The sequence below is a fragment of the Ruegeria sp. A5 genome (genome assembly GCF_056543005.1).
The window spans coordinates 1-55,866 of sequence record NZ_JBQGAV010000011.1 but is presented as its reverse complement, the minus strand read 5'-3'; the positions used below and the strand labels follow the sequence as shown (position 1 = coordinate 55,866).

Here is a 55,866-nt window from a genome sequence, read left to right as displayed (position 1 = left end):
TCATCCAGCTCGATCACGACCGTTAGAATGTCCCCTTTTTTCATCGCGCGCTGATCCCCAAGCAAAGAATGCTGCCCACCGCTCCACAAAGAGGACTGGTCGACCGTTCGCTGCGGCTGGCTGTGCAGCGGAAGCCCGGGCCACAGCATGGCAACATGTTCGGGCGATTCCGTGTTTGGTGTCAGGCTGGGCGGCTTGCCAAGGTGGTCCAATCGTCCACACGCCGCAACACTCAGAACGACAAATAGCAGGGGTTTCGAAAGGCTCGGCATCATTTAACCTCAATTTGTCCATCGGGACGGATTACGCCCGTTACTGTTGTGCGAGACGCCAGATTCATGACACGGATACGCTCGCCTGCTGCGCCCCGGCCCAACGCGCGGCCTTCGGCAGTGATCGATAGCGCGACGTGATCGAACACCAGCGTCACCAGATCGTTTCGGTCCACGATCGCAGGCGGACCGACATCGGCAGGGCGGATTGGCCGACCTGGATAAAGCGCAACACGTGCCTCCTGACCGATAAGATCCTCTGGCCTACGAACCGCCCCATTGACCTCAGTGGTTTTGATTTCGAGGTCGGATGAGACAATGACCTCTTTGGCGCGGATCGTGCGGGTCGGCACAACGATCTCGGCCAAGCTTGGCATCGGCATCATGCATAGTGTGAGGGTTAACAGGCGCATCACCGGACCTGCGTGGTCGCGCCCATCATCTGGTCGACGGCGGAAATAACTTTGGCGTTCATTTCATAGCCACGCTGCGCTTCGATCAGTTCCGTGACCTCGCGCACCGCATCGACAGAGCTGTCCTCAAGATAGCCCTGCCGCAATGTGCCCAGCCCATCTTCGCCCGGGGTGCCGACCACCGGTGCACCCGAGGCTTCGGTTTCCTTGAAGAGGTTGCCACCAATGGCCTCAAGACCCTTGGCGTTCGAGAAGCTGGCCAGCGTAAACTCGCCCAGCAACTGCCCCTCGGCCGTATCATCGAAATAGGCATAGACCTCACCCGCCGCATTGATCGAGATCGATCTGGCATCGTCTGGAATGGTAATTTCAGGGGCAACGGCAAAGCCATCAGAAGTTACGATCAGACCTTCGGCCGAACGTTTCAGGCTTCCGTCTCGGGTAAAGGCGGATTGGCCATTCGGCATGGTGACCTCAAGGTAACCCCGCCCTTCGATGGCGACATCCAGATCACTGCCTGTTGCCGAAAGCCCGCCCTGTTCCAGCTGTACGGTGACGGCGGCAGGGCGCACGCCCAACCCCAACTGAATACCTGTCGGAAGGACCGTTCCATCCGAGGCATTGACCGCCCCGGCGCGCGCCATCTGTTGATAGTGCAGATCGGCAAACTCGGCCCGGCGGGTGTTGTAGCCGGTTGTATTCATATTCGCGAGGTTGTTTGAAATTGTCTCAACCCGCATCTGCTGTGCGGTCATGCCCGTAGCCGCGATCTTCAATGCTCGCATGTCGTATTCTCCTTCCGGTAATCAGCGCATCAATGCCTTAAGCGCCCCGCGAACCCGTTCGTCTTCGGCCTCAAGAAAACTCTGCCCGAGCTCGTAGGCCCGCTGAATTTCAATCATCCGGGTCACCTGACCAATGGCATTGACATTCGATCCTTCGAGGAACCGATGCAGCACGACCGGCTCGTCCACCGGGTCCACCTGCCCGCCTGCACGGAAATGTGTGCTTCCTTCGCGCACCAGGTTTTCGGGATCGGCGACGTTGTAGACACCGATCTGGCTCAGAAGTTGTCCATCGACGCTCATCGTGCCGTCGCTGCCAACATCGATCGTTGCGGCGTCGGGCGGGACAAAGACCGACGCGCCATTGCTGTCCAGAACCCGGTGCCCGTCCATCGTCACCAGATCGCCCTCAGCATTGGGTGAGAAACTGCCGGAACGCGTCAGGCGGTTCCCAGCGGGCGTTTCGATCATAAAGAACCCGTCCCCTTCGATGGCAAAGTCGAAGGACCCGCCTGTCTCGGTCAGCACACCTTGTTGCAGAGAAGTGTTTCGAACCTGCGCACGGCTGAGCGATAGTGAAGGTTTGCCCGGCATATCCCGGACGAATTCGGAGAACACCAGCCCCTGCTGACGATACCCGGTCGTGTTGGCATTGGCGATATTGTTGGCCACCATTCGCATCTCATCCATGAGACCGGATTGGCGGGACAAGGTGACATAAGCGGTGTCCATTAGCGACCTCCGGCAATAAGCGGGACCAATGTCCCGGTAAAAAACGTAACAAGGGTCTGGGTCATGAAGCCCATCGACATCCAGAACACGACCACGATTGCAATCAGCTTAGGCACGAAGGTCAGGGTCATCTCCTGAACCGAGGTCAGCGCCTGAAACAAACCAACTGTAAGGCCCGAGATCAGCGCCACCGCCAGGATCGGAACCGACGTGATGACTGCAACCCAAAGCGCCTGGCGCACGATGTCGTAGAACAGACCTTCGCTCAGCATCGTTCAGACCGGCATCCGCAAGATTTCCTGATAGGCTTCAACGACTTTGTTCCGAACAATCACAGCCGTTTCCACTGCCAACTCAGTCTGCGCCAGTGCCTGAACCAAAGCGTGCGGGTCGGCCTGCCCAACCATCGAAGATTGCGTCACTTGCTCGCTTTGTTTCAGCGTCGCCACGAAATCCTGAAACGAGGATCGCAGCCCTTGCGCTGTCCCCTGATGTTCGGGGGCGGCCTGCGTTGCTGGGCGCGCACCCGTATAATTCTGTGCGGCGGTAAGTGAGCGAACATCCATTCTGGTATTCCTTTATTTTCGGAGTAGATCCATCAGACTTGATGACATCTGCCGGGTCTGGTCGAACATCTTGAGGTTGGCTTCATAGCTGCGCTGCGCCTCTCGGGCGTCTGCTATTTCGATCATCAGATCTACGTTTGATCCTCTGTAATGGCCAGTCTCATCAGCCATAGGGTGGCCAGGATCATAAATTCGGCTCAGGTCGCGACGATCGAGTTTGACGCGCCCCGCCTGAACCATCTCTTTTCCGTCCCGTTCGACTGTCTCAAACGGGACTGTCTTACGCCGGTATCCCGGCGTATCGGCGTTCGAGATGTTCTCGGACACATGACGCAACCGCGCTGCTTGCGCACGCAGTGCGCTAGCCGACGCGTCCAACGAGTAGGAAAAATCGCTCATCGTGAAACCCCCTATGCCCGGCCCAGACTCGTGCGCAGCACACCGATTGAAGACTTGTAGATCGCTAATGCCCGGTCATGTTGTCGCTTGACCTCGACAGCTTTCAGCATCTCTTCCTCCAATGAAACACCATTGCCATTCGGATCGCTCGAAGCCGCGACCGTGAATTCAGCCCAAGGCTGAGCGCGCGCATCACCATTCAGATGACCCGTCCGAGTCGCGGTCATCGCAACCTCTCGGCTCGTGTTTTCAAACGCTGTCTGGAAGGCTTCAATATCGCGGGGCTTGTATCCCGGCGTATCCGCGTTGGCCATGTTGCGCGCAACAATCGCTTGCCGTTGTCCGGCATGGGTTGCCATTGCGTAGGCAGTCTTAAAGACGTTCAGGTCATTGAACATCGGGGCTTCTCCCTCGATCAATTTCAATCAAGGCTTAACCCCGATTCCTTTAGAAACCGTTTTCAACAAATCTATTTGGAGGACCTGCGATGGCCGATCTCGATCCGATGCGTCTGAAATGCGAATTCGATAGGATGTCGGCGGTACACCATATCGGGCGTGTGACCGGTGTTGCGCGCGGCGTGGTTGAAATCGATGGTCTGACCGCCCAAGCCCGGATCGGGGATCATCTGACGCTGCGCCGACAAAAAGGCCCGGACCTGCCGGGCGAGGTCCTGCATGTCGAATCAGGCGCGATCCATATGCTGCCAGCCTCCGCACCCGATGGCGTAAGCCTGGGGGATCAGGTCTCTCTCGACCAGATGCCTGCCTTTGCGCCCGGAATGCATTGGCTTGGGCGGGTGATCGATCCGTTTGGCAAACCTCTGGACGGCAAGCCCCTACTGCCTGGCACGCTTGAACGTGACCTTATACAGGCCCCGCCAACCGCGGTATCGCGCAAGCCGCTGGGTGGTCGTATGGAAACCGGGTTGGCCATCCTCAACACGATGCTGCCCATTGTCCAGGGTCAGCGAATCGGCCTGTTCGCTGGTTCAGGCGTTGGCAAATCGACACTTCTGGCGACGCTTGCCCGCTCCGTCCAGGCGGATGCGGTGGTCGTTACATTAGTGGGCGAACGCGGGCGCGAAGTGAATGAGTTTGTCGAGAACGCCCTGGGTGCCGAAGGTCTGAAACGATCCGTCGTCGTGGCCGCAACCTCGGATCAATCGGCCCTGATACGCAGACGGTGCGCATGGTCGGCCATGTCGGTGGCGGAATACCTGCGGGATCAAGGGTTAAACGTTCTGTTTCTGGCCGATTCAGTTACCCGCTTTGCCGAAGCGCACCGCGAGATTGCCGCCGCAATGGGTGAGGCCCCATCGCTACGTGGCTACCCGCCATCGGTCACGCCGCTGATTGCAAACCTGTGCGAACGGGCGGGTCCCGGAACTGCCGATCAAGGTGACATCACCGCAGTCTTCAGTGTTCTTGTCGCGGGTTCTGACATGGACGAGCCCATTGCGGACATTCTGCGCGGCGTCTTGGACGGACATGTCGTGCTGAGCCGAGACATCGCCGAACGCGGGCGCTTCCCGGCCATTGACCTCAGCCGATCCGTATCACGCAGCCTACCAGGTGCGGCGACCGCAGATGAGAACCATTTGATTACAGAAACCCGCAAGCTGGTCGGCAGTTATGAGCAATCTGAGGTGATGATCAAAGCCGGTCTCTATGCCGAAGGAACAGATCCTTTGTTGGATCGCGCCGTCCGAGTCCACGAAGAGCTAGATAGCTTTTTTGCGAAGGCCGATCCCGATGGTATCGAAAACAGCTTTGATCGATTATCTCTGATTTTAAGGCGCGCTGGTGTAAACCCGGTGTCGCAGTCTTAGAATTCAGAACAGTTTTAAGTGTTAAGCCCACCTTAACACCTGCCCTGCTAGGCCAGTAAGCGGGTGAATAGAAGGTGGTGGAGATGGGTGCGCAATCCAATGCAGCGCCAATCATCATCAAGAAGAAACGTGTATCGGGTGGCGATGCTCACCACGGTGGTGCGTGGAAGGTCGCGTATGCGGACTTTGTCACTGCCATGATGGCGTTCTTCATGTTGATGTGGCTGCTGAATGCAACGACCGAGACGCAACGCAAGGGTCTGGCGGATTATTTTTCGCCCACGATACCGGTCAATCCGGTCTCGGGCGGTGGCGATGGTGCCTTCGGCGGTGACAACATGTTTTCGGAAAAAACCATGGTTATGGATGGATCAGGTGCCAGCTATCGGAACCCCACCGAGGCGAAACAGGCGCGCGGATCAACCGGCGTGGATGCGAAAGGCGGCGGTAAGGGTGCGTTCGAAGATTTCTCGTCGCTCGAGGCGCAGTTGCTGGGGCGCGCTGGGGAAAGCCTGGTGTCCGATAAGATGCGCAAGCACATCGTGACCCGCGTCACCGACGAAGGGCTGGTGGTCGAGCTGTTCGCCACTGAGGATCAACCGTTGTTCGAATCGGGGACAGACACGCCAACCCAAATGATGCGCGCGCTGGCACTTTTGGTAGCGCGGTCTTCCGATCTGGTGACAAACGCAATCGCGGTCGAAGGGCATGTGCGGTCTGCGCCCGTCGTGTTGGCGAATAACCCGGTCTGGGATCTGTCGACCGCGCGGGCGCAAAGCACCCGCCAACTGCTGCAGAACAAAGGCATCCAGCCACAGCGGTTGGACCGCGTGACTGGGCACGCGGACCGAGAGCTTTCGGATAAAAACCCCATGGCGATACGCAATAATCGGATTGAGATCATCTTTTTACGCAACCCTTAAGGGGTAAAGGATAGACAGCATTTTAGCTGTTAGCCGGCTGTTAAGGGCCAGTGCGGTACGTGTTGCATCAACGAATGACGCAACAAAAGGGCGTACCGATGACCATATCCTCTTCGCTGAATGCCGGTGTGGCAGCGTTGAAGGCCAACGCCAACAGGCTGGCCACGATCTCTGACAACATCGCCAACTCATCGACATTTGGCTATAAAAGGGTCGAGACCGACTTTCACTCCATGGTCACGTCTGGTCAGGGCGGCAGCTATTCGGCAGGCGGGGTCAGAACCACCAGCCAACGCCTGATAGATCAGCGCGGATCGTTGGTAACCACCAACAACTCAACCGATCTGGCCGTGCGCGGAAGGGGTATGCTACCGGTTCGTCCCAGTTCGCAGATCGCGTCAGGTTCAAATGAGATGCTGCTGACCACGACAGGCTCATTCCGCACCAATGAGGAGGGGTATCTGGTCACACAATCCGGCCTTGTACTTCTTGGCTGGCGTGCCAATCCAGATGGCTCGATCCCCAGCGTCCCGAGGGATACGCCCGCCGCTCTGGAACCCATTCAGCTAAGCGTCAATCAGCTTTCGGGCGCCCCCACAACATCCATGAACCTGCGGATGAACCTGCCTGCAACAGCGACCGACGCCGGTGCTCCGGGTGACACGCAGCCCTTGTCGGTCGAGTATTTTGACAATTTGGGCAAGTCTGAAAGCGTCGATATCGAATTGATCCCCACCGTTCCTGCGACCGGCAGCAGCAATGAATGGACCATGACATTGCGCGATTCAGCCTTGGGCGGCGCTGTCATCGGAGAATATACGCTGACCTTCACCGATAGCCGCACAGCCGGTGGTACACTAGCCAGCGTCACCGCCGTGACCGGCGGTGCCTATGACCCGGCAAACGGCAGCGTTGTCGTCAACGTCGCCGGCGGACCGATGGAGATCAACATCGGCCAGATCGGCGATGCGGACGGCATTACACAGCTTTCCGATACCTTTGCTCCGGTTTCGATCACACGCGATGGTTCGGCCGTTGGCACGATGACAAGCGTACAGGTTGATGAGAACGGCTATGTCTATGCTTTCTATGATACTGGGGTCAGTCGCCGGATGTTCCAGATTCCACTGGCCGATGTGCCGAATCCAAACGGCCTGACGGCACTGGACAGTCAGACCTATGCCCCTTCGCGTGACAGCGGCACCTTCTTCTTGTGGAACGCAGGCGAGGGGCCGACGGGCGATCTTGTGTCTTTTGCACGCGAGGAATCGACCACCGATGTCGCCACCGAGTTGACCTCAATGATCCAGACCCAGCGGGCCTATTCCTCAAGCGCCAAGGTCATTCAGACTGTGGATGAGATGCTGCAGGAAACCACCAATATCAAACGCTGATCTGATGATTGATCAACGAAAGGGATGCGTCCGATGAATATGTCGACAGCACTGAACAACGCTCTGGGCGGACTGAGCGCAGCCAGCCGTGGTGCGGCGGTGGTTTCAGGAAACATCGCCAACGCGTTGACCCCGGGATATGCTCGCAGATCGCTTGAACTGGCGACCAGCGCAATTTCTGGTAATGGCGTTCGTGTCGTTGGTATCACTCGGCACCAGGATCCGGTACTGATCGCAAACCGCCGTACGACCGATGCAAATCTGGTGGCAGCCAAAACCGTGGCGCAATTTCATTCAAGTTACGAGAAACTTTTGGGGGCAGCCGACGATGCCACTTCGATCTCGGCCAGACTGGCCCAATTCGAAAGCAGCCTGATTACAGCTGCAAGCCTGCCCGGCTCAGCCCAACGGCTGGATCAGGCTGCCCGTGCAGGCGGTACATTGAGCACAGCGCTCAATACAGCGTCCGAAGGGGTGCGGCAAATGCGATCCGATGCGGATCGCACGATAGGCAAACAGGTCGATACGCTGAATCAGACTCTGAAAGACATCGAGAAACTGAATGCTCGTATCCCCGCTGTCCGCAATTCGGGCGGTGATATTGGCGCGCTGTTGGATCATCGTCAGATTCTGGTCGATCAAGTCAACGAGTTGGTGCCTGTCAACGCGATCGCGCGCGATAATGATCAGATTTCCCTCTATTCCGATGGCGGGTTGATCCTGCTGGAAGGAACCGCGGCCGAGTTTTCGTTCTCGACCACAGGCGATACCATGCCGCATATGACCGTTGGCAACGGGTTGCTGTCCGGGCTTGAGATCAACGGCCGACCCGTTCGCGTGAGCGGAGAGTTCGCCCAAATCCGAGGCGGCGCATTGATGGCCCAGTTCTCGGTCCGCGACGAACTGACCGTCGAAGCGCAAGCCGATCTGGACGCCGTCGCCCGCGACCTAATCGAGCGGTTTGAAACCACCGGGTTGGACCCGACCGCTGCCGCGACCGATCCGGGCGTCTTCACGGATGACGGCAGCCGCTTTGATCCGGTTTCTGAAACCGGTCTTGCGTCGCGCATCTCACTAAATGTTGTGGTCGACCCGGATGCAGGGGGTGACAGCTGGAAACTGCGCGCGGGTCTGGGGGCTTTGACCCCCGGTGCGCCGGGTGATGCCAGCCAGTTGCAAGCATTTGGGGCCGTTCTGACCGACTCACGCCCGGCCCCCAGCGTGGGATTTGGGACAGGCACGATGCGCGCGGCCGAGATCGCCGAGGCGTTGCTTTCCAAAGCCGGGGCAAACGCACACACAGCTGACCAGCGCAGCAGTTTTGCAGCAAACGCGCAGCTGGAAATGCAAAAAGTCGTCGCGGAGCAAGGTGTTGACAGTGACGCGGAACTGCAGCGCTTGATGCAGATCGAGCAGGCCTATGCCGCAAACGCACGCATCGTCGCTGTCGTGGATGAACTGATGGATACCCTGTTGAGGTTATGAACATGACACTGAATTCGATCGGGGATCTGGCCCGCGGCCTTACCCTCAGAACTCGCAGCGCCGAGATCAAATCACAAATCGAAACACTGTCGTATGAGATGTCCACCGGCAAGGTGCAGGATATCTCGGGTCGTCTTGGTGGTGATTACTCGCACCTACTGGATCTAGATCGCAGCCTGGAACGGTTGGACGCGCTTTCCATCGCCACCGCCGAGGCGCAGCTATTCACGGACGCAATGCAATTGAGCTTGACAACGCTAAGCGGCTCGGTCGCCGAGATGTCAGCGTCGCTGCTATCATTCGGCACGGCGAACCAGACCGTGACACATGAACAAGCATCGGTTCAGGCACGAAATGAGCTCGACACAATGATCTCAGCCCTGAATACGCGGGCGGGAGGGCGCAGCCTGTATTCCGGAACGTCGACTGACGTCTCACCTCTGCCCTCCGCTGAAACATTATTGACAGCGCTGCAGGCCGAATTGACCGGACTGACCTCCCTAACAGATATCCAACAGGCCGCTGAGGATTGGTTCAACGACCCCGCCGGATTTGATGCGGTGATATATCAAGGTGGTACGGGCACCTTGGCTCCGATGCAGATTTCCGAGAACGAGCGGATCACGCTTCCGATCATTGCGACAGACCCCGCGCTCAAGGACGCTTTGCGCGATGTTGCGGTTGCGGCTCTGGCCACAAATGATGCGCTTGGATGGACGCCTGATCTACGAACCGCAATGTTCACGCAGCTTGGTGTTGAGCTGGCCAATACACAGGATGCGACGGTCAATTTGCGCGCCCAGGTCGGCGCGGCTGAGGCGCGTGTGGAGCAAGCCGCAACGCGCAACGCCGCCGCAAAGACCAGCGCTGAGCATGCGCGCAATGCGTTGATCGCTGCAGATCCCTATGAGACTGCGGCACAGTTGCAATCCGTGCAGTTCCAACTGGAGAGTCTGTATTCCGTGACCGTTCGCAATGCCAACCTGTCACTGGTGAATTTCTTAAGATGAAGATACTCGTATTCCTTTTGATAGCCTTACCCTGCATTGCCAATGCGGGGGCCATACGCCTGAAAGATCTGGTGGATTTCGATGGTGTCCGCGGCAATGATCTGGTTGGCTACGGCCTTGTGGTTGGCCTGAATGGCACCGGCGACGGCTTGCGCAATTCTCCGTTCACCGAAGAGATTATGTCCAACATTCTCGAACGGCTGGGCGTAAACGTGAATGGCGAAGATTTTCGCCCCAAAAACGTCGCCGCCGTTTTGGTCACCGCCACCCTACCACCCTTCGCGCGCGTCGGCGGTCAGATTGACGTCACCGTCTCTGCCATTGGAGATTCCAAAGGGCTTCTTGGGGGGACATTGATCATGACACCCCTGAATGCAGCAGATGGTCAGATTTATGCCGTGGCACAAGGGACAGTGCTAGCCGGCGGCGCTGCAGTTGAAGGCGAAGCAGCGTCGGTTGTAAGCGGGGTGCCGACATCGGGCGTCATACCCTCGGGCGCGCGTGTAGAGCGCGAGATCGATTTTCAGCTTGCTGATTTGACTCAATTCAGACTGGCGCTGAGAGAACCGGATTTCACGACCGCAAGCCGCATTGAGGCCGCCATCAACAGAGAATTCAACCGCGCCGTCGCACTCATGCGCGATTCCGGCACTGTGGAGTTGAGCATTGAGGCGACGCGGGCCGTATCAACCGCGCATGCGATTGGACGTATTGAAAACATACTGGTCGAACCCGAAAGCAAGGCCCGCGTCGTGGTGGATCAGAGATCCGGCACAATTGTTATGGGTCGGGACGTCAGGATTTCACGCGTCGCGGTATCGCAGGGCAACTTGACCCTCACAGTCGAGGAAGCCCCGATTGCTGTTCAGCCAAATCCGTTTGCGCGAGGCGAAACAGTCGTTGTTCCGCGCACCTACGCTGGGATCGAAGAGGAAGAAGGAACGGGGCTTGCAGAAATCCCCGAGGCAACCACCTTGTCCGAAGTGGTCGCCGGGTTGAACGCCTTGGGCGTGTCGCCACGCGATATGATCGACATCCTGAAAACCATCAAAGCTGCCGGGGCACTTCATGCAGAGTTCATCGTGAGATGAGCAGTCAGACCACAGCGCACGCCTTTTGGTGTACCACTTTACTTGGATTTCCAACTGTCCAGCCAGCGGCGAAAGCCCTTGCGCTTTTCATCTATTGCATCACCAGCGGCGTAAAGACCATCTTCCATGTTCTCCAAAACAGGATCGATCTTCTTTTGCCGAAACCGCCGCCATCGAACCCAGATGGCCCAAACCAGCGCAGCAAACACAGTCACGAAGACGATATTGAACCACGGGATGATGCGGACATCCGGCCCCTCGACATGCCGGATGAAAATTGCGTTGGGAAAAATCGACATGAACTCATTGCGCCAGCCGTAATGCGTTACGACCACCCAATCGGGGTTATCTTTGGTCGACTTGGCATCGTTGGCCTCGGTGTAAAGATTCGCAGTGTCGAACTTGAAATAAGGCGGCCAGCCCCAACCGGTGTCTTCGTTGCGATAGACAATGGGCTTCCCGTTGGCGCGTACGGCCTGAATGAACTGTACATCGCGGTTTGACAGGCTGGTGGATTGATCTTCAGGCTCGGACCAGAAAATTCGCGTCCAGTCCGTCAGGTCCTGACGTTCCTCATAGGTGTTGACGATCCGCACCACATCGTGCTGCGGTAGGGAATACTGCAAGATCACGGCGATCGTGCCCCAGAAGATGATAATGAACGCCCATTTCACATAGGCCATGCCTTAACCCTCACATGTAATTCACGATGTAGATCAGCGCGCCAATCGCCACCCAAGGTACAATATAGACACCCAAAATCAGTTTGCGCCGGAATGAGTTGTCGTAGACGTGCAAACCACGCGCAACAAACGCTTCTTTGTTACCGGTTTTGCCCTTTTCGTCCCACCACGTCTCCAACTTTCGCCGCCTAACTCCTCGCGAATAAAAGGACAGCGCGAAATAGGCAATCGTCTGGATCACCAGCAGGATCAGAAACAGGCGCATCGCTCCGAACATCTTAATCTCTCCTGACCGCGCCCCAAGGGCCGACCCGTGCGATCACTGTTTCGCTGACCCGGTCATTGCCGGTCATATCCGGTTCATGACCAAATAGAGCCGCCCGCGCACCAGCCTTGTCCACCTGATACTCGCGGGCAAGGAAGTCGGCAACATAGGCTTTCTTGGTCTCGGGCCAGGTCCTGTAAGTACTATAAAACAATTCCTTGTGGCAGATGAACATCTGCCGCGGATCCAGCGGAGCCAATTCGGTCAACAGCATATTCACCAGATCGCGGTTCGGCGTATCGGCTGCGCGTAATGTGTAGAAATAGGCGGGATGATCCGAGGTGATGCGTGGCCAGCGCCCACCATCTGTCGCCCAGCGCAACAGTTGTGCGAGGCCGTGGTACGCCTCGGGCAGGCGATCCGCGTGGTTGCGTGCCAGTCGGCGCATGTCGCTGCGATCCAGCCCGCTCAGATCAACGTCTGCGTCAGCAGCCGCAGCAATGGTCAGAAAATCCATTTTCTGTTGCAGGATCGCGGCAGCATCCACGCCGCGCGCCTTAACGATAGGTTCAACCAGATCGTTGTAGTCGAGAAACTTGGCAATCTGGTTCCGCTGCGACGGGTCAAAAATGTATTTGATCGGCATATCGTCGGGCTTTTCGCCTATGCAAATCGCCGCCGGGTGATCCATATCCGGGAACAGGTAGAGCCCGCCAAAGTGTGCCGTCCAGAAATTACGCTGCTCGAATGCGGTGTGGCGCAGGCGGACGGGGTTGCGGGTGACGTCGCCGGTTTCCTTGGCCGTTTCGATCATCTTTGCGATCAGCACATCGTCGAACCATGCATCCTCTTCGGTTTTGAAGCGTTCGACCATGCCCGCTAGCTGCTGGGCTTTGCGCAGGGTGCCGCCCACGGTGTCGGCCTCGATCTCGATCTTGCTTAGGTTCAACAGGTCGCGCGGGGTGGTGAGTTTGATGACCGAGTTCACCAGCTCTCCGGCCACCGCATCGGTGGCGGTTAGAGCAAACAGCTGCGCCTCGTTCATCTCGATGAACTCACGCAGGATATCCCGCGAGGTCGAGAATTTGACGTTCAGCAGAGGCGCGCGCTTCTGCTCGGTCGTCAGCAGGATGAACTGCCGGTTGACCCCGTTGGGGTTGAGGTAGAGCTCGTCCTCCAACTCAATCCTCACCTCGGGCGAATAGCCTGAGATATCGACGTGAAAATCCGTCAGCGCCGTGGTCTTGCCCGCCAGATGTTGCAGTGCGCGGTTATACCGCTCGACCAGAGCCGGGCTTGAGATGTGGACGAGGTTGCCGAACATCAGGCCTTTTTCGATGAGGCGGATCATGCTGGATCACCGTTTCGGAACTGAAGCCTTATACCCAGACCAAGTGCAAACAAGTAGGGCAATGCGAGTAAGACCAGAATAGCGCAATGCCAAACTTCAGAGCCCATAACTTGTTTCGGGTCATAATAATTCCAAAACCATCCGAGTCCGAGAAACAAGGGGATAAGACCGACAAATGGACCTACACAAACACTGAGCGAGAACCAAACAAGGAACCTAAGCGCAAACAGCTTGCCTTCTGGCACGGGTAAATTACTGCGAACGGCGAAGCTCGTTGTCCAGCAAGCGAAGGACACTCCTATCAACAGGATAGCAATGAGCTGCGCAGCTTCCATCACCCCTTCCCCTCCAGATACCGCCGCTTGGCCTCTTCCATCTGGCCCATCTCGCGGACGGCGTTCTCGATGGCGACCTCGTCGCTCTTGTCGGCATAGCGGAATTCGCTGTCGGCGTAGCGGTTGATCTCCTGCATCACCATCTCGACTGTGATCGGCTGGCGCAGGTCCTCGATCATAGCTTTCTTGCTGTCGTAGTCGCGGAACAGGAACAGGTCGGGGTTTTCCATCCACTCATCGGGCAGTTCGAAATCCATCGCGCGGACCTTGACCGCGTCGGTGATGTTCTTGATCGCGCGCCCGGTGAACCGCTCATCCGCCTGTTGGATCGCTTTGAGGTAGGTGCCCAGTTTGGCAATCGTGTCCATCTGGCCGATCTCGCCGGAGACGCGGTCAAAGACCTGCAGCAGGGCATCCTCATGCGGGCGGGCGTGGCTTTCGAAACTGGCGACGACGGCCTTTTTGATCTCCTGCGCGGCATAGGCGTCGTGTTCGCCCAGCGGAATGTCGTGGTTGCGGCCCATCAGCAGGTGCAGGATGTCGATGTAGTCCTCACGCGTTTGCGGACCGTCCACTAGGAACCGCGCGCCCGCCCGCTGGCGTAGGGCGTCGTCCACATTCTCTGGGTAGTTCGAGAACATGCCAAAGGTGCAGTTGCCGCGCACGACGGTGTTGGCCCCCGCAAAGCTCTCCATCAGCATGGCCGTGATTTCCAACTGTCCGGCTGACGACTGCCGATCGCCGCGTTTGCCCGCAAGCTGGTCGATATCGTCGATCGTGCCGAAACCGATGACCGAGGGGTCGATGATCGTGTCGATGAAGGCCTTCGCGTTCTGGCCGGATTTGCCCTGATAGCTGTCGATGTTGTCGGTGCTCAGGTTCTGGTAGCGGAACGGATAGCCCGCGTTCTGGCAATAGTCGTTGATCAGCCCGGCCATCATCTGGATCAGCGTGGTTTTACCGGTGCCCGGTTTACCGTCACCCATGAAGGTGAAGATGAACCCGCCAAGCTCGGCGAACGGGTTCAGGCGGCGGTCGAAGTCATAGGCCATGACCATCTTGGCCAGCTTCATGGCCTGATACTTGGCGATATGGTTGCCCACCACCTCGTTCGGTTTCTTGAACGTCATGGTCAGAGTGGTGGATTTGGCCTTGGAGGCCGGTTCAAACCCTCGGATCGTCAGGTCATCGGCCTCGATATGCCACGCGGCATTCTGGAACGGGGCTAGATGGCCGGCCGATTGCGCGCGCAGGGCGGCTTTCTCCATCAATTGCTCGGCATAGGCGCTGGTGGCCGCGATCAGGTGGGCATCATCGGGGGCGTGTTTGGCAATGGTCTGGTCCAACTCCCACAGCGCGCCGTGCAAGGCGAGTTGGCCGTTGTCGGTCAGGACCTCTTCGATCTCACCGATATCGACAGTGGTCTCTCCCAGATGCGAGGACATCAAGTACGCCAGCGCATTGCCGAAGGTGTGCGAGGTGATCAGAGCCTCGGCAGTCAGCAGTTCCGAGAATTCGGTCTTTCGCGCGGCGGGCAAATCGCCCGCAAGGTTCGCGCGTTTCAAGTCTGCCAACGGTGTCTGTTCGGCGTAGGCCTCGCTCACCGCCAGAGCGATGGCAACCGCACGGCGGATTGCCTGCTGCGTTGTGGCCTGCGGTGGCGAGACCAGCGCATCGCCATCATCCGAGGCCTCGATCCGTTCGACCAAATGCACCCCGTCTGCGCGCACTGTGCGCCGTGTCACCAAACCCGGCGTGGTGGATCGAAACCTCCGTCCGGTCGACACCCCCGGCGACCGTTCCGTCGACGTCTCCAGCGCTTTGGCAATCCGCGGCGCGTGTTCGAACCCATTCAGCAAGGCGGTCGCTGCCGGGTAATGCTTGCGAATATCCGCCTCGCGCAATTCCATCTGATCTGACGTCAAACTCATCTCAAAAACCGCCCTTGATTCATCTTTTTCAAAAATACTCTCGCCGAAGGCGAAACTAATACCTCAACACCTGCCCTGACTTGCTGACCACGAACTTGCGCACATCGGCAAACCCTGGAGGGTTACGCTCGGCCAGCACCTGAAACGGACGCTGGGGCAAGATGATCGACCGTTGGGTGCGTGTGGCCCCGGTTTCGGCCCCTTGCGCGCCGAATGGGTCGAGCGCAAAAACCTCGCGTTCGACGGTCGAGAACCATCCGGCCCGCTCTTCGATCACCTCTTCGCTTTCCAACTCTTCTGTGGTCCAGGCCAGCGCCCAGTCTTGACCTTGCGGAGATTGCGCATCCTCCAGCACCTGCCGCAGGGGGCCGGATTGTTCGGTATAGGCCGAGGAATACATCGGCCCCACATGAATGCGGCGCAGGTGTTTGGGGTGCAGGTCGTCGAAATCCTGATCGAACCCTTTGGCTATGGTCACCAGTTTCAACCCGCCCAGAGACTGCGCCATCAGATGCGCCTGCACTTCGGGCCAGCGGCGTTGGTCTTTGGGAAGGGCGGTTTTGCCGCTATCCTCCAGTTGCATCAGATAGATGACCGGCAGGTTGATCTGGCTGTCATAGACCGCCCAGTGGATCATGAACTTGCGCCGTTCGTCTTCGTTCCCGATCCAGTGGCATTCGGGATCGTTGCGGGCCCAGAACAGCTGACCTTTCAGCAATTCCTCGTAATAGAGCCTTTGCGACAGCGCGAATTGCAGCTTTGTCGGGATTTCCTGATCGCCAATGATCGTCCGGACCATGTCGGTTTTCAGATCGTCTTCCGAGGGCATATTCGCCAGATGCACCTGCGCCTGTTGCGCATCATTGGCCATGGTCAGCAGCTCGGCCGCCACCGGAAACCCGCTGTCGCGCTTGTCCATGGCGAGGCTGCCAAAGAACCGCCCGGTATCACGCCCGACCAACAGGTATTTCATGGACAGCGCACGAAAGGTGTAGAGCAACCCCGAGAGGTAGCGCGACACGATCCGCACCTCTTGCTTGCTGATCGCGCCCTCAGCCTCCATCGTTGCGGCCACGCGCAGGAGGTGGACGGTGATCACCTCGAATTTGCGGAAATAGCGGCGCGAGGCGAAAGTGTCGGTCAGGCCGACATGGTCTTGGGTGGTGTTAGTCATGAGCAGATTTATTACACCCGTTTGTGCGGCATTGATGAAGCCGCCAAGGCAAAAGAAGAACTTCCGAGATTAGATACAATGCGAAGATGATAAGCCCGAAGACTACACTACCCGGCCCGACATATAGAGTGAGGAAGCCGAGCAGCTTATAAGCTCCGCCATCAACACCCAATTCATGCAGAAGGGCCGTTAGGCCATAGACAGGGATCGGCCAAACCACGAGAATGAGGCCAATCCGTAGTAGCCTAACGTCTTTTTGGCTAAACCACTTCATCCCCCATACAAATTCTTATCATGCTTCTCGACAATCGAGGCGAACCGGCGGGCAAAACGCTCATCGGCCTTGGCTTTTTTCTCCAGCACGTCGCGGGCGAAGACCATGTGGTCCTCATGCGCCTCAAGCATGTCGGCCATTTTCTGGTTGGTCGCGGTTCCGATGGCGGCCATGGCGGTTTGCGCCTCCTGGTCGGTCTGCACGCCGATCTCGTTGATGCGGTGGGCCACGTCCTGTTGTTGCGCCGTTTTCAGCGATTTGGACAGGGCGTCATACAGCACCACGCGCTGCTGCGTGTCTGTCTGTAGCTTGTTGATCAGCACCATCTGCGTCGCCGCCTGGTTCTGGAGTGAATCGACCCAGGTTTTACCCTTTTCGATATAGCGTTCCAGCGTCTGGGATTTGGCCAGCTTGACCTGCTCTTCCTGAACCTTGGCGTTGTATTGCTTATTCAGGTCAGCCAGTTCGGTTTCCAACTGAGTCCGCGCGGCGGCATCCTGTTCGACGCTGATCTTGTTTTCCAGCGTGATGATCGCCGGGTCCATGCCCTGAATCTCTGCCCGCAAAGTCTCCAGTTCGGCCACGGTCGCCTCGCGGTCGTCCAGCGTGACGGTCAGGTTGTCCTCGACCTTGACGCGCTGTTCTTCCAGCACGGCCAACTGCCCTTCAAGCAGTTTGACGATCACATCCGATTTAGCGATCAGGTCCTGTAGCTTGTCGTCGATATTGGCGGTGCGCATGCGTTCCTGCCGCATGGACTCGGATTTGGCCTTGGCGAAGATGCCGACGAACGACTCCCACCCGGTTTTCGAACGCATTTCGTCGAAATCCTTGGAAAACGCGTTGGTCACGTCGTCGAGCCCCATGATCAGCTCAGCGATGTTGGCGTTCATCACCTCGGTATGGGCGTGCACATCTTCCAAAGTGGCATTTTCAATGTCGATATCTGCCTCTGCGGTTCCGATCTTGGCACGCGCCGCTTCGATCCGTGAGGTCAAGCCTTCAATCTGCGACTGGCTTTCGCGGACTTTCTGTTGCGTCTCTTGAATCAATGCTTCGAATTGCTGGTTCGACATCTGCTATCCCTATTCTTCTTATCATCCAATGACATAGGGAATGTTATGGCAATTTACATCCCCTTGGGTCTCCAAATCACCAAGACTGTGACAAACTCGACGCTAAAAAGATAGACGCAGAGACAAGGCCGAGACACATTGCCTACTGGTTTTCAGAAGGGAAAATAGAAGCTCTTGGATTTCTTAAGTTGAAGTTGCCGAAGGGCAAGCTCAGTAGTTTGAGTAGCGGAAATTAACCACAGCATCATCTTGAATAGCGCAATGGGCTTTTATGTGGCTCCGCGCATCATTGCTGTCCTTCGAGCGCGCGACCTCCAGATCAATCAGATCGATGCCATCAGAATTTGTCGTATAGGAAAGCGTCCGCTCAAAATCGACGGCATAGTAGCCTTGATTGCTCATGGCGGTGTGGGTCCGATGCATACAAAGCCCGATCGCATTCTCCTCGGGCGAAACGTGCGGGTGCTTCTGGTATTTTGATCCGTGCTTGTGATGGTGTTTGGCGATCGACGCTCCCAGCACACCCAACGCGACCCCAGCGATAAGCGCTCCTGTATCGTTGGCACGGGTTGATGTCGCGGTCAGTGTGGTCGATGCAACAACGGCACAGACTATAGCGGCAAAAACGGATTTCATTCGCATCTATTTCGTCTCCCTCTGTAGGCAGTGAACAAAATTCAGTTCATTGAAGTGTTCCAGAAGAGACTAGCCTGACGACCTAAACTATTGCCAGATTTTCGTGAAAACGTGTTGCCCACCAAGTCCTTGTTGCGATGGATACAACTTCGCCCCGCGCCTGGAGGAACGCGGGGCGTGTGGTGCGACAATCCAGAGAGGCGGGACTGTCGCTAAGTGATCAACAGCCTCAGTTCACGGCTTTGGCGTCAACCACGTCCTTTTCAATGGCCTTGCCAGACGAAATTTCGATCCGGCGCGGTTTCAGCGCTTCTGGCACTTCGCGCTTCAGATCGATGTTCAGCATGCCGTTTTCATGGCTCGCGCCGGTGACACGAACGTGGTCGGCCAGAGCAAAGCGGCGCTCGAACGCGCGGGTGGCGATGCCACGGTGCAGGTAGCTGCGCTCTTTTTCGTCCGAAGCTTTCTTGCCGGAAACCACCAGAGAATTTTCCTTTACCTCAACCGACAGATCGGCCTCGGAAAACCCTGCAACAGCGACCGAAATGCGGTAGGTATCAGCATCGGTCTTTTCGATGTTGTAAGGGGGATAGCTGGGCTGAGCCACGTCATTGGTCAAAACCCGGTCCATCATGTCTGCAATCTGGTCGAAACCGATGGTTGCGCGGTGAAGTGGTGCGAAGTCAAATGTACGCATGTCGTATCCTCATCTTTGAGCGATTCACGAAATTGCCCTCCGAAATGGACGGGCGGTGATTTATGCCGGACCCCAGCTTTGGCGATCCAGTAAAACTCAGATGGGAAGTAAAAGGACTGGGTTCAAGACCCGCCCGCGCTGAGGAATTTAGCACCCGAACTGGACTTGGCTGAACCCGGCTGCAATCTGCGGATTGTTGCCGTGGGTCGGGGCGCGTCACGACGCAATATCGCCTTGAGTTCCGAGACAATCCCCGACAGCTCCATCCCGTAGCCGATCTTGCGTTGACCATCCGATGCGCCCGCCGAAACAACCGACAGGATCTGCCAACGCGGGCCTTTTTTTGCTAAAATAGCGGAGCCCGACGAACCGAATGTAATATCGCAATCAAAGCTGATCAGCCCCTGCCCGCGTTGCAGGATGCGGCAAGAGCGTTGGCGCGTGATCGCCTCGGCCCGACCGCGACCATACGAGGCGACGCTGATTTCGCTGTCGCTGACGCGGCCGCTGTGCAGGGCGAACGGATCAGCAATCGAATAGGGAATCGGCTCTTCTAGCCGCATTAGAGCCACATCAATTCGAACACGTGACGCCGATACCGGCGCATTGGCAACAAAATCGGGATGGGTCGCAATCTGGATGACCTTGCGATCCGCAAGCGCCTGACCGTCGCTCAAACCGGCGCGAAAGGTCAATTCACCGGGGGCATAGGGTTTTCCAGTGGCCTTGCTCACAGCGCAATGCGCCGCTGTCAGCACGATGTCCTTTGCGATCAAAGTACCGGTGCAAAAGCCCTGTTCGCCGATATCCAGACGTCCGACCGCCTCCCACCCATACAGATCATCGCGATCCGTCAGTCGGCGCTTGCTACTGGTCTGGGCCTGCGCGGCAGTTACGAGAATAGAAACAAGCAAGGTGATACTTAGAAAAACACGCATCATGGCTTAAGGAACTTTGCTCCGAGGTTTTTGGTGTTGTTGTCCAATGTGGCGTTCATACCCCGCCCCTGCGAAAGCTCGGCCCGCAACAATTCCAGCGATTCATCCAAGGCGGTGCCCAGCGCAACGCGTTGACCCTGCAATTCGGCCTTCGCTGCAACGACCGACACAATGCGGGGCCGCTCACCGTCAAACGAAAAGATCGGCGCGCCGGATGCCCCGAAATCCACGTTGCAGGACATAACCAGAATTCCAGCCTGTCGCCCAATGACGGAACAGACTTCCTGCAATGCTGGCGCTTCGGCGCGGTCATGCGCGTACGAGACAACCCCCACCTCTTGACCGCGGGCAGGACGGCGTCCGGTTTCGAAAGGAATGACCGAGGTGTTGCGGATCGGCTGCCACAGCTCGATCAGCGCAATATCATGACGCACCCGCGTTGCTGAAACATTGCCTTCATAAACATAGTCGGGGTGAACCACTGTTCGACGCGCCGGACGATAAGCCGAGGCGGAACCGAGGCGCCAACCGGCCAGAAACTCTATCCGGGCCGGATTAATTCGCTGTTTCGTGGTCTTGTCGTACAGACAATGCGCAGCCGTCAGTACCAGAGTCGGAGATATCAGCGATCCGGTACAAAACCCGGTGCCGTCGATATCCAGCCGACCAACTGCCATCCACTCGCGCCCAGCATCGGTGGTTTCCAGGCTCCTAAGCCCAGTATCCTGCGCCTGTCCTGCCAAGGGCAGCAAGCTGAAGACAATAGCCGTGATCCAGTTGCGCACGCGGGTCTCCGGTCATGGGGTCCGACCAAGATTCGTATGCCGTTGGTGCGGCGAAAATAGGGCAATTGCCCCTTGGATGAAATTCAACCGGACCTGATGCGCGGGTGCAGCAATCGATCAACGCAGTTGGGGTACCCCAGCCATGCCGCCGCGCAATGCGCGCGGTTCCGGCCCTCCGGTGGCCCAGTCCAGCAGCTCGACTGTGTGGACAACGGGCGTGTTAGTCCCAGAGCCGATCTGCATCATGCATCCGATGTTACCTGCCGCGATAACATCAGGGTTCCTCGCCTCAAGCGTGCGCACTTTTCGTTGTTTCAACTTACCCGAAATCTCAGGCTGCATCAGGTTGTAGGTTCCTGCACTGCCACAGCACAAATGACTATCTTTAGGCTCTAACACTGTGAATCCAGCAGATTTCAGCAGGTTCTTGGGATAAGAGGTAACCTTTTGCCCATGTTGCAATGAACACGCCGCGTGGTAGGCAACAACCAGTTCTTTCTTGTCGCTGTCCGGCATCTCCAGCTGCACCAAAAGCTCACTGATATCCATCGCCATGGCGGATACACGCCCCGCATCCACCGCCAGCGGATCTCTGCGGAACATGTGCCCATAATCTTTAACCGTGGTCCCACACCCCGAGGTGTTGATCACGATCGCATCCAGACCATCACCATCCATTTCGCGTGTCCAGGCCCGGATATTGGCTGCAGCAGACGCATGGCTTTCACCGGTTTTACCCATGTGATGGGTTAATGCGCCACAACAGCTGGCACCTTCGGCGACAACGACCTCGCAGCCCAATCGGGTCAGCAGGCGAATCGTGGCGTCGTTGATGTCGGTGTTCAGCGCTTTTTGCGCACAGCCCGTCATTAGGGCGACGCGTTTCTTCTTAGCGCCTTTTGCTGCAAAGCTCTGAGGGTCATCATTGCGACTGACTGGTGGAATATATCTCGGCGCCATGTCCAGCATCGCCTTTAGCCGGGCATCCGGCATCAGAAACCGGAACGGACGACCCAGCTTTGCCCCGATTAGAGCCCAGCGAAAGCGTGTCGGATAAGGCAGGATTCTGGCCAATATCCAGCGCAGAGCCCGATCCGAGAACGGGCGCTTGTATTTGTCTTCGATATATTCCCGTGCGTGGTCCACGAGGTGCATGTAATGCACGCCCGAGGGGCACGTGGTCATGCAGGCGAGGCAGGATAGGCAGCGATCGATATGCTTGACAGTCTTTTCGTCCGGAACACGCTCATTCTCCAACATGTCCTTGATCAGATAGATGCGCCCGCGAGGGCTGTCCAACTCATCGCCTAGCACCTGATAAGTCGGGCAGGTTGCTGTACAGAAACCACAGTGAACACAATTTCGGAGTATCTCGTTGGATCGCTGAATCGCTGGGTCTTGCAACTGCTTTTCGGTAAATTTCGTCTGCATCGCCTACCCCATCAGACCCGGATTGAACACGTTCCGAGGGTCAAATCTCTTCCGAATTGCCTTTGTTAGAGCCTGAATCTGCGTGCTCTCTGGTTGGAATCGCCCAAATTCAACGATGGTGTCAGCCTCTGCGCGTACCAGCGTTGCATGTCCTTCAAAGTGACCCAGTCGTGCACGCAGATCGGTGCCCTTTGGCACCAATACCCAGATCAAGCCCCCGCCCCAGTCAAATAAGGTTCGATCCGCGTCGATCAGTTCTGCAAGGCTGGCTGCATCGCCGGGTTTCACTGATAAGCGCCAGACATCACCTTCCAGATCCTGAAACGCACGCAGATCGCGCAGATCGACCCAGCGGTTCCTCGAATTCTCTAACTCGGTGCATTCGCCCCCAAGGATTTCGCGTAATCGACCTACCCGATAGGCAACAGAGTCGGCAAATCCTTCGATCCGCAACAGCGCCTGCCCATCCAGTGGATCATAGGCTGCGCTGCTCACCTCGAAGGGGGATTTCAGGGCAGTGGACATGAGATCAACTGCGGTTCCTACATTAGCGGCCCCGACTGCCAGAGTGGTCTCGATCTCAGGTCTAGGCAGCACTTTCAGCGAGACCTCTGACAGCACCCCTAGCGTACCCCAGGAACCTGCCATGAGCTTGACCATATCGTAACCAGTGACATTCTTCATCACCCGCCCGCCATTCTTGATTACCTGCCCCAACCCGTCGACATAACGTACGCCCAACAAGAAATCCCGGCACGCGCCAGCCTGAATTCGACGCGGCCCCGAGATGTTGGCCGCGACAACACCGCCGATTGTCGGTTCCCCCGTGGTGCCCAGCAAACCGCGATGATCCATCGGCTCGAACGCCAGTTGCTGACCCTCGGCCTCCAAAGCCGCTTCGATCTCAGTCACTGGGGTCCCGGCATGTGCGACCAGAGTCAATGCGCCCGGCTCATACTGTGTAATTCCGTGCAGTCCCGATAGGTTCAGCACAGGCTCGGGCCCATCAAGGCCGCGCGTGCCGCCTCCGGCAATACGCACTGGGCCATCCAGGCCGGCAACGATGTCCGCAAGTTCAGCCTCGGTTTCAGGTGTCATGGCACTTCATCTTTTCGAAAATACTCTGGGTATTGATGGGGAAGGCTCATCTATTCCGCGGCCATCCTGCGCGTGGCAGACGCCTTTAGCGGAAACACCTTGGCTGGGTTCAACAGCCAATTCGGATCAAACACATCTTTCACCGCCATCTGCGCCTCAAGATCCTGTGGTTCATATTGGTGTGTCATCAGATCACGCTTTTCGATGCCGACCCCATGCTCACCAGTCAGGCAGCCTCCCGCATCAACGCAAAGCTTCAGGATGTCCGCCCCGAACGCTTCACATTTCTCAAGATCGCCGGGTTTGTTGGCGTCAAACAGGATCAAGGGGTGCATGTTGCCGTCACCGGCATGGAACACATTGCCGACTGGCAGGCCATAGTCTTTGCTCAGCTCCCCGATCCGGCGCAGGACGAAGGGTAGCGATGAGACCGGGATCGTCCCATCCAGACACATATAATCGTTGATTTGCCCCATCGCGCCAAAGGCCGATTTCCGACCCAGCCAGATACGGGCGCTTTCATCAGCCGATTGGCTTTCTCGCAGTTCAACCGGATTATGCCGCTTGGCGATCTCGATAATCTTCGACAACTGGCTATCGATCTCTGCCTCTGAGCCTTCAACTTCGACGATCAGCAACGCCTCGCAATCAGGATAACCCGCTTGGGCGAAATTCTCGCAGGCTCGAATACAAAGGCGGTCCATGAACTCGATCGCGACAGGCAATATGCCCGATTTGATTATGTCAGAGACGCATTGACCGGCCACTTCATTATCGTCAAAGCCCATCAGAACGGGCCGCGCACCCTCAGGTTTGCGCAGGATGCGCAACGTTGCTTCAGTTACGACACCCAATTGCCCTTCGGATCCGCAGATAACACCCAACAGGTCCAACCCGCCTGCATCCAGATAAGCACCTCCAATTTCGACCACGCTGCCATCCATCATGACCATAGTCACACCCATCAGATTGTTGGTCGTCACCCCGTATTTCAGGCAATGCGCGCCGCCGGAATTCATCGCGATATTCCCGGCAATGGCGCAGGCAAGCTGGGATGAGGGATCGGGAGCGTAAAAGAAATCTTCTTCTTCAACGGCACCGGTTACACTCAGGTTGGTTCGGCCGGATTGCACCTTGATAAACCTGTTGTCGTAATCGATTTCCAGAACTTCGTTCATCCGTGCAACGCCTAGAATCACACAATCTGCCGTCGGCAGGGCGCCACCCGCCAATGACGTGCCCGCGCCGCGCGGTACAACCGGCACACCCAGTTCATGGCAAATGCGCAAGACATCGGAAACCTGCTGCGTGGTCGAAGGCAGTACAGCCAGCATTGGCGGGCATTTATAGGCGGTCAGCGCATCACATTCATAAGCCCTGGTCTCGGCCTCTTCATGGATAACAGCATCCTTCGGCAGCACTTGCTGTAGTCGCGCAACCAATGCCTCCTTGCGTGCTAAGACATCCGGATTTGGCTTGGGCATTTCCATCGCTGATCCTCCATTTGGTAAAATTATATTACCAATTTTATCGACTGGCAAGTTGCCGAATCCAACAATAGTGTCGCGGCATGACCTGGATCGACCGCACATTACTGTTTTCCTCGCTGGACTATGCAGCCGTTTTGCTATTGTTCGCGACATGGCTGGGGATTGGGTGGAGGATCGAAAATCCGTCCTCTCAGAAACCATCGGTTTCATTGATGATGGATGATTTCCGCAAGGTCTGGATGCGTGAAATGGTGACGCGCCAGCCGCGTGTGTTCGATGCACAAGTGATCTCGGCCATGCGCCAGGGCAGCACGTTCTTCGCTTCGACAATCATGATTGCAATAGGCGGCGGCTTGGCATTGCTTGGCAATACCGAACGCCTTGCTGGGGTTGCTGAAGATCTTGCCATCGGCCGTGCGCCTGCCATGGTTTGGGAAATCAAGATACTGATTATTCTGCTTTTTCTGTCGAACGCTTTTCTGAAATTTGTCTGGTCGCATCGCCTGTTTGGGTATTGCGCAATCCTGATGGCCGCTGTTCCAAATGATCCCGATGATCCACAGGCCTATCCACGCGCCACACAATCCGCTGATATCTGCATCACGGCGGCTCGTAGTTTCAATCGCGCGTTGCGGGCGACATATTTTGCGTTGGCTTCAATTGCATGGATACTTGGACCGGTAGCCTTGATCCTAAGCTCAATCGTCACATTCGGTGTGCTCTATCGTCGCGAATTCGCCTCACATTCACGCACCGTAATCATGACTGCGCCACCAAACACAGAGTCGTGATCTCAATGCCATGCGCGAGCGCATAGTTTGACCTCATGCGATATCTGATTCTCAGCGCCTTACTGGCCAGCCCCGCATTCGCCGACCCTCCGACGGTCGAACAGGTTTCAGCCCAATCAAATGGGGATACCTGGCGGTTTGACGTCACGGTCCGCCACTCCGACACCGGATGGGATAACTATGCCGATGGCTGGCGTGTTCTGGATATGCAGGGGAACGAGCTGGGGATGCGTGTGCTGCATCACCCTCATGTCGATGAGCAGCCCTTTACACGGTCACTTGGCGGGGTGGTGATTCCGGACGGGACCACGCAGGTGCAAATTCAGGCGCGCGACAATGTCGGGGGGTGGAGCGAAGACACAACCGTAGTCGACCTGAATTGACGCTCAGAATACCCCGAGGCTGAGACCTGCGGCCAAGGCCGCTCCAACCTCACGACAGTTTTCAAGTTGTTCTTCGGGAATGATCTTTTCGGCCAAGATCGCCTTGGGTGTTTGCACATGAGTGCAGATGATCAGGGGCGGTTGCACCTCTTTCAACCGCCACCCCGTTGCGATCCGTGCCATCTGTCGCGCGGCATTTTCACCATCTGATCCGGCGCAGACCATCTGCGCATAGGGTCGACCTTCGATCTGACCCAGCACCGGATAATAGCAGCGGTCAAAGAACTCTTTCATCAGCCCAGAGATCGCGGCCAGGTTCTCGGGCGCGCAGAAGATATAGCCATCGGAGGCCAGCAAGTCGTTCGGACCGACCTGATCGGCGGTTTTCAGGATGGTGTTCGCTTCATCCCGCGCTGCTTCGGCTGCGGCTTCAGCCATTTGCCGGGTGCCGCCGGTGCGCGAGTGGTAGACGATCAATAGCTGCGCCATGTCAGACCCGGTGATAAGGGCCGCCTGAAAGGATGGTCGCGGCCCGGTAAAGTTGCTCGGCCAGCATCACACGGACCAACATATGGGGCCAGACCATTGACCCAAAGGATAGGGAAAAATCAGCCTCCGCCCGCAGATTTGGGTCTATTCCGTCCGCTCCGCCGATGATCAGCGCCAGATCCTGTCGGCCCGCGTCGCGCCATCCACCCAGCTTTTTTGCAAATTCAGGCGAGGACAACACCCGTCCGCGCTCATCTAGCGTACAGATCACCACACCCTTGGGCAGCGCCTTGCGCAGCAGGGCCGCCTCGGCCCCCATGCCTGCGTTTTTCTTGTCTTCGACCTCGATCACCTTCGCAGGACCAAGGCCCAGCGCGCGGCCGGTCCTGTCAAATCGGGTCAGGTAGTCGTCAAGCAGGGATTTCTCCGGTCCGGCGCGCAATCGCCCGACCGCAACGATGCTGATACGCATGTCTCTCTCGCCTCCGGCCCCTCAATACAGGCCGGGATGGCGCCTCAATTCGCCGAGGCGCTGCCGCCCTGAGGCAGCCACATCTTTTCCAGCTGATAGAATTCACGCACTTCGGGGCGGAAGATATGAACGACCACGTCGCCCGTATCGATCAGCACCCAGTCGCCGGCATCCTTGCCTTCGACCTTCGAGGTGAAACCGAATTCCTGCTTGATGCGATCCGTCAGCTTTTCCGCCATGGCCGAGACCTGGCGGGTCGACCGACCCGAGGCAATCACCATGTGATCCGCAACAGAAGACTTACCTTGCAGGTTGATCTGCACGACGTCTTCGGCCTTGTCATCGGAAAGTGAGGAAAGGATACGTTCAAGCAGCTTGTCGCTGATTGACTGAGAGTGGGCCATTACACCGGCCCCATCATCGGCGGGCAAACCCGCCTGTGTATGTAGAGACAGGACATAGTCCTCCTTTGCTGCGCGCCGCCAAACCCCGGCGCCGGGGTACTAATAAGGTAACAAGGGGATTGCAACATTTCAATGAAAGGGCCGACGCTGCGCCCCACATCCGGTCACTCTTTGGCGAGATGTTGCACCTCGGCGTCGGCCTCCGGGCCGCCCAACACACGGATTTCACGCTGCGGGAACGGAAGCGAGATGTCTTCGACCTTGAACGCATCCCACAGCGCCAGGAAGACATTGCCCCGAATGTTTGTCAGACCCTTGTTCGGATCACTGATCCAGAAGCGCAATACATAGTCCACGCTGCTGTCACCGAAACCAGTGATATGGCAGACAGGTTCATGTTTGCCTCCACTCAGCACTCGACCAACCGTCTTGACGGCACGGATCGCTGTCGCGCGGACTTTGTGCGGGTCGTCGTCGTAGCTGGTGCCGAAATCAAGATCCAACCGCACGAAACGGTCGGAATGCGACCAGTTCACCACCTGATTGGTAATCAGATCTTCGTTCGGAATCAGATATTCCCGACCATCCCGCGTAACCACCGAGACATAGCGCGCGCCCAGCGCGTTAATCCAACCGAATGTGTCCCCGAGTGAAATCACGTCGCCCGGTTTGATCGACCGGTCCATCAGGATGATGATGCCTGAGATCAGGTTCGAAACCACTTTTTGCAGGCCAAACCCGATCCCGACGCCAATGGCCCCGGACAGCAACGCTATGCCAGTCAGATCAAACCCGAGGGTGCGGATCGCCGCCATGAACACCGCCCCGTAGAGCAGCACCTGAATACCCTTGGCCAGAAGAACCTGCATCGATGGGGTTATGTCTTGATTGTTCGTAAGGCCGCGCTCAGCCGCGCGTGTGCCGACACGCGCCAAAGTCAGCAGGACGCCGATCAGCAGTACAGCCTTGATGATGCCCAGCGCCGAGATATGAAGATCACCGATAGAAATGGCGACGCCATCTAGGAAACCGGCTACATCATCCGTCAGGTTCAACGCAATCAGCGTGGCATAGACCCACATAGACCATTTAAATATTTGTCGCAGCGTTCGGTTTCTCACCAATCGCGAAACCAACGCGATGGCCAGCCATGCAACAGCCAGCGTTGCGAAGACACCAAGTATATAGCTCCGCGACGGCCATGTGACCTGTTGCATCACCAGATAAAGCCCACCAGACAGCAACACAAAATACACCAGCGTCAGACGGCGCATCAGTTGGATCAATATCCGCAGACGCCATTTCGGCCATCCCACCCGGGCCCTCGCCCAGGTTTCCCATCGGCCCTGCGTCAGCAGTTTCAGCAAGAATGAGATTGCCCAGAGAAACAGGATGATGATGAGTTGATACTGCCGCCATCCTGGGGTGACGATCAACTCGACCAGACCTTCAATTTGCGAGGAAAACGCCGCCGTCATGTTGGCGTAAAGCTCCGAGAGCGTCTCCGGTAGTAAATCCTGGTTCATTCACCTCTCCTGCAGGTCAGCTTGGACAGCGATGCTGGATGATGCAAGCCTGCAGTGAGACGGTTGGGATTGAACCTTGATTGACACGAATGCCCGTTATATCTGGTGCGTATGAGACTCAATGTGGCCCAAGAACAGAATCTGGAAGATCGCGCGCGTCTGCGTGAACGGTTCTTTGGGGCTGCCCGCACGGTCTTGGCCCGCCTATCGGCGGCCTAAGCCAACTCGCCAGCTATTTCTCATTACATACGGGAGAGGACCGATGTCCCCCACAACACTCTATGACAAGATCTGGGATGCCCATGTCGCCCACGAGGCCGATGATGGCACCTGCCTGCTGTATATCGACCGCCATCTGGTTCACGAAGTGACCAGCCCACAGGCGTTCGAAGGCCTGCGCATGGCGGGCCGCAAGGTGCGCGCGCCAGAAAAAACCATCGCCGTGCCGGATCACAACGTACCGACCACGCCGGACCGTGTGAATGGTATCGAAAACCCGGAATCACGCATTCAGGTCGAGGCACTGGACAAGAACGCCAAGGATTTCGGCATTCACTATTACCCTGTGCACGACGTCCGTCAGGGCATTGTGCATATCGTCGGCCCCGAACAAGGCTGGACCCTGCCCGGCATGACCGTTGTTTGCGGCGACAGCCACACGGCGACTCATGGTGCATTCGGCGCTCTGGCGCACGGCATCGGCACATCCGAGGTTGAACACGTTCTGGCCACCCAGACTCTGATCCAGAAGAAGTCCAAGAATATGAAGGTCGAAATCACCGGCAAACTGCAGCCGGGTGTGACCGCCAAAGATATCACTCTGGCTGTGATCGGCGAGACCGGTACTGCTGGCGGTACAGGTTATGTCATCGAGTATTGCGGCGAAGCGATCCGCGATCTTTCGATGGAAGGGCGCATGACCGTCTGTAACATGGCCATCGAGGGCGGCGCCCGCGCTGGCCTGATCGCGCCGGATGAGACTACGTTCGAGTATGTCAAAGGCCGGCCCCATGCGCCGAAAGGTGCCCAGTGGGAAGCCGCGATGGACTGGTGGAAGACGCTTTACACCGACGAAGATGCGCATTTCGATAAAGTCATCACGCTGCGTGGTGAAGATATCGCGCCGGTCGTCACTTGGGGCACCAGTCCCGAAGATGTGCTGCCGATCACCGCATCCGTACCGCATCCCGAAGATTTCGAAGGCGGTAAAGTCGACGCGGCCCGCCGTTCGATTGAGTATATGGGCTTGGAAGCCGGTCAAAAGCTGAGCGATGTTGAAATCGACACCGTTTTCATCGGCTCTTGCACCAACGGTCGGATCGAAGACCTGCGCGCTGCGGCGGAAATCCTGAAAGGCAAGAAGATCAAGGACGGCATGCGCGCCATGGTCGTACCGGGTTCGGGTTTGGTGCGTGCACAGGCCGAAGAAGAAGGTTTGGCCGAGATCTTCAAAGATGCCGGTTTCGAGTGGCGTCTCGCAGGCTGCTCAATGTGTCTGGCAATGAACCCCGACCAGTTGCAACCGGGCGAGCGCTGTGCCGCGACTTCGAACCGCAACTTCGAAGGCCGCCAGGGTCGCGGTGGGCGTACCCATCTGCTGAGCCCCGCAATGGCTGCCGCTGCGGCAATCACAGGACGGCTGACAGACGTCCGTGAATTGATGTAAGAGTCTCTCATATCTAGATATTTGATGGAGAGACTAACATGAGTGATTGGGTCAAATGGCTACTGCTTGGACTTTTGTCCATAGCATTCGGGGTGTTCGTATTGGGCGCACCGGTCGTGGCGTCCGTTGCCGTAACAGTAGTAACTGGTGTGTTGCTATTGATTGCGGGCGGAATGCAGATCGTTGGTGGCTTCACGGTTGAAGGCACTGGCAACAAGATCCTGTCACTCATCATGGGTGCGGTCATGCTGTTTCTGGGCTGGTCCTTTCTGGATCACCCGCTGCAGGGCACGCTGACGCTGGCAACTGTGATGCTCATCCTGTTCATGGCAGGCGGCATCGCACGGGTCATTCTGTCGTTCCAGATGAAAGGAACGCAGTTTTTCTGGCCCACGATGATCTCGGGCATCTTGTCGATCATCCTCGCCGGCATCATCTGGACCTATGTGGGCAAGGAACCGGCTGCTCTGCTGAGTATACTGGGGATCTTCCTAGGCATTGAGATGCTGTTCAACGGGTTCGGATTGGTCTTCATGGCGTTCTTCGTCAAGAACGCACCCAAGGACGAAACAACAGAAGCGAAAGAAGCTTAAACGCGGAGCACGGGCGCGGCCCTACCCCGCAGGAGTGTAGAAATGGAAAAGTTCGAAAAAGTCCACGGGGTGGCCGCCCCAATGCCACTGATCAATATCGACACCGATATGATCATTCCCAAAGTGCACCTGAAAACCATCAAACGCTCTGGCCTGGGTGTCGTGCTGTTTGATGAGATGCGCTATCACGATCATGGCGGCGAGAACGAAGATTTCGTTCTGAACAAACCCGCTTATCGCAACACCGAGATTCTGGTGGCCGGCGACAATTTCGGTTGCGGCTCGTCGCGGGAACATGCGCCATGGGCGATCAAGGATTTCGGCATCAAGGTGGTGATCTCGACCAGCTTCGCCGACATCTTTTTCAACAACTGCTTCAAGAACGGCATCCTGCCCATCGTAGTCGAAGAAGAGCATCACGCGATTCTTATGGATGACGCGCACAAGGGTGAAAACGCCCGCATGACCGTGCATCTGGAAGATCAGCAGATTACCACTTCGGATGGCATGGTCATCGAGTTCGACATTGACCCACACCGCAAGCACTGCCTGCTGAACGGTCTGGACGATATTGGCCTGACGATGGAAAAAGACCATCACATCGACAAGTTCGAAGATCATGCGAGTCAGGCCCGCCCCTGGGTATGATTCTGGGGACGAATCTGTTGATACTCAACCTAACAGGGTCGCAAGCGCGGCCCTGTTCGCATTCTTGGGGCAAAAACCCAGTGCACCACAACATATAGGTATCAATTTGAGATACACGTCGGATTTGCGTCGAAATTGATGCAATCCCGCACCAGTTGCGCCATCATTTTGCCCGAAATTGCGTGTTATTTGCTCATTGGCTTGAGCGAAATACCGCTTATCGGCAAAGTTGGCACCCATGAGGTAGCCGCCAACGAACGAGCGGTGAGCACAAGTTGGACGATAAGTCGGCACAGAATCGACTACGCCGGTTTGAAAAAGGGTTCGGATTGTGATTGCACGCACAACGGGGGCGGCGATACGTGGATTATTGGTAGCACTTATGGTGCTTACCCCTGCGTTGTACCTGCCTACATCGACGTCGAATGGGACTGAGATTGTCGTCTTTCTGGCGATCCTTGCGTTTATCCTGACTTTCTCGGAATACAACTCGGCCTTTCCAAGCTTTATCGAATTTCGTGACGCACCACCTGTGAACAGGCTGCGCTTTGTCGGTTTGATGTCGATGGTTACCTTCCTGACGCTGATCTGCAAGAACGCCTATGCCCCCTCGGAACTTACTGGCCTGTTTTATTCAGTTGGCCTGATGGTCGCGAATGTGGTGGATTTCCCCTACTCCCCCGTTCGTCTTGTGGTTCTGATGCTGCCCGCCGATGCCAGCCAGCCCCTCGTAGATTTGGTGCGTATCTCCGCCAGCGTCGCCTATGTCGCGGCCTTGGTTACCATCGCCAGCTTTGCCTATGCAGTGAAGCTTCGGGGATGGCCAACAGGCAACGGCGCGTTCAACGTCTGGACCAATCTGCCCCTGTTTGACCCAACCAAGGGTGGTGATGTGGTCACCCGTCTGCAGCGTGACGGGCGGCTCAACATCGCAATTGGGGCTTTGCTGCCTTTCCTGATTCCCGCCCTGATCAAACTGATGGCTGCTTTCATCACGCCGATCGCGCTCAGCAATCCGCAGACATTGATCTGGACCCTTTGCGCATGGGCATTCCTGCCTGCCAGCATGATCATGCGAGGCATGGCGACACTGCGCATTGCCGGCCTGATCGTTGAGAAGCGCCGCGCATACTCAACTTCCGAGTCAACTCAGATCGCATGATCCGACTGCTGGTTCTGTTGCTGTTGCCGTTTACGGCACAGGCAGAGACATTGCGCATCGCAAGTTTCAATACGGAACTCAGTCGCGAAGGTCCCGGCCTGTTGCTGCGTGATATTCGGCGGAACGACCCTCAGGTCGCTGCGGTGATCGAGGTGCTCATGACAACCCGTCCCGATATCGTCGCGCTGCAAGGCATCGATTGGGATTTAGACGGGCTTGCCCTTGCTGCGCTGGTCGAGGCGCTGAAAAGCAACGGCTTGGATTATCAATACAGTTACGCCGAGCAACCCAATTCCGGGATCGAAACCGCGTTGGATCTGGATGGGGACGGCAAGACGGGCGGCCCGGGCGATGCACAAGGCTGGGGGCGGTTCACCGGCCAGAATGGGCTGGCAGTGCTGTCCCGCTATCCTATCGCTACCGATCAATTGCGGTCATTCACCCAGATGCGGTGGCGCGACTTGCCGGATGCCCAGCTGCCAGCCGAGGATGGAGAGCCCTTCCCATCACCACAAGCGCAGGCTGTTCAGCGGCTGTCTTCTACATCGCATTGGGTCGTTCCGGTCGACACCCCGAGTGGTCGCCTAAACCTGATGACGTTTCACGCCAGCCCGCCTGTCTTTGATGGACCTGAAGATCGGAACGGACTGCGCAACCGGGATGAAATTCGGCTCTGGTCGCTTTTGCTGAACGGTGATCTGGGTGAGAAACCTATGGGGCGTTTTGTCATCGCAGGTGATGCGAACCAGGATCCTTACAAAGGCGAGGGTCGCAAAACGGCAATCCGTAATCTTCTGGCCGATCCGCAACTGCAGGATCCGATGCCTGTTGACCCTGCGGGGTCAACTTCAACAGTTTTGTGGAAGGGCGTTGGCGAGATGAGAGTTGATTATGTCCTACCTTCGGCGGATTGGCGTGTGCACGATGCGGGCATTTACTGGCCGGAGCCCACATCCCGTGACGCGGCCGTCGCCGCAAGCCGTCACCGGCTTGTCTGGGTCGATCTGTTCGACGAATAGGCTTCGATCATGACCGTATGACGGTGCCGAGTCGCTGGCGGGATTCATATTGCACAGGTTCAGACACGGCGTTCGTCAACGCATCATTTAGGTCGGTCTGCGCAAATTCCGGTAGCAGAGCATCAAAGAGGCGTCCGTCCAGCCGGTGAGAAGTATTCCATAGATACCTCATCTCAAGCAAATGCGGTGCCATCCGCCATAACGGGCGGGCCAGTTGCAGGGGCCACCACGCCATCTGTTTAAGGGTAAGCTCACGCCCCACAACCTGCGAAAGCGCCAATGCCATTTCATTGCCGGTCAAGGTGTATCCAGCATAGGGGACATCGCAGAAACGCGGTAGCAGGTTGCGCATTTCTGCCAATTCCACAGCAGCGCGAGTTAAATCGGGCAGATAGGCCCAAGCATGCTCGATATCCGGATTGCCGGGATACACAAAGCGCCCGCGCCGCAAGTGTTTGATGAGAATCTGATCGAACCAATTGCCAGAGGCCGTGGTATCTATGAAATCACCTGCCCGCAACATGATGGTCCGAACCGACGAGGCACGATAAGCCTCTTCCATCTCGATCCGAATGCGTCCCAACGGATTTCGCGCAAGATGCGGTGTCCTGCTCGACCAGGCGCCGGGCGTATCCGCACCGAAAACATAAACGTTCCCCGGGACAATGACCGTCAAGTCACGCTCTGATGCAGCGGCGATTACCTGACGATGCAACTCTGGCACCTGCTCCGCCCAGTCGGGGTAAAGCGGGTTCCAGGCGTTCACGATGACGTCTACTCCATGTACCGCCGCGCGCAATTCCTCCCTGCGTCGATCAAACTTTTGCACAATCCATCCCGCATCCGAAAAGGCTCTTGCAGCGTTGCGCCCAAATCGACCGGTGGACCCGAGAATAAGTACCGTTTGTGGCATTGATCCCTCCGTTCCGGATCAATCTATTCATTCACGATGTTTTGGAAATTGCGAAAAATCGCAGATTATGTATTCGTTTTTGAATGGCTAAAACACTCCAACTATCCGACTGGTCCTTAGTTCAAAGCTTTCTGGCGGTTGCCGAAACCGGCTCACTATCCGCAGCCGCAAAGCAATTGGGTCGCAGCCAGCCGACGCTTGGACGTCAGGTGCATTCGCTGGAAGAAGAATTGGGGGTCTCGCTGTTTGATCGTCACGCGCGTGGACTGACGCTCAGCGAGGTGGGGCAGCAAGTGCTGCCAATGGCGCAGCAGATGTACAGCGCAGTCAATGCCCTGGGGCTGACGGCAGCGGGTCAGGCGCAACAGCTGGAAGGGTCGGTCAGGATCACCGCTTCGGTATTTGTATCGCATCACCTGTTGCCGCCGATACTTGCCGCAATCCGTGAGGCAGAACCGGCCATTCAGCTTGATCTGGTCGCCTCGGATGCCAGCGAAAACTTGCTGTTCCGCGAGGCCGATATTGCCGTTCGCATGTATCGGCCCGAACAGGTCGACATCGTGGCAAAGCATATCGGTGAGGTTCCGCTGTGTTTCTGCGCCGCCCAAAGCTATCTGGATCGTGCGGGGCGACCAACAACGCCGACAGAGCTGATGCAGCACGACCTTGTGGGATTTGACACCAATGAAGACATTATCACCGCTATGCGGAACAAGGGCTGGCCTGCCAGCCGGGACAGCTTTGCCACGCGATGCGACAACCAGACTGCCTATTGGGAATTGATCCGCGCAGGGTGTGGGGTGGGCTTCAGCCAACTCAGCATCGCGCAGTCCGATCCTCTGGTCGAAGTGCTAGATATTGATGTCGAGATACCGGTGCTGCCGGTCTGGCTGGCTGCCCCTCAGGCGATGCGACAGACCCCGCGCATTCGCAGAGTCTGGGATTTGCTGGCCGACGGGTTGAAGGCCCGGCTTTAAAACCGCCTACAGCGCGCCGGTATAGGTGCCGCGCGCAGGATAGTTATTGGCCAAGGTGAATTTCAAACCACCGACGATGTCCGACATCGGCGGTCGCGCAAAAGGCGTTGTCTGCTGCCAGACGTAATAGAGGGTCTGATCAGGTTTGATATAGAAATGTCCCGGCTCAGCGAACAACGCTGGCTCGGCACTACCTTCACGAGCCACCGAGATGTTCAGGCCCCAGACATCCCGCGCGTCAGCCATGGACAGGCCGTATCCTACGCGCAGCTTCGACACTCCGGCCTTCTCAACCGTCTCGGCCGCACGTTCGCCGGTATCCGTGGTGATCATGATCACCTCAATCCCCAGCTCGGCGAATTCATCCAGCGCAGCCTCGACCTCACCCATTTGGCGAACGCAGATCGGGCAATGCAGGCCGCGATACTGAATCACCAGCGTTCCGTTTTCGCCCGTGTCGCACTCAAGATCAAAGGCGCCATGGCTTACTGTTTCGATTTTTAGCGATGGGGCCGGATTTCCGGGTGTCAGCATGTGGTTTCCTCGTGATTTGATGGGTTCGTCTCATTGACCCGATGCGCCGCAAACGCTAGGGCCTGTGCGACAAAACGCAAGGAGACTGTCGATGACCAACCCCTCGCTCCTCATCCTGCCCGGAGACGGAATTGGCCCGGAAGTTATGGCCGAAGTGCGCAAAATCATCGATTGGTTCGGCGCCAATCGCGGTCTTCAATTTGACGTGAGCGAGGATCTGGTCGGCGGCGCTGCCTATGATGCGCACGGGAAGCCCCTATCGGATGAGACCATGGCCAAGGCACAAGAGGTCGACGCTGTGCTGCTGGGGGCTGTTGGCGGCCCTAAGTATGACGATCTGGATTTCAGCCTGAAACCCGAACGCGGACTGCTGCGTTTGCGCAAGGAAATGGACCTGTATTCCAACCTGCGCCCAGCTCAGTGCTTCGACGCGCTGGCGGATTTCTCGTCGCTGAAGAAGGATGTGGTCGCTGGCCTCGACATCATGATTGTGCGCGAGCTGACATCTGGCGTGTACTTCGGTGAGCCGCGCGGCATCTTTGAAGAAGGCAATGAGCGCGTTGGCATCAACACCCAGCGCTACACCGAATCCGAGATCGAACGCGCCGCACGTTCCGCGTTTGAGCTGGCGATGCGCCGGAATAAGAAACTGTGCTCGATGGAAAAAGCCAATGTGATGGAATCGGGCATCCTGTGGCGCGAGGTCGTGACACGTGTCGGTCAGGAATACCCCGAGGTCGAGCTGTCACACATGTATGCAGACAACGGCGCGATGCAGCTTGTGCGCGCGCCCAAACAGTTTGACGTGATCGTCACCGACAACCTGTTTGGCGATGTACTATCCGATTGCGCAGCGATGCTGACCGGGTCTTTGGGCATGCTGCCGTCTGCCTCGCTGGGCGCACCGATGGCGAATGGCCGCCCTAAGGCCATGTATGAACCCGTTCATGGCTCGGCCCCGGACATTACAGGTCAAGGCAAGGCCAACCCAATTGCGTGTATCCTCAGCTTCGCCATGGCACTGCGCTACAGCTTTGACCAGGGCGACGAAGCGGATCGTCTGGAAACCGCGATCGAGAAGGTTCTGGCCGACGGCGTTCGCACGGCTGACCTGCTGGCTGAAGAAGGGGTTGAGCCGGTTTCGACCAGCAAAATGGGTGATGCAATTCTGGCAGCGCTAGACGAAAGCGTCTGATCTTACGATCATTCAGACATCAAAGGCGGTGCCCAGCGCACCGCCTTTTTTTGTTGGTCAGTTTCCGAAGATGTTGTTCAGCAGGTTGTTGATCGCACGGTCCAAACCGGTTTGATTCTTACGGCGCTGTTGCTGCGGCTGCGCGGTTCTAACCGGTGGGTCCGGCACCAGCATGGGCAACGGCGTGGGCGTCATCCCTTCTGTCACGCGCAGCATGGTCTCTTTCCATATCTCCGCCGGCAAGCCTCCACCCGTGACACCTGACAACGGCGTATTGTCATCATACCCCATCCAAACGCCCGTAACGTAGTCCGCGGTAAATCCGATAAACCACGCATCACGTGCGGCCTGGGTCGTGCCGGTCTTGCCCGCCACCTGCCAGCCCGGCAGCTTTGCCCGTCCGCCTGTACCTTCAGAGACCACACGCTCCATCATCCAGGTCAGTTGTTTGGCGGCCTTGTCGTTGATGACGCGTTCACCAATACCGGTTGTCGTGATCATAACTGGATCGGTCTCACCAAGCAGCTTCAACTCGGTCAGACCATAGGGTTCCACCGCTGAACCGCCGTTCAGGATACCAGCGTAAGCGCCCGTCATCTCTATCAGCGTGCTTTCCGATGCGCCGAGCGCCAGCGCGAGGCCCTCGGCCAGATCACTTGAAAGGCCAAAACCACTGGCAACCGTGCGCACGTTATCCAGCCCCGAGATATCCGCCACCTTGACCGCGGGAATATTCAACGAATTCTTCAACGCATCTGCTAATGTCACCCGGCCATAGAACTTATTGGTGTAGTTCTTCGGACACCACTGACCTGAACCTGCGATGTTCCAGCACGTTGGTTCATCCATCACCGTGTCCAACGGTGAATATCCCAACTCCAAGGCCGTCGCATAGACAAACGGTTTGAACGACGAACCCGTTTGACGCAGAGCCTGCGTAGCCCGGTTGAACGCCCCCGAAACACGGGTCTTGCGCCCACCGACCATACCTCGAACCGCGCCATCCGCTGACATCACCACAATAGCGGCCTGCGCTTTGGACCCTTCGCGCACTTTCTCCTGGAAGATGAATTTAAGCGCCTCTTCTGCCGACGTTTGAATGCGCTGATCCAGCGTGGTTCGGATCACCACGTCCTCGGTTGTATTACGTGTGAAAAACTCTGGCCCGCTGGCCATGACCCAATCGGCAAAGTAACCACCAGCACGCGCGGCAGCGGCCTCGGACAACTGCGCCGGACGGCTGCGGGCCTCGCTGGCCTGCGCGCTGCTCAGATAGCCCTGAGTCTCCATTAGCCCAACCACCAAACGTGCCCGATCTTGTGAACGTTGCAGGTTGTTCGTAGGCGCATAGCGTGTCGGGGCCACCAATAGACCTGCCAGCATTGCCGCCTCGGCCGGAGACACTTCGGCTGCCGAAATACCAAAATACCGCTGGCTGGCGGCCTCGAAGCCGCGGGCTCCCGCACCGAGGAAGGCGCGGTTCAGATAGATCGTCAGAATTTCATCCTTGGAGTATTTGACCTCCATCGCAATGGCATAAACTGCCTCTTTCGCCTTGCGCCATAGCGAACCCTGACGGCAATCGGCTTCATATGCAGCCTCAGACTCCCATTCGCTGGGCTCATAAGGCACACCCAGGCATAGAAGTTTCGCGGTTTGCTGGGTGATCGTTGAACCACCGTGACCAGACAGCGGTCCACGTCCTTCGCTCAGGTTGATGCGTACCGCGCTGGCGACACCGCGCGGGCTGACGCCGAAATGGCGGTAGAACCGTTTATCCTCGGTTGCAATCACGGCGTTCTTGAGATGCGGCGAAACTGTATCCGCCGTAATCACGCCGCCAAACTGATCGCCGCGCCAGGCAAAGACCTTGCCGTCGCGATCCAGCAAGGTCACCGAACCACGTGCCCGCCCATCAAGCAGGGCATCGACATCCGGCAATGAGGTGTAAACAACACCCACCGCCAGCGCCAACAGCAACCCCGCCACTGCGCCGACCCTCCAAGTGATCCCCCAAATTATGCGCCAGAGCCAGCGGAACAGCCGGCGGAAAATGCCACCGCCCTTCCCACCAGAACTGCGCCGCGTTTTCTTCCGCGCCGTTTTGCGCGGAGCGGCTTTTCGGGCCGTCGACTTCTTACCAGCAGGTTTTGCTGCCCGCTTGGTCGCCGCAGGCTTTCGGCCTTTGGACGGGTACCTTTTATCCGCGACAAGGCGCGATTTGCGACGGTTGGACTCAGTCATGCTCAAACTCTGCCCGGTTATGCTTTTGGGGCACCATACCCCGCCGGAACGGCCATGTAGAGGTGTGAAATACCCGTATTTCCCCTCACAAGTTTGCCTATATTTTCACCAAATAGCGTGTTTTGTGCAAAAATTGTGCATAATTGCTGATTTTTTACCCTCATTTACCCTCCGAAAACGTTCCATCTGAACCTCTGTCGCGCATTTTTCTGCAGGTGCAAAATGCCGGGCCGCCCGGAGTAGTAGAGGGGAAAGACGTGAAACTGATCATTGCGACAATCAAACCGTTCAAGCTTGAGGAGGTGCGCGAAGCACTGACCAATGCAGGCGTGCGCGGCATGATGGTGACTGAGATCAAAGGGTTTGGCTCGCAATCGGGTCACACCGAGATTTATCGCGGTGCCGAATACGCCGTGAATTTCGTTCCCAAGATCAAGCTTGAGATCGTGGTGCCCGCCACCATGGCCGACCAGATCGTCGAAACCATCACCACAACCGCCAAGACCGGCAAGATCGGTGACGGCAAGATTTTCGTCCTCGATGTCGAGCAAGCCCTGCGCGTGCGGACCGGGGAAACCAACGAAGAGGCGCTTTAAGCGCGCTTACTCACAATCACTCGAGGACTAACAATGAACCTGATGAAATCTCTCATCCCTGCCGCTGCGATCGTCGCACTGCCGCAGATGGGTCTTGCGCAAGAGGCCGCTACCGGAGAGCCCGCGCAACACACCCAATATATATTCACCACGCTGCTGTTCCTGATGGGCGGTTTCCTGGTGTTCTTCATGGCTGCAGGCTTTGCCATGCTCGAAGGCGGGCTGGTGCGCTCAAAGAACGTCGCGATGCAGATGACCAAAAACATCGCGCTGTTTTCAATCGCCGCGATCATGTACTGGCTGATCGGCTTCAACCTGATGTACCCCGGTGATGGTTGGACCATTTCTGGCTGGCTGGGCCCGTTCTTCTCGACTACCGTGCTTGACCCAGTGGGTGTCGGTGCAGATGCTGCGGCGCTTGACTACGCCTCAATCGGTTCGGATTTCTTCTTCCAACTGGTCTTTGTCGCAGCGACCGCCTCGATCGTGTCCGGTGCGGTGGCTGAACGGATCAAATTGTGGCCCTTCCTTGCCTTCGTTGTTGTCCTAACCGGCATCATGTACCCGATCTCGGGCTCGTGGCAGTGGGGTGGTGGTTGGCTGTCCGAAGCAGGCTTCTCGGACTTCGCTGGTTCGACCATCGTGCACTCGGTCGGTGGCTGGGCGGCTCTGGCAGGTGCCCTCATCCTTGGGCCGCGCATCGGTAAGTACAAGGACGGTAAAGTGCACCCGATGCCTGGTTCGAACCTGGCTCTGGCCACTCTGGGTACCTTTATCCTGTGGCTGGGTTGGTTCGGCTTCAACGGTGGTTCGCAGCTGGCGATGGGCACTGTAGGAGATGTCTCGGACGTATCGCGCATCTTTGCCAACACTAACATGGCTGCTGCATCCGGTGCCGTTGCCGCCCTTATCATGACACAGCTGCTGTACAAAAAGCCCGACCTGACCATGGTGCTGAACGGCGCGCTGGCGGGACTGGTGTCGATCACTGCTGAGCCGCTGGCCCCAACCCTGTTCGGCGCGCTGTGGATCGGTGCTGTGGGCGGTATCATCGTGGTCTTCGCGGTTCCGATGCTGGACAAGTTCAAGATCGACGACGTAGTCGGCGCCATCCCGGTCCACCTGTTCGCTGGCATCTGGGGCACCATCGCCGTGATCTTCTATGGCGAAGCCAGCCTGATCACTCAGCTGACCGGGATCATTGCTTATGGTGTCTTCACCTTTGGTGCTGCTCTTATCCTTTGGTCGATCCTGAAGGCCACCGTAGGTATCCGTGTTAGCGAAGAGGACGAGATCAACGGCCTCGACATGGCTGAACTGGGTATGGAAGCGTATCCGGAATTCTCCAAAGGCTAATAGCCAACCAAGTAAAAACAAAAAAACCCGGGCGTTCGCGCCCGGGTTTTCCTTCATTCAAAGATATCGCTCAGACGCCGACATCGACAATCGCCTGCGCCAAAATGGGCACAGTATTGGCGTTCAAACCAGCGATGTTCAGACGGCTGTCACCGACCATGTAAATGCCGTGATCGGCACGCAGCTTTTCAACCAGTTCTGGCGCGGCCCCCAGTCGCGAGAACATGCCGCGATGCTGGGCGATAAATCCAAATCGATCCGATCCACTAAGGCTCTGCAACTCATCAGCCAGTTGCTGACGCAGGCCCAGCATGGAAAGGCGGACATCTTCCAATTCGGTCGCCCAATCTGCCCGCAGAGCATCGTCATTCAGGATCGTCGTCACCACCCGCGCGCCGTGATCAGGCGGGAACGAGTAGTTCTGGCGGTTCAGAAATGCCAGCGTAGACTGGTTCAGTGCAGTCTGTGCCGGATCGTCACTGATCGCCATCAGCAGGCCGGTGCGTTCACGGTAGACGCCGAAGTTCTTCGAACAAGACGCCGCGATCAGGCAGCGCTTCACTGACGATGCCACCAGACGGGTTGCCTGCGCATCTTCTTCCAGACCGTCGCCAAAGCCCTGATAGGCGATGTCGATCATTGCGACGAGGCCACGCGCGTTGATCAGGTTCACGACCTCTTGCCATTGCACCATATTTAAGTTGGCACCCGTTGGGTTGTGGCAACAGCCGTGCAGAAGAACCACGTCGCCTGCATTGGCAGTTTTCAGGTCCTCGATCATACCGTCGAAATCGACGCCACGCGATTCTCCGTCGAAATAACGGTATTGGACTGTCTCGATCCCTAGATAGTTCAGGATCGACAAATGGTTTGGCCATGTGGGGTTCGACACGAAAACACGCGCGGTGGGGTTGGCCATACGGATCATCTCAAACGCCTGACGACAGGCTCCGGTACCACCGGGGGTGGCTACGGCTGCAATGTTGCCACGCGGGACAGAATTTCCGAGGATCAAGTCGATCATCGCGTCCGCAAAGGCTGGATCACCAGCCAGACCGGTATAAGCCTTGCTCTCCTGCTCTTCGAGAATACGCTTTTCAGCTGCTTTCACCGCGCGCATCACCGGAGTGACCCCCTCGGCATTCTTGTAGACGCCAACGCCCAGATCGATCTTGTGATCACGTGGGTCGTCGCGGTACATCTGCATCAATGCCAGAATCTTGTCTGCTGGCTGCGGTTTAAGGTTCTCGAACATCAGTTCTCTCCGGTTGCGACGGGCAGGGTTGGGAAGGCACCCCATTCAGCCCAGGAGCCGTCATAAAGCGCGTGGTCTTTCTTGCCCATGCGTTCCAATGCAAGGCTGAGAATTGCGGCAGTCACACCAGAGCCACAGGATGTGATCGCGGGTTTCGATAAGTCGACGCCGGCATCTTCAAAAACCGCGCGGCAGTCTTCGGGCGACTTCATCGTGCCATTCTTGTTCAACAGCATTCCAAAAGGCACGTTGCGCGAGCCTGGGATATGACCCGAGCGCAACCCCTCGCGCGGTTCGGCTTCGGTCCCGAAGAAACGGGCCGCCGAACGGGCATCGATGATCTCGTGATCCGCAAGCTTCGCGGCTGATGAAACTTGCGTCACATCGCGGACAAGGTGGTTCTGAACCCGCACCGTCATATGACGGTCGCGAATAATGGGGGGCAGGTCTTCGATCTCGCGCCCTTCGGACTGCCATTTGGGCAATCCACCATCCAGAACGGCAATATTGTCCTGTCCCATCAGACGGAACAACCACCAGACCCGCGCCGCCGACATCAGCCCCGCGCCGTCATAGACCACGACCTGATGGCCATCGCCAACGCCCATCGCGCGCAGGCGCGACATGAACTTCTCGACCGGAGGTGCCATATGCGGCAGGTCAGAACGATGGTCGGATATCTCATCAATATCAAAGAACCGCGCACCAGGGATGTGGGCAGAGTCATACTCTGCCTTGGCGTCTCGCGCTTGCTGCGGCAGGTACCACGACCCATCCAGAATCCTTAGATCCGGATCCTTGAGATGTGCGGCAAGCCATTCGGTAGAAACGAGGGTTTTTGGATCGTCCTGCATCTATGCCTCCCCTAAGCGAGCTTGGGTTTTCCCTATACTTGGCGGGATGCAGGTTCAAGGCTGGATAGCGCTAGCGTCCCGACCACACTGGATTTATCGCAATCGACGCAGGCGATAATACTGGATGATCCCAATAACGCTGATGATGATCCAGAAGCCTTCGATCAGCATCGACGCCAGATTGAAGTTCTGCAGCAGTGAGAACACGATCAGCACCGAACCGATAAGATTCACCAGCGGAAAGGCCAGATCCTCCGAGTTCATCACTCGCATCTGGGTCGCAAAATATGCCGCAACAACGATCAAAGCCCCGAATGAGCCGATGGCATCGACGACGGTCAAACTGTCCAGTAGTGCGGTCATTGTATGGGGCTTTCCTATTCTGAAACTTCCGCTGGTTGCGAATAGTGGTGCATATTTAGAAAAGCAGCTCCCTGATCACCAGCGCGGTATCCATGCGGCACATCCGCAGAAAATCGCAACCCTTGACCGGATTGTAGCGGAACCCAGTTTCCATTTCGCAGCACGTCCAAAGCTCCGCTCAGAACAAAAACCTCTTCGGTTACGCCTGCTGCATGGGCCGGAGATTCGTGGCTTTGATTGGGTGACAACTCGACATGAAATGTTTCGGCCCCCAATGCGGGATCAAAGGGAAAGACAATCTTGACTTCGATGCTTCCCGGAAATCTCACGGTACTGAACACATCAGCATCTGTCGTGTCACGCATTGCAGCAGTGCCAATCAAAGCACTCAGCGGGAGCTGGAAACCCTTCGCGATCTTCCACAGGGTTGCGATGGTCGGGCTTGATTCGCCACGCTCGATCTGGCCCAGCATGGCTTTGCTGACCCCGGTGAGTTCCGCGACTTTTGACAGGCTCAGCCCGGATGCCGCCCGCACATCCCTTAGTTTCAGCGTTAGTTCGTCCGATTCCATAGCCGCGCCCTGCGATTTGCCTTGTGCGTTATAACGTACATATGATACGTGCGCTATAACGTACACACCCAATATCGCAGTTTGGGCAATAGGGATACAGCATCATGCCAATGTACCGATCCAGAACCTCCACCCATGGCCGCAACATGGCCGGTGCCCGCGGCCTGTGGCGCGCCACCGGTATGGGAGACGACGATTTCGGCAAACCGATCATCGCCATCGTCAACTCGTTCACCCAGTTTGTACCCGGTCACGTCCACCTGAAGGACCTGGGACAGATGGTTGCGCGCGAGGTTGAAGCCGCTGGCGGTGTCGCCAAAGAGTTCAACACCATCGCGGTCGATGATGGCATCGCCATGGGCCATGACGGGATGCTGTATTCGCTGCCCTCGCGTGAGGTGATTGCGGATTCTGTTGAATACATGGTTAACGCCCACTGCGCGGACGCTATGGTCTGTATCTCGAACTGCGACAAGATCACGCCCGGCATGTTGATGGCGGCCATGCGTCTGAACATCCCTGCGATCTTTGTCTCGGGTGGACCTATGGAGGCGGGCAAGATCGACATCGCCGATCTGGACGCCAAGAAGATCGACCTTGTTGACGCGATGGTTGCCGCAGCGGATGATCGATTTACCGATGAGCAGGTGCAACACATTGAAGAAAACGCCTGTCCAACCTGTGGTTCATGCTCGGGCATGTTCACCGCGAACTCGATGAATTGTCTGGCCGAGGCACTGGGTCTGGCGCTGCCGGGCAATGGCTCGACCCTGGCCACACATGCCGACCGTAAAGAGTTGTTCTTGGAAGCTGGTCGCCGCATCGTCGAGATCACCAAGCGCCACTATGATCTGGACGAGAAAGGCTTCCTGCCGCGTGAAATCGCCACGTTCGACGCGTTCGAAAATGCCATGAGCTTGGATATCGCAATGGGTGGATCGACCAATACGGTGCTTCATTTGCTGGCCATCGCGCACGAAGGTGAAGTGCATTTCACCATGTCCGACATGGACCGCCTGAGCCGCCAAGTGCCCTGTTTGTGCAAAGTCGCGCCCAACATCGAAAACGTGCACATGGAAGACGTCCACCGCGCTGGTGGCATCTTCTCGATCCTTGGTGAACTCAGCCGCGCAGGCTTGCTGCATGAGGATTGCCATACAGTGCATTCGGGCACCATGGGTGAAGCAATTGCTAACTGGGACATCAAAGTCGCCAACAACCCGAAGGCTCAGGACCTGTTCAAAGCAGCGCCCGGCGGCGTGCGCACCACTCAGGCCTTCAGCCAGTCAAACCGTTACAAGGAACTGGACACTGACCGCGAAGGCGGTGTGATCCGTTCGAAAGAGCATGCATTCAGCCAGGATGGCGGTCTGGCAGTATTGTTCGGCAATATCGCGCGCGACGGCTGTATCGTGAAAACTGCGGGTGTGGATGAGAACATCCTGAAATTCACAGGCTCAGCTTATGTCTGCGAAAGCCAGGACCAGGCTGTCAATGACATCCTGACCGGCAAGGTCAAGGAAGGTGACGTGGTGGTGATCCGCTACGAAGGCCCGCGTGGTGGGCCGGGAATGCAGGAAATGCTGTATCCGACTTCGTATCTGAAATCCAAGGGGCTGGGCAAGGCCTGCGCGCTGCTGACTGACGGTCGTTTCTCGGGTGGCACCTCGGGCTTATCAATCGGCCACGTCTCGCCCGAAGCAGCGGAAGGTGGTGAGATCGGTTTGGTGAAAACCGGCGACACGATCGAAATCGACATTCCCAACCGCAGCATCCATCTGGCGGTCTCCGACGAAGACCTGGCCGCGCGGCGCGAAGAGCAGGACGAGAAGGGCTGGCAGCCCGTTGCACCACGTAAGCGTAAAGTGTCCACCGCGCTAAAAGCCTATGCCAAATTGACGACCAGTGCCGCAAAAGGGGCCGTCCGTCAGGTCTAAGCACTGCGGGTGAGCGAACACTCCCGCACCCGATACATGGAATCGGCTGCGCCGATTCCACTTTCGGAATTTGGGCCCGGCGCCGCGCTTTGCGCGGCGCCGGGCCCAACCAGAGGAGATGTCTCACAAGAGACATTGACGATGGGCGGGAGCCTCACACTTCGAGCGTCTTAATCACCCAGCTTGGCGTGAATCTCATCTAGATCGATCTCACCCGTCGGCATTTTGTTGGCGGGATTTTCGAAATCATACTTGAACAGTTCAAAATCCTGTTTGTAGATCTCGTAGACCAGATGCATCGACAAATCGTCAAAGTAATCCTCGACCGGATGCACGCGTTTTGGCCCATGGCCTTCGGATTCGTTGAAGCGCGGGATTTCGGACAGAGTCACGGGATGCGAGGTTTCAAGATTGTCCAACACACCCTGCATCCCATCGTTGAACTTCTCGGTCCAAAAAATCCGATCATATCGCCCGCCATTAGCGATCAGCGTCGAGACATGGCCAGACATGGCCGACCAGTGAATGTCGGGGTCCATCGGACGCCGCCAACGGATCGTGTCACGTGCGAATAAAAGGAACCGGCGGAAACTGGCAATTTGGTCAAACTCGCCCTTGCCGTCGTCACCCCCGACTTCGATTCCATAGTTGTAAATCAGCGTTGGCACCAGATTGCCGCGATAGCGTTTGCCGTTGCGCTGGATGCCGCAGATCTTGTCAAAAAAGGAACTGAGAATGCGTGTGTAGGGATTACGCACGCAGGTAAACGTATAGGACTGGTGCGATTGAACATTTCTGGCAATCGGATCCTGACTGGCACCAAAGGCCCACTTGTGCATTCCGTCCTTGGCGTCGTGAATGTCACCATCAAAGAAGCTGCCATGATCCGAGAAATACATGATTTGCCCGATCGTCGAGCAGGCGCATTTCGGCACAACACGGTAGACCATGCTTTGACTTTCGGTCATCCATGTTCCTGGAAAACCCATCTACTGCGCCTCCTTAGCCAGTTATCGCATTGATACTCCGGCATTTTGACCCAAAGAACCAAAAATATTCTGTTTATTCAATCGCTCATCCTCAGTATCACGGTTGCAATTGGGCAGAAACGGGGAATTACGAGACGCAAATGGCAAAGATTGCCTATATCTTGCTGTGCCACAAAGATCCTGACGCGATCATTGCGCAGGCCAGTCAGCTAACGGCTGCCGGCGATTGTATGGCGATCCATTTTGACGCTCGCGCCAACGATACGGATTATGCGCAGATACGCGACGCCCTGAAAGATAACCGCAATGTCACATTTGCAACGAAGCGGATCAAATGCGGATGGGGCGAATGGTCACTGGTTCAGGCCACGCTCCATGCATTACAGGCGGCGGTGGATCAGTTCCCAAGGGTCACCCATTTTTACATGCTGTCCGGCGATTGCATGGCAATTAAAACCGCCGAGTATGTGCACAGCTTTCTTGATGAACGCGACATGGATTTCATCGAAAGCCATGACTTCTTCGAAAGCAATTGGATTAAGACCGGAATGAAAGAAGACCGGCTGATCTATCGTCACTATTTCAACGAACGCAATCAGCCGCGCCTGTTCTATGCCGCATACGAAATGCAAAAGCGTTTCGGTCTGACCCGCGGCATACCCGCAGACCTGCAGGTCAAGATCGGCAGCCAGTGGTGGTGCCTGCGCCGTCGCACAGTCGAGATGATTCTGGACTTCCTGCGCCAACGCCGCGATGTGGTCCGGTTTTTCTCGACCACCTGGATTCCGGACGAGACGTTCTTTCAGACGCTTGTTCGCCACCTCGTCCCGAAGCAGGAAATCGAAAACCGTACAGTGACATTTTTGGTGTTTTCCGACTATGGCATGCCTGTCACCTTCTATAATGATCACTATGACATGCTGTTGGGGCAGAACTACCTGTTCGCTCGCAAGATCAGCCCCGAGGCCCATGAGTTGAAGGAACGGTTGGGTCAGCTTTATGCCAGCGAAGGGGTCACGTTCCACATCTCGGACGAAGGGCGTAATCTGTATCACTTCCTTGCCGGTCGCGGTCGGGTAGGACGACGTTTCGCTCAGCGCTTTTGGGAGGTCGGCAATACGTTAGGCCCCGAGCGGCAGGCGTTTCTGATCGTTTGCAAGAAATGGCATGTCGCCAAACGGCTTGTTGACCAGATCGCGTCGGAAACCCCCATTCCCTGCATCGAATACATCTATGATGAGCAGGATACGCCATTGCCCGATTTGGGTGGAATCGAGACGACCCTGATTAAGCGGTCGCGCCATCGGCGGGCCGTTGCACGTATGTTGTTCGATTATTTCCAAAGCGACAGGCTGGTACTCTGCGTAGATCCGGCCAATCTGGACGTCATTCAGGATTTCTGTGCAGATCAGGCCCAAACACGTGTTCTGGAAATCGAATGTGCCTATTCAGATGAATATCTGACGGGCCATGCCCATCGTGTCGGTCTTGCGGGCCAGAACAGCTCACAGGATTCTCTTGCACGCCTGCTACCGACCCTTCGCAATGCGCTGGCTTACGAATCCGAATTGATCCGCAGTACCCAGAATGATGGGCTGTTCCATTTGCGTGAGGCGGCGGAACCTTCGGAGAATGAGGTGATTATTGCGGAATTTCTGGGGATCAGTGCCGATCAGGCCAAAGCGATCATGCAACTGGATTACCTGTTCGCAGATTGAATCCGGCGGCACGATCAGGTGCCGCCGGACATTCGCGTTCAGATGTCGAATTTGACACCCTGCGCCAATGGCAACTCGGCTGAATAGTTTACCGTGTTGGTCTGACGGCGCATGTAGGCTTTCCAGGCATCTGATCCGCTTTCGCGCCCGCCTCCGGTCTCCTTCTCGCCACCAAATGCGCCACCGATCTCGGCCCCGGACGGGCCGATGTTCACATTGGCAATCCCGCAATCCGACCCGGCCGCTGTCAGGAATTGCTCGGCTTCGCGCATGTTCAGTGTAAAAACGCAGGACGACAAGCCCTGTGGCACGTCGTTCTGAATCTCGATCGCCTCGGCAAAATCGTCATAGCCCATGACGTAAAGGATCGGAGCAAAGGTCTCGGCCTTCACAGTCGCGGTCTGGCCCGGCATCTCAACGATGGCCGGTTGCATATAAACACCGCCCGGTACATTTTCGGTCACGCGCTGACCTCCGAACACGGCACCACCCTCGGCCTTTGCTGATTCAAGCGCTGCGGTCATCGCATTGCCCGAAGCTTCATCCACCAACGGCCCAATCAACGTACCCTCGGTCAACGGATTACCGATGGGTAGACCTGCATAGGCTTTCTTCAGACGCCCAACCAGTTCCTCGCGGATCGAGTTGTGTACAATCAACCGCCGCAGTGTCGTACAGCGCTGCCCTGCTGTCCCGACAGCCGAGAATACGATCGCGCGCACCGCCATTTCCAGATCAGCCGACGCCCCAACGATCATCGCGTTATTGCCGCCGAGTTCCAGAATACACTTTCCAAAGCGCTGCGCCACAATCGGCGCCACCGCGCGGCCCATCCGGGTCGAGCCGGTGGCTGAAATGATCGGCACATCCTCGCTGGCAACCAGCGCCTCACCCAGATCGGCACCACCGATCAGGGTCTGCAAAAGCCCCTCGGGGGCGTCACCAAACCGGGCCAATGCCCGCTCAAAGATTTTCTGGCAAGCCAACGCGGTCAGTGGCGTTTTCTCGGACGGTTTCCAAACTACCGGATCACCACAGACCAGGGCCAGCGCAGCATTCCACGACCATACCGCCACGGGGAAATTAAAGGCCGAGATCACTCCGACCGGTCCCGCCGGATGCCACGTTTCCATCATCCGGTGACCCGGGCGTTCCGAAGCAATGGTCAGACCATAAAGCTGCCGCGACAGACCAACTGCAAAATCGCAGATGTCGATCATCTCCTGCACTTCGCCCAGACCTTCCGAGGTGATCTTGCCTGCCTCCCAACTGACAAGCGCGCCAAGGTCGTCCTTGGCGGCCCGCAGCTCTTCGCCCAGCAGTCGGATCAACTCACCCCGGCGCGGAGCCGGCACAACGCGCCATTCCTTGAACGCCGCTTTCGAGCGGGCAAAGATGGCCCCCATCTCGGAAACCGGAGTTTCGTGAACCTCGGCCAACAGGCTGCCATCTATCGGAGAGGTCACCCGCAGCGACCCGCCGCTAAGCTCCGCTGCAGTCAGGTCCAAATTCGCAAGCGTGGTTTCAGCAGTCATTATAATGTCTTTCATATCTCAAGCCGCCTTGTTTTGTTCGGTAACGTCACCGGCGCGATAAAGCCGGCCAAATTCGGTGTTCAGGAAATCGGCAAGCTTTACCTGCTCTTGCCGAACAAAGCCTTTCGAGGGCAGAACCCCTGTCCGCATCAGATCGACGACACCCAATACGCCTGCCGCAGTGGTTACTTGGATCGCACTCCAGACTTGTCCATCGATGGTGCGCGCAAAGGATTTGTTGATCAGGGATTTCTCACGCAACGTGCCGTCAACGATGCCCTTTGCAGTGCAATAGACCAACACGACGTCTTGATCCGTACGCGGCAAGGCCGTTTCAAAAATCTCTTTCAGCAGATCGCGGCGACGCTCTAGTCCCAGGTCACTGAGCAACAAGCGCAAGATATCCCGATGGCCCGGATAGCGGATCGAGCGATAGGATACCGCCTTCGCCTTACCGTCTAGCGTCTCGGGCAAGGTGCCCAGCCCGCCCGATGTATTGAAGCACTCGTACTCGACTCCGTCATGGCCGATCAGCTCATAATCTTCGAGGGGGGCTGTCTTAACCCTCTCGCCATTCACAATGGCATCGCAGGGGTTGCAGTATTCGTTGATTAGCCCATCGGTTGACCAAGTCAGGTTATATTTCAACGCGTTGGTCGGATAGAGCGGTAACGCCCCGACCCGCATATGCAGGCTGTCGATTTCATCGAACTCCGCCGCCAGCGCAGCGCCTGCAATCCCGACAAACCCGGGGGCCAACCCGCATTGCGGCATAAATGCCGTCTCGCTGTTCTGCGCCAGCTCGCGCACCGCGTTGGTGGCGGCGACATCTTCGGTCAGGTCAAAGTAATGCGCCCCAACAGTTTTAGCTGCGCTTGCAATTGCCGGTGTCAGAAAGAACGGCGCGGCAGAGATCACCGCATCAAAACCTTTAAGGCCTTTCTCCAAGCCCGCGCTATCGCTTGCATCAATCTGCCGCGTAGAAATGCCCCGCTTCTTGAATGCTGACAGGGCCGCAAGATCGTGATCGGCAACAGTCACCGTGTAATGTGCCGAGGTTTTCAGCAAAGTCGCGATCATCTGACCGATCTTCCCCGCCCCGACTACGCAAATATTCCAGCTCAAAACGCGCCTCCATTCTGTGTTTCTTTTGATTATGAAGGGCGACTTGTTCGGATTGCAGATCGTATCTTGACGAAATGAGGTGATTTTCCGTCATTTTGCCATATTATACGTCACTTTGCTAAATAGCTTACTCGAATATGACCTCGAACATGGTCGAATTCACAATCGTTTCAGCGCTCCTTTGAAGTGATTGTACTATCAGGTATGAGAGGACCATTGTCGGCTATACAACGCGGGCAATCGCGGTTCGCCCAAGCATATAGGTGCCTTCAATGAGATCTCTCCGTGTCCTGCTTACCTGTTTCGCATGCCTGCTTCCTTTTGCAGCTCTGGCCCAATCCGCTGAGGCACCTGCCGCTGAGATTTCGTTAGAGCTCAATGCCTTGGAAGACGTTGGTAGTGCCTGCAGATTGACCTTTCTGGTGACCAACCAATCCGGAACCACTATCGATGAAGCCGTATTCGAGACGGTGATATTTGACACCGAAGGCAGTGTCGTTACCCTCTCGCTTTTTGATTTTCGCGACTTACCTTTGGATCGCCCACGTGTTCGTCAGTTCGATCTGCCAGAGATGTCTTGCACGACTGTTGGGCGCGCATTGATCAATGGCGCGAGTTCATGCGTGGTAAAAGGCTCCCAGAGCGACATCTGTCAATCGACCCTAACGCTCAGCAGCCGGATTGAAGTGGAGTTGCTTGGATGAATATTCTCTCTTCTCTTCGAGAGATCCTGACCCTTGGCGGGCCCGTTGTGGCTATCCTTATTGTCATGTCGGTCCTGACCGTAGCAGTTACTCTTTACAAGCTTTGGCAGTTCGCAGCCTGTGGCGTAGGGCGGCACAAGGTTCTGTCACAAGCGCTGCAGGCCTGGGATGCTGGAGATCGAGCCACTGCACGCGCGCGCCTCGCACAGAGCAGCAGCTATCTTGCACCGCTTGTCGAAGCCGCCATGGACGCGCCGGACACTCCTGATCTGGACGCTCGACTGGATGCCGAAGCTGGATTGGCCCTGGCCGGGCTGGAGCGCGGATTTCGGCTTTTGGATACGGTCGCCCAGCTTGCACCCCTGCTTGGATTGTTCGGAACAGTTTTGGGAATGATCAATGCATTCCAAAGCCTTCAGTCTGCCGGGTCTTCTGTCGATCCCTCATTGTTGGCAGGTGGCATCTGGGTTGCTCTGGTAACAACAGCCGTTGGCCTTGCGGTGGCAATGCCGACTTCAATGGTCTTGTCTTGGTTTGAAAGCCGAACTGCCCGGGAACGGGTGTTTGCGGACAAAGCACTGCGCACGGTTCTGGTCCCGAACAACTCGAACCAGCCCGCCTCAGGCAGGACCGAGATTCTGAACGCTGAACATGCGTAACACGGCGCCCTTTGTAAGACGCCCGATGTCGATGACCCCGCTCATCGATGTCATCTTCTTGCTGTTGCTGTTTTTCATGTTGTCTTCAACTTTCTCAAAGTTCGCGGAAATCGAAATCAGCAGCGCAACCTCAGGAGCATTAGCCTCGGCTGAGCCGGTGGAGAGAATTTTCATTCAGATCGGTGCAGAGCGCGTGACTTTGAATGGCGAAACGCTGACGCTGGATGAACTGCCGGCGCAGATAGGGACTGGTCAGGCTCTGGTGAGCCTTGATGCCGATACGTCCGCCCAACGGCTTGTGGATTTGCTGACCAAGCTGCGTGGCCGCGATGGCTTGACCGTCACGGTGTTGGAGTAGACCGATGATCCGCTTTGGTCGCCCAATCCGCAAACGAGACTCGACCATCCCTCTGATCAACGTCGTCTTTCTGATGCTGATCTTCTTTCTGATTGCGGGCACCCTGGCACCACCGCTTGATCCAGAGCTTCAGCTTGTCGACACATCGGAACTAGAAGGCCGCGACCCTCCCGATGCGCTTGTCTTGAACGCCGATGGCATCCTCAGCTTTCGCGGAGTGCAAACCGATCCCGAGGCTTTTATGGCCAGCCATGATGACGGGCCCGTCAGGATTGTCCCCGACCGCAATGTTTCAGGCCAACGATTGATGGAGGTAACCGGTGCCCTTCGGCGGTATGGCGCGCCTTCTGTTTTCCTTGTGACCCAGCAGGCTTTGAAATGATCCGGAAGTCAGCAGCCATCGCTGCGTTGGCGGGTGTGCTTTCGCTTATCCTGCATATCTTTGGGATCAGCTTGTATGGGTCCAGCCTGCCAGAACTGCGAGCCAATGAGGAAACGATCAGTTTGATCGAGCTTGGCAACACATTCGAAGAATTCACCGAAGACACGACAGACCCGGTCCAACCGGAATCTGCTGAAACACCCGAGCCCCCGGTTGAAGACACTATTAAGCCCAATACTGCCGACATCCCGATCAGCGAAACACTCGTCGCTTCCCCCAATCCTCAGCAGGTATCTTCACCCGATGTCGGAGCGCCCGTCGCCCCACGATCAGAGCTACAGGAAGAAGTGCCGACCGAACCGGTCGCCCCGTCCAATCCGGAACCAGCCACAGACGCAGATACCTCCGTAACGTCAGCGGTCGACCCGAAACCCGAGCGCTTGGCAGCGTTACCGCCCACAGACGGCTCAACTGCGCCGGTCCCTCCACTCGAGAGTACGGCAGTCGAACCAGAAATCCCAAGTTCGGTCGATGAGCCAACAAACGAGCCACCAGAAGAACAAGCCGCGCCTTCCGATCAGGCCGTATCTGTTTCCAAACGCCCCCGCCTCCCGGACAGAAGGCCCGCAACGGATACGCCAATATCACTTGATGGGTTCAGTAACTTCGATAACTTGCGCAACCCTACGCAGACATTGGAGTCGCCGCTTAGCCTTTATCAAAAGGAAGGGGCTGACCCGTTCCGAGCCAGCAGTGGCCGAAATCAAACCTCGGGTCGCGGCGTTGGAAACTCCGATACCACGAACTATGCCGGACAAGTCCTGGTCCACCTCAATCAAACGCCCGTCGTCTATGTCCCGGTCCGCGGGTTTGCGCAGGTATTCTTCGAAATTAATCCTGATGGATCACTGGCTTGGGTTGATATCGTCGATAGCTCTGGCTCACCTGAAATCGAACGCGCCGCCAGAGATCAAGTCATCCGCGCCGCTCCATTTCCCCGCCCACCAAGCGGGTCAAGCCGCAGGCTATCGTTTTATTACCAAAATAGTTGATACCAAAGACAGCAATTCGCCGAACCAGTTGATCGTTCCCTGAATGCTTCAACACGCTCCAGCGAGAGGATTTCGATCGGTCGTCACGGCAAGATCACCATGGGCGAAGCGCAGAAATTGGCAAAAAAGAGCTGATTCGACTGCTGCCCAATGACGGACAGCTTACCATAGAACTCGTTGGGGAGTTGGCGGGTCTTTTGGCTCTTGGTACACAGCGGAACGCCCGCAGCGTTTATGCTACGGGCTGCTCTGGGATTTTCTAAAGTTGGTTGCGGGAGCAGGATTTGAACCTGCGACCTTCAGGTTATGAGCCTGACGAGCTACCGGGCT

Annotated in this window: 61 protein-coding genes (1 of these 61 only partly in view); 25 read left to right on the top strand and 36 right to left on the bottom strand. The window is 56.9% G+C overall.

All coding sequences use genetic code 11. From position 1 onward, the window contains the following. The 8 genes in view from flgH to ACR0AY_RS19215 are tightly spaced (at most 21 nt apart) and all read right to left on the bottom strand, a layout consistent with a single transcriptional unit that may run on beyond the window. Positions 1-272, bottom strand: partial view of a flagellar basal body L-ring protein FlgH gene (gene flgH, locus ACR0AY_RS19250; protein WP_170395282.1) — the start only. It extends 460 nt beyond the left edge of the window; only the first 272 of its 732 coding nucleotides appear in the window; its start codon is at positions 270-272; its stop codon lies off the left edge, out of view. After that, positions 272-685, bottom strand: coding sequence for a flagellar basal body P-ring formation chaperone FlgA (gene flgA / locus ACR0AY_RS19245; protein WP_170515729.1), 414 nt, complete (start codon positions 683-685; stop codon positions 272-274). Before flgA ends, flgH begins: the two co-directional genes overlap by 1 nt. Then, positions 685-1,470 carry a flagellar basal-body rod protein FlgG gene (gene flgG / locus ACR0AY_RS19240; protein ID WP_170515732.1) on the bottom strand — a complete coding sequence of 262 codons (786 nt, stop codon included), beginning with the start codon at positions 1,468-1,470 and terminating at the stop codon, positions 685-687. Before flgG ends, flgA begins: the two co-directional genes overlap by 1 nt. A 21-nt stretch (positions 1,471-1,491) precedes the next feature. Next, positions 1,492-2,202, bottom strand: a complete 711-nt coding sequence (locus tag ACR0AY_RS19235; protein ID WP_170515735.1) for a flagellar hook-basal body complex protein — start codon at positions 2,200-2,202, stop codon at positions 1,492-1,494. Then, on the bottom strand, positions 2,202-2,474 hold the full coding sequence (locus ACR0AY_RS19230; RefSeq protein WP_170395271.1) for a flagellar biosynthetic protein FliQ: 273 nt from the start codon (positions 2,472-2,474) through the stop codon (positions 2,202-2,204). The genes ACR0AY_RS19235 and ACR0AY_RS19230 overlap by 1 nt, the downstream gene beginning before the upstream one ends. Before the next feature lie 3 nt (positions 2,475-2,477). Next, a complete protein-coding gene (gene fliE, locus ACR0AY_RS19225) occupies positions 2,478-2,768 on the bottom strand; it encodes a flagellar hook-basal body complex protein FliE (protein WP_170408685.1) in 291 nt (96 codons plus the stop codon). 12 nt (positions 2,769-2,780) lie between these two features. Beyond that, positions 2,781-3,167: a flagellar basal body rod protein FlgC gene (gene flgC, locus ACR0AY_RS19220; protein WP_170395265.1), complete on the bottom strand. Its 387-nt coding sequence runs from the start codon at positions 3,165-3,167 to the stop codon at positions 2,781-2,783. 11 nt (positions 3,168-3,178) lie between these two features. Continuing rightward, positions 3,179-3,565: a FlgB family protein gene (locus ACR0AY_RS19215; protein ID WP_170515739.1), complete on the bottom strand. Its 387-nt coding sequence runs from the start codon at positions 3,563-3,565 to the stop codon at positions 3,179-3,181. 107 nt (positions 3,566-3,672) lie between these two features. Here ACR0AY_RS19215 and ACR0AY_RS19210 point away from each other — a divergent pair, with 107 nt between their 5' ends. The 6 genes from ACR0AY_RS19210 (at position 3,673) to ACR0AY_RS19185 (ending at position 10,901) form a co-directional block, all read left to right on the top strand. Next, positions 3,673-4,998 (top strand): FliI/YscN family ATPase, encoded by a 1,326-nt coding sequence (locus ACR0AY_RS19210; RefSeq protein ID WP_480454520.1) that lies wholly within the window; start codon positions 3,673-3,675, stop codon positions 4,996-4,998. 83 nt (positions 4,999-5,081) lie between these two features. Next, entirely contained in the window at positions 5,082-5,921 is an 840-nt protein-coding gene (locus tag ACR0AY_RS19205) for a flagellar motor protein MotB (protein WP_480454509.1), read from the top strand. 98 nt (positions 5,922-6,019) lie between these two features. Continuing rightward, positions 6,020-7,315: a flagellar hook protein FlgE gene (locus ACR0AY_RS19200; RefSeq protein WP_480454508.1), complete on the top strand. Its 1,296-nt coding sequence runs from the start codon at positions 6,020-6,022 to the stop codon at positions 7,313-7,315. 33 nt (positions 7,316-7,348) lie between these two features. After that, on the top strand, positions 7,349-8,800 hold the full coding sequence (gene flgK / locus ACR0AY_RS19195; protein WP_480454507.1) for a flagellar hook-associated protein FlgK: 1,452 nt from the start codon (positions 7,349-7,351) through the stop codon (positions 8,798-8,800). 2 nt (positions 8,801-8,802) lie between these two features. Continuing rightward, positions 8,803-9,810, top strand: coding sequence for a flagellin (locus ACR0AY_RS19190; RefSeq protein WP_170515751.1), 1,008 nt, complete (start codon positions 8,803-8,805; stop codon positions 9,808-9,810). Further along, complete coding sequence (locus tag ACR0AY_RS19185) at positions 9,807-10,901, top strand: flagellar basal body P-ring protein FlgI (protein ID WP_170515447.1); 1,095 nt, start codon at positions 9,807-9,809, stop codon at positions 10,899-10,901. Before ACR0AY_RS19190 ends, ACR0AY_RS19185 begins: the two co-directional genes overlap by 4 nt. A gap of 38 nt (positions 10,902-10,939) precedes the next feature. Here the strand turns inward: ACR0AY_RS19185 and ACR0AY_RS19180 are convergent, their stop codons facing one another. The 14 genes from ACR0AY_RS19180 to ACR0AY_RS19115 form a co-directional block, all read right to left on the bottom strand. After that, entirely contained in the window at positions 10,940-11,584 is a 645-nt protein-coding gene (locus tag ACR0AY_RS19180; protein WP_170515754.1) for a DUF1523 family protein, read from the bottom strand. 10 nt (positions 11,585-11,594) lie between these two features. Continuing rightward, entirely contained in the window at positions 11,595-11,861 is a 267-nt protein-coding gene (locus tag ACR0AY_RS19175; RefSeq protein WP_170395242.1) for a hypothetical protein, read from the bottom strand. 1 nt (position 11,862) lies between these two features. Beyond that, a complete protein-coding gene (locus ACR0AY_RS19170) occupies positions 11,863-13,200 on the bottom strand; it encodes a DUF6638 family protein (RefSeq protein ID WP_170515757.1) in 1,338 nt (445 codons plus the stop codon). Further along, on the bottom strand, positions 13,197-13,535 hold the full coding sequence (locus ACR0AY_RS19165) for a hypothetical protein (protein WP_170515760.1): 339 nt from the start codon (positions 13,533-13,535) through the stop codon (positions 13,197-13,199). The genes ACR0AY_RS19170 and ACR0AY_RS19165 overlap by 4 nt, the downstream gene beginning before the upstream one ends. Beyond that, positions 13,535-15,466 carry an ATP-binding protein gene (locus ACR0AY_RS19160; protein ID WP_170515762.1) on the bottom strand — a complete coding sequence of 644 codons (1,932 nt, stop codon included), beginning with the start codon at positions 15,464-15,466 and terminating at the stop codon, positions 13,535-13,537. The genes ACR0AY_RS19165 and ACR0AY_RS19160 overlap by 1 nt, the downstream gene beginning before the upstream one ends. A gap of 55 nt (positions 15,467-15,521) precedes the next feature. After that, positions 15,522-16,640: a hypothetical protein gene (locus tag ACR0AY_RS19155; protein WP_170515766.1), complete on the bottom strand. Its 1,119-nt coding sequence runs from the start codon at positions 16,638-16,640 to the stop codon at positions 15,522-15,524. Positions 16,641-16,910: 270 nt separating this feature from the next. Continuing rightward, the gene (locus tag ACR0AY_RS19150; protein WP_170515769.1) at positions 16,911-17,990 is read right to left on the bottom strand and encodes a coiled-coil domain-containing protein; all 1,080 of its coding nucleotides are present in this window, start codon (positions 17,988-17,990) and stop codon (positions 16,911-16,913) included. 210 nt (positions 17,991-18,200) lie between these two features. Beyond that, positions 18,201-18,632 carry a hypothetical protein gene (locus tag ACR0AY_RS19145; protein ID WP_170395209.1) on the bottom strand — a complete coding sequence of 144 codons (432 nt, stop codon included), beginning with the start codon at positions 18,630-18,632 and terminating at the stop codon, positions 18,201-18,203. Between the two features lie 223 nt (positions 18,633-18,855). Next, complete coding sequence (locus ACR0AY_RS19140) at positions 18,856-19,323, bottom strand: Hsp20 family protein (protein WP_170395206.1); 468 nt, start codon at positions 19,321-19,323, stop codon at positions 18,856-18,858. A 122-nt stretch (positions 19,324-19,445) separates the two neighbouring features. Then, positions 19,446-20,264: a trypsin-like serine peptidase gene (locus ACR0AY_RS19135; RefSeq protein ID WP_480454506.1), complete on the bottom strand. Its 819-nt coding sequence runs from the start codon at positions 20,262-20,264 to the stop codon at positions 19,446-19,448. Beyond that, positions 20,261-21,046, bottom strand: a complete 786-nt coding sequence (locus ACR0AY_RS19130) for a trypsin-like serine peptidase (RefSeq protein ID WP_170423291.1) — start codon at positions 21,044-21,046, stop codon at positions 20,261-20,263. Before ACR0AY_RS19130 ends, ACR0AY_RS19135 begins: the two co-directional genes overlap by 4 nt. 117 nt (positions 21,047-21,163) lie before the next feature. Next, positions 21,164-22,477, bottom strand: a complete 1,314-nt coding sequence (gene glcF, locus ACR0AY_RS19125) for a glycolate oxidase subunit GlcF (RefSeq protein ID WP_170515772.1) — start codon at positions 22,475-22,477, stop codon at positions 21,164-21,166. Positions 22,478-22,480: 3 nt separating this feature from the next. Beyond that, on the bottom strand, positions 22,481-23,575 hold the full coding sequence (locus ACR0AY_RS19120) for an FAD-binding protein (RefSeq protein ID WP_170515775.1): 1,095 nt from the start codon (positions 23,573-23,575) through the stop codon (positions 22,481-22,483). 50 nt (positions 23,576-23,625) lie between these two features. Continuing rightward, entirely contained in the window at positions 23,626-25,065 is a 1,440-nt protein-coding gene (locus tag ACR0AY_RS19115) for an FAD-linked oxidase C-terminal domain-containing protein (protein WP_170515778.1), read from the bottom strand. Positions 25,066-25,145: 80 nt separating this feature from the next. Between ACR0AY_RS19115 and ACR0AY_RS19110 the strand changes: the two genes are divergently transcribed. Continuing rightward, entirely contained in the window at positions 25,146-25,856 is a 711-nt protein-coding gene (locus ACR0AY_RS19110; RefSeq protein WP_170395190.1) for a DUF599 domain-containing protein, read from the top strand. Positions 25,857-25,891: 35 nt separating this feature from the next. Then, positions 25,892-26,239 carry a hypothetical protein gene (locus ACR0AY_RS19105; protein ID WP_170515781.1) on the top strand — a complete coding sequence of 116 codons (348 nt, stop codon included), beginning with the start codon at positions 25,892-25,894 and terminating at the stop codon, positions 26,237-26,239. A gap of 3 nt (positions 26,240-26,242) precedes the next feature. Here the strand turns inward: ACR0AY_RS19105 and ACR0AY_RS19100 are convergent, their stop codons facing one another. From ACR0AY_RS19100 to ACR0AY_RS19085, 4 genes are all read right to left on the bottom strand, one after another. Beyond that, positions 26,243-26,728 carry an NAD(P)H-dependent oxidoreductase gene (locus tag ACR0AY_RS19100; RefSeq protein ID WP_170515786.1) on the bottom strand — a complete coding sequence of 162 codons (486 nt, stop codon included), beginning with the start codon at positions 26,726-26,728 and terminating at the stop codon, positions 26,243-26,245. Between the two features lies 1 nt (position 26,729). Further along, complete coding sequence (gene rlmH / locus ACR0AY_RS19095; protein WP_170515789.1) at positions 26,730-27,200, bottom strand: 23S rRNA (pseudouridine(1915)-N(3))-methyltransferase RlmH; 471 nt, start codon at positions 27,198-27,200, stop codon at positions 26,730-26,732. A gap of 44 nt (positions 27,201-27,244) precedes the next feature. Then, positions 27,245-27,604: a ribosome silencing factor gene (gene rsfS / locus ACR0AY_RS19090; RefSeq protein ID WP_039541351.1), complete on the bottom strand. Its 360-nt coding sequence runs from the start codon at positions 27,602-27,604 to the stop codon at positions 27,245-27,247. 164 nt (positions 27,605-27,768) lie between these two features. Then, positions 27,769-29,130 (bottom strand): mechanosensitive ion channel domain-containing protein, encoded by a 1,362-nt coding sequence (locus ACR0AY_RS19085; protein WP_170408707.1) that lies wholly within the window; start codon positions 29,128-29,130, stop codon positions 27,769-27,771. 123 nt (positions 29,131-29,253) lie between these two features. On the opposite strand from ACR0AY_RS19085, the gene ACR0AY_RS19080 reads away from it, so the two are divergent. The 6 genes from ACR0AY_RS19080 (at position 29,254) to ACR0AY_RS19055 (ending at position 34,218) form a co-directional block, all read left to right on the top strand. After that, positions 29,254-29,349, top strand: a complete 96-nt coding sequence (locus ACR0AY_RS19080; RefSeq protein ID WP_260023663.1) for an isopropylmalate isomerase — start codon at positions 29,254-29,256, stop codon at positions 29,347-29,349. Positions 29,350-29,392: 43 nt separating this feature from the next. Continuing rightward, positions 29,393-30,796: a 3-isopropylmalate dehydratase large subunit gene (gene leuC / locus ACR0AY_RS19075; RefSeq protein ID WP_170515791.1), complete on the top strand. Its 1,404-nt coding sequence runs from the start codon at positions 29,393-29,395 to the stop codon at positions 30,794-30,796. A gap of 38 nt (positions 30,797-30,834) precedes the next feature. Beyond that, positions 30,835-31,389 (top strand): HdeD family acid-resistance protein, encoded by a 555-nt coding sequence (locus ACR0AY_RS19070; protein ID WP_170395171.1) that lies wholly within the window; start codon positions 30,835-30,837, stop codon positions 31,387-31,389. A 42-nt stretch (positions 31,390-31,431) separates the two neighbouring features. Next, positions 31,432-32,037, top strand: coding sequence for a 3-isopropylmalate dehydratase small subunit (leuD, locus tag ACR0AY_RS19065; RefSeq protein ID WP_170395169.1), 606 nt, complete (start codon positions 31,432-31,434; stop codon positions 32,035-32,037). Between the two features lie 331 nt (positions 32,038-32,368). Beyond that, on the top strand, positions 32,369-33,199 hold the full coding sequence (locus tag ACR0AY_RS19060) for a hypothetical protein (protein WP_170395166.1): 831 nt from the start codon (positions 32,369-32,371) through the stop codon (positions 33,197-33,199). Then, on the top strand, positions 33,196-34,218 hold the full coding sequence (locus ACR0AY_RS19055; protein ID WP_170515794.1) for an endonuclease/exonuclease/phosphatase family protein: 1,023 nt from the start codon (positions 33,196-33,198) through the stop codon (positions 34,216-34,218). Before ACR0AY_RS19060 ends, ACR0AY_RS19055 begins: the two co-directional genes overlap by 4 nt. Before the next feature lie 7 nt (positions 34,219-34,225). Here ACR0AY_RS19055 and ACR0AY_RS19050 read toward each other — a convergent pair whose 3' ends face one another. Further along, complete coding sequence (locus ACR0AY_RS19050; RefSeq protein WP_170515796.1) at positions 34,226-35,131, bottom strand: sugar nucleotide-binding protein; 906 nt, start codon at positions 35,129-35,131, stop codon at positions 34,226-34,228. An 83-nt stretch (positions 35,132-35,214) separates the two neighbouring features. On the opposite strand from ACR0AY_RS19050, the gene ACR0AY_RS19045 reads away from it, so the two are divergent. Next, positions 35,215-36,108, top strand: a complete 894-nt coding sequence (locus tag ACR0AY_RS19045) for a LysR family transcriptional regulator (protein ID WP_170515799.1) — start codon at positions 35,215-35,217, stop codon at positions 36,106-36,108. A 6-nt stretch (positions 36,109-36,114) separates the two neighbouring features. On the opposite strand, the gene ACR0AY_RS19040 is transcribed toward ACR0AY_RS19045, so the two are convergent. Next, complete coding sequence (locus ACR0AY_RS19040; RefSeq protein WP_170515802.1) at positions 36,115-36,642, bottom strand: redoxin domain-containing protein; 528 nt, start codon at positions 36,640-36,642, stop codon at positions 36,115-36,117. Between the two features lie 91 nt (positions 36,643-36,733). Here ACR0AY_RS19040 and leuB point away from each other — a divergent pair, with 91 nt between their 5' ends. Further along, positions 36,734-37,837, top strand: a complete 1,104-nt coding sequence (gene leuB / locus ACR0AY_RS19035; RefSeq protein WP_170515805.1) for a 3-isopropylmalate dehydrogenase — start codon at positions 36,734-36,736, stop codon at positions 37,835-37,837. 57 nt (positions 37,838-37,894) lie between these two features. Here the strand turns inward: leuB and ACR0AY_RS19030 are convergent, their stop codons facing one another. Continuing rightward, positions 37,895-40,081, bottom strand: coding sequence for a PBP1A family penicillin-binding protein (locus tag ACR0AY_RS19030; RefSeq protein WP_170515807.1), 2,187 nt, complete (start codon positions 40,079-40,081; stop codon positions 37,895-37,897). Positions 40,082-40,338: 257 nt separating this feature from the next. Here ACR0AY_RS19030 and ACR0AY_RS19025 point away from each other — a divergent pair, with 257 nt between their 5' ends. Both ACR0AY_RS19025 and ACR0AY_RS19020 read left to right on the top strand, forming a co-directional pair. Next, positions 40,339-40,677, top strand: coding sequence for a P-II family nitrogen regulator (locus ACR0AY_RS19025; RefSeq protein ID WP_039541190.1), 339 nt, complete (start codon positions 40,339-40,341; stop codon positions 40,675-40,677). Between the two features lie 33 nt (positions 40,678-40,710). Next, positions 40,711-42,033, top strand: coding sequence for an ammonium transporter (locus ACR0AY_RS19020; protein WP_170395150.1), 1,323 nt, complete (start codon positions 40,711-40,713; stop codon positions 42,031-42,033). 70 nt (positions 42,034-42,103) lie between these two features. On the opposite strand, the gene ACR0AY_RS19015 is transcribed toward ACR0AY_RS19020, so the two are convergent. The 4 genes from ACR0AY_RS19015 to ACR0AY_RS19000 all read right to left on the bottom strand — a co-directional run bounded on the left by ACR0AY_RS19015 (position 42,104) and on the right by ACR0AY_RS19000 (position 45,077). Further along, a complete protein-coding gene (locus ACR0AY_RS19015) occupies positions 42,104-43,288 on the bottom strand; it encodes an amino acid aminotransferase (protein ID WP_170515810.1) in 1,185 nt (394 codons plus the stop codon). Further along, positions 43,288-44,142, bottom strand: a complete 855-nt coding sequence (gene sseA, locus ACR0AY_RS19010) for a 3-mercaptopyruvate sulfurtransferase (RefSeq protein ID WP_170515509.1) — start codon at positions 44,140-44,142, stop codon at positions 43,288-43,290. The genes ACR0AY_RS19015 and sseA overlap by 1 nt, the downstream gene beginning before the upstream one ends. A gap of 93 nt (positions 44,143-44,235) precedes the next feature. Continuing rightward, positions 44,236-44,505, bottom strand: a complete 270-nt coding sequence (locus ACR0AY_RS19005; RefSeq protein WP_170395139.1) for a CBU_0592 family membrane protein — start codon at positions 44,503-44,505, stop codon at positions 44,236-44,238. 14 nt (positions 44,506-44,519) lie between these two features. After that, positions 44,520-45,077, bottom strand: a complete 558-nt coding sequence (locus ACR0AY_RS19000) for an XRE family transcriptional regulator (protein ID WP_170395136.1) — start codon at positions 45,075-45,077, stop codon at positions 44,520-44,522. Positions 45,078-45,181: 104 nt separating this feature from the next. On the opposite strand from ACR0AY_RS19000, the gene ilvD reads away from it, so the two are divergent. Beyond that, positions 45,182-47,014, top strand: coding sequence for a dihydroxy-acid dehydratase (ilvD, locus tag ACR0AY_RS18995; RefSeq protein ID WP_170395133.1), 1,833 nt, complete (start codon positions 45,182-45,184; stop codon positions 47,012-47,014). 170 nt (positions 47,015-47,184) lie between these two features. On the opposite strand, the gene ACR0AY_RS18990 is transcribed toward ilvD, so the two are convergent. After that, a complete protein-coding gene (locus ACR0AY_RS18990; RefSeq protein WP_170423261.1) occupies positions 47,185-48,003 on the bottom strand; it encodes a sulfotransferase family protein in 819 nt (272 codons plus the stop codon). A 140-nt stretch (positions 48,004-48,143) separates the two neighbouring features. Between ACR0AY_RS18990 and ACR0AY_RS18985 the strand changes: the two genes are divergently transcribed. Then, positions 48,144-49,721, top strand: a complete 1,578-nt coding sequence (locus ACR0AY_RS18985) for a DUF5928 domain-containing protein (protein ID WP_170515814.1) — start codon at positions 48,144-48,146, stop codon at positions 49,719-49,721. A 38-nt stretch (positions 49,722-49,759) separates the two neighbouring features. On the opposite strand, the gene amaB is transcribed toward ACR0AY_RS18985, so the two are convergent. Both amaB and ACR0AY_RS18975 read right to left on the bottom strand, forming a co-directional pair. Continuing rightward, the gene (amaB, locus tag ACR0AY_RS18980) at positions 49,760-51,271 is read right to left on the bottom strand and encodes an L-piperidine-6-carboxylate dehydrogenase (RefSeq protein ID WP_480454505.1); all 1,512 of its coding nucleotides are present in this window, start codon (positions 51,269-51,271) and stop codon (positions 49,760-49,762) included. A gap of 3 nt (positions 51,272-51,274) precedes the next feature. Then, on the bottom strand, positions 51,275-52,381 hold the full coding sequence (locus tag ACR0AY_RS18975) for a saccharopine dehydrogenase NADP-binding domain-containing protein (protein ID WP_170395124.1): 1,107 nt from the start codon (positions 52,379-52,381) through the stop codon (positions 51,275-51,277). A gap of 272 nt (positions 52,382-52,653) precedes the next feature. Here ACR0AY_RS18975 and ACR0AY_RS18970 point away from each other — a divergent pair, with 272 nt between their 5' ends. From ACR0AY_RS18970 to ACR0AY_RS18950, 5 genes are read left to right on the top strand one after another with little or no spacing between them, the layout of a single operon-like run. Further along, on the top strand, positions 52,654-53,085 hold the full coding sequence (locus tag ACR0AY_RS18970; protein WP_170395121.1) for a hypothetical protein: 432 nt from the start codon (positions 52,654-52,656) through the stop codon (positions 53,083-53,085). Next, a complete protein-coding gene (locus tag ACR0AY_RS18965) occupies positions 53,082-53,744 on the top strand; it encodes a MotA/TolQ/ExbB proton channel family protein (RefSeq protein ID WP_170423256.1) in 663 nt (220 codons plus the stop codon). Before ACR0AY_RS18970 ends, ACR0AY_RS18965 begins: the two co-directional genes overlap by 4 nt. After that, positions 53,737-54,102, top strand: coding sequence for an ExbD/TolR family protein (locus ACR0AY_RS18960; RefSeq protein ID WP_480454504.1), 366 nt, complete (start codon positions 53,737-53,739; stop codon positions 54,100-54,102). Before ACR0AY_RS18965 ends, ACR0AY_RS18960 begins: the two co-directional genes overlap by 8 nt. A 4-nt stretch (positions 54,103-54,106) precedes the next feature. Further along, positions 54,107-54,484 carry an ExbD/TolR family protein gene (locus ACR0AY_RS18955; RefSeq protein ID WP_170515817.1) on the top strand — a complete coding sequence of 126 codons (378 nt, stop codon included), beginning with the start codon at positions 54,107-54,109 and terminating at the stop codon, positions 54,482-54,484. Continuing rightward, positions 54,481-55,536 (top strand): TonB family protein, encoded by a 1,056-nt coding sequence (locus tag ACR0AY_RS18950; RefSeq protein ID WP_170515820.1) that lies wholly within the window; start codon positions 54,481-54,483, stop codon positions 55,534-55,536. Before ACR0AY_RS18955 ends, ACR0AY_RS18950 begins: the two co-directional genes overlap by 4 nt. Positions 55,537-55,866 lie beyond the last annotated feature (330 nt).

Coding starts and splice junctions, on each gene's coding strand:
- flgA (WP_170515729.1), bottom strand. CDS start 685: ATGCGCCTGTTAACCCTCACACTATGCATGATGCCGATGCCAAGCTTG.
- flgG (WP_170515732.1), bottom strand. CDS start 1,470: ATGCGAGCATTGAAGATCGCGGCTACGGGCATGACCGCACAGCAGATG.
- ACR0AY_RS19235 (WP_170515735.1), bottom strand. CDS start 2,202: ATGGACACCGCTTATGTCACCTTGTCCCGCCAATCCGGTCTCATGGAT.
- ACR0AY_RS19230 (WP_170395271.1), bottom strand. CDS start 2,474: ATGCTGAGCGAAGGTCTGTTCTACGACATCGTGCGCCAGGCGCTTTGG.
- fliE (WP_170408685.1), bottom strand. CDS start 2,768: ATGGATGTTCGCTCACTTACCGCCGCACAGAATTATACGGGTGCGCGC.
- flgC (WP_170395265.1), bottom strand. CDS start 3,167: ATGAGCGATTTTTCCTACTCGTTGGACGCGTCGGCTAGCGCACTGCGT.
- ACR0AY_RS19215 (WP_170515739.1), bottom strand. CDS start 3,565: ATGTTCAATGACCTGAACGTCTTTAAGACTGCCTACGCAATGGCAACC.
- ACR0AY_RS19210 (WP_480454520.1), top strand. CDS start 3,673: ATGCGTCTGAAATGCGAATTCGATAGGATGTCGGCGGTACACCATATC.
- ACR0AY_RS19205 (WP_480454509.1), top strand. CDS start 5,082: ATGGGTGCGCAATCCAATGCAGCGCCAATCATCATCAAGAAGAAACGT.
- ACR0AY_RS19200 (WP_480454508.1), top strand. CDS start 6,020: ATGACCATATCCTCTTCGCTGAATGCCGGTGTGGCAGCGTTGAAGGCC.
- flgK (WP_480454507.1), top strand. CDS start 7,349: ATGAATATGTCGACAGCACTGAACAACGCTCTGGGCGGACTGAGCGCA.
- ACR0AY_RS19190 (WP_170515751.1), top strand. CDS start 8,803: ATGACACTGAATTCGATCGGGGATCTGGCCCGCGGCCTTACCCTCAGA.
- ACR0AY_RS19185 (WP_170515447.1), top strand. CDS start 9,807: ATGAAGATACTCGTATTCCTTTTGATAGCCTTACCCTGCATTGCCAAT.
- ACR0AY_RS19180 (WP_170515754.1), bottom strand. CDS start 11,584: ATGGCCTATGTGAAATGGGCGTTCATTATCATCTTCTGGGGCACGATC.
- ACR0AY_RS19175 (WP_170395242.1), bottom strand. CDS start 11,861: ATGTTCGGAGCGATGCGCCTGTTTCTGATCCTGCTGGTGATCCAGACG.
- ACR0AY_RS19170 (WP_170515757.1), bottom strand. CDS start 13,200: ATGATCCGCCTCATCGAAAAAGGCCTGATGTTCGGCAACCTCGTCCAC.
- ACR0AY_RS19165 (WP_170515760.1), bottom strand. CDS start 13,535: ATGGAAGCTGCGCAGCTCATTGCTATCCTGTTGATAGGAGTGTCCTTC.
- ACR0AY_RS19160 (WP_170515762.1), bottom strand. CDS start 15,466: ATGAGTTTGACGTCAGATCAGATGGAATTGCGCGAGGCGGATATTCGC.
- ACR0AY_RS19155 (WP_170515766.1), bottom strand. CDS start 16,640: ATGACTAACACCACCCAAGACCATGTCGGCCTGACCGACACTTTCGCC.
- ACR0AY_RS19150 (WP_170515769.1), bottom strand. CDS start 17,990: ATGTCGAACCAGCAATTCGAAGCATTGATTCAAGAGACGCAACAGAAA.
- ACR0AY_RS19145 (WP_170395209.1), bottom strand. CDS start 18,632: ATGCGAATGAAATCCGTTTTTGCCGCTATAGTCTGTGCCGTTGTTGCA.
- ACR0AY_RS19140 (WP_170395206.1), bottom strand. CDS start 19,323: ATGCGTACATTTGACTTCGCACCACTTCACCGCGCAACCATCGGTTTC.
- ACR0AY_RS19135 (WP_480454506.1), bottom strand. CDS start 20,264: ATGATGCGTGTTTTTCTAAGTATCACCTTGCTTGTTTCTATTCTCGTA.
- glcF (WP_170515772.1), bottom strand. CDS start 22,477: ATGCAGACGAAATTTACCGAAAAGCAGTTGCAAGACCCAGCGATTCAG.
- ACR0AY_RS19120 (WP_170515775.1), bottom strand. CDS start 23,575: ATGACACCTGAAACCGAGGCTGAACTTGCGGACATCGTTGCCGGCCTG.
- ACR0AY_RS19115 (WP_170515778.1), bottom strand. CDS start 25,065: ATGGAAATGCCCAAGCCAAATCCGGATGTCTTAGCACGCAAGGAGGCA.
- ACR0AY_RS19110 (WP_170395190.1), top strand. CDS start 25,146: ATGACCTGGATCGACCGCACATTACTGTTTTCCTCGCTGGACTATGCA.
- ACR0AY_RS19105 (WP_170515781.1), top strand. CDS start 25,892: ATGCGATATCTGATTCTCAGCGCCTTACTGGCCAGCCCCGCATTCGCC.
- ACR0AY_RS19100 (WP_170515786.1), bottom strand. CDS start 26,728: ATGGCGCAGCTATTGATCGTCTACCACTCGCGCACCGGCGGCACCCGG.
- rlmH (WP_170515789.1), bottom strand. CDS start 27,200: ATGCGTATCAGCATCGTTGCGGTCGGGCGATTGCGCGCCGGACCGGAG.
- rsfS (WP_039541351.1), bottom strand. CDS start 27,604: ATGGCCCACTCTCAGTCAATCAGCGACAAGCTGCTTGAACGTATCCTT.
- ACR0AY_RS19085 (WP_170408707.1), bottom strand. CDS start 29,130: ATGAACCAGGATTTACTACCGGAGACGCTCTCGGAGCTTTACGCCAAC.
- leuC (WP_170515791.1), top strand. CDS start 29,393: ATGTCCCCCACAACACTCTATGACAAGATCTGGGATGCCCATGTCGCC.
- ACR0AY_RS19070 (WP_170395171.1), top strand. CDS start 30,835: ATGAGTGATTGGGTCAAATGGCTACTGCTTGGACTTTTGTCCATAGCA.
- leuD (WP_170395169.1), top strand. CDS start 31,432: ATGGAAAAGTTCGAAAAAGTCCACGGGGTGGCCGCCCCAATGCCACTG.
- ACR0AY_RS19055 (WP_170515794.1), top strand. CDS start 33,196: ATGATCCGACTGCTGGTTCTGTTGCTGTTGCCGTTTACGGCACAGGCA.
- ACR0AY_RS19050 (WP_170515796.1), bottom strand. CDS start 35,131: ATGCCACAAACGGTACTTATTCTCGGGTCCACCGGTCGATTTGGGCGC.
- ACR0AY_RS19045 (WP_170515799.1), top strand. CDS start 35,215: ATGGCTAAAACACTCCAACTATCCGACTGGTCCTTAGTTCAAAGCTTT.
- ACR0AY_RS19040 (WP_170515802.1), bottom strand. CDS start 36,642: ATGCTGACACCCGGAAATCCGGCCCCATCGCTAAAAATCGAAACAGTA.
- leuB (WP_170515805.1), top strand. CDS start 36,734: ATGACCAACCCCTCGCTCCTCATCCTGCCCGGAGACGGAATTGGCCCG.
- ACR0AY_RS19030 (WP_170515807.1), bottom strand. CDS start 40,081: ATGACTGAGTCCAACCGTCGCAAATCGCGCCTTGTCGCGGATAAAAGG.
- ACR0AY_RS19020 (WP_170395150.1), top strand. CDS start 40,711: ATGAACCTGATGAAATCTCTCATCCCTGCCGCTGCGATCGTCGCACTG.
- ACR0AY_RS19015 (WP_170515810.1), bottom strand. CDS start 43,288: ATGTTCGAGAACCTTAAACCGCAGCCAGCAGACAAGATTCTGGCATTG.
- sseA (WP_170515509.1), bottom strand. CDS start 44,142: ATGCAGGACGATCCAAAAACCCTCGTTTCTACCGAATGGCTTGCCGCA.
- ACR0AY_RS19005 (WP_170395139.1), bottom strand. CDS start 44,505: ATGACCGCACTACTGGACAGTTTGACCGTCGTCGATGCCATCGGCTCA.
- ACR0AY_RS19000 (WP_170395136.1), bottom strand. CDS start 45,077: ATGGAATCGGACGAACTAACGCTGAAACTAAGGGATGTGCGGGCGGCA.
- ilvD (WP_170395133.1), top strand. CDS start 45,182: ATGCCAATGTACCGATCCAGAACCTCCACCCATGGCCGCAACATGGCC.
- ACR0AY_RS18990 (WP_170423261.1), bottom strand. CDS start 48,003: ATGGGTTTTCCAGGAACATGGATGACCGAAAGTCAAAGCATGGTCTAC.
- ACR0AY_RS18985 (WP_170515814.1), top strand. CDS start 48,144: ATGGCAAAGATTGCCTATATCTTGCTGTGCCACAAAGATCCTGACGCG.
- amaB (WP_480454505.1), bottom strand. CDS start 51,271: ATGAAAGACATTATAATGACTGCTGAAACCACGCTTGCGAATTTGGAC.
- ACR0AY_RS18970 (WP_170395121.1), top strand. CDS start 52,654: ATGAGATCTCTCCGTGTCCTGCTTACCTGTTTCGCATGCCTGCTTCCT.
- ACR0AY_RS18965 (WP_170423256.1), top strand. CDS start 53,082: ATGAATATTCTCTCTTCTCTTCGAGAGATCCTGACCCTTGGCGGGCCC.
- ACR0AY_RS18960 (WP_480454504.1), top strand. CDS start 53,737: ATGCGTAACACGGCGCCCTTTGTAAGACGCCCGATGTCGATGACCCCG.
- ACR0AY_RS18955 (WP_170515817.1), top strand. CDS start 54,107: ATGATCCGCTTTGGTCGCCCAATCCGCAAACGAGACTCGACCATCCCT.
- ACR0AY_RS18950 (WP_170515820.1), top strand. CDS start 54,481: ATGATCCGGAAGTCAGCAGCCATCGCTGCGTTGGCGGGTGTGCTTTCG.